The 41,394-nt window shown below is 68.6% G+C and carries 40 protein-coding genes and 2 pseudogenes; 19 read left to right on the forward strand and 23 right to left on the reverse strand.

Annotated elements, in window-relative coordinates:
* From ACWDTP_RS13605 to ACWDTP_RS13645, 9 genes are all read left to right on the forward strand, one after another.
* Positions 1-1,126: ABC transporter substrate-binding protein (locus tag ACWDTP_RS13605; protein ID WP_450020439.1), on the forward strand; the 1,126-nt coding region annotated here is incomplete at its 5' end.
* 13 nt (positions 1,127-1,139) lie between these two features.
* The gene (locus ACWDTP_RS13610) at positions 1,140-2,021 is read left to right on the forward strand and encodes an ABC transporter permease (RefSeq protein ID WP_450020441.1); all 882 of its coding nucleotides are present in this window, start codon (positions 1,140-1,142) and stop codon (positions 2,019-2,021) included.
* The gene (locus tag ACWDTP_RS13615) at positions 2,018-2,818 is read left to right on the forward strand and encodes an ABC transporter permease (protein WP_450020443.1); all 801 of its coding nucleotides are present in this window, start codon (positions 2,018-2,020) and stop codon (positions 2,816-2,818) included. The genes ACWDTP_RS13610 and ACWDTP_RS13615 overlap by 4 nt, the downstream gene beginning before the upstream one ends.
* Positions 2,808-3,896 carry an ABC transporter ATP-binding protein gene (locus tag ACWDTP_RS13620; RefSeq protein WP_450020445.1) on the forward strand — a complete coding sequence of 363 codons (1,089 nt, stop codon included), beginning with the start codon at positions 2,808-2,810 and terminating at the stop codon, positions 3,894-3,896. Before ACWDTP_RS13615 ends, ACWDTP_RS13620 begins: the two co-directional genes overlap by 11 nt.
* Before the next feature lie 64 nt (positions 3,897-3,960).
* Positions 3,961-5,379: an NAD(P)/FAD-dependent oxidoreductase gene (locus ACWDTP_RS13625; protein ID WP_450020446.1), complete on the forward strand. Its 1,419-nt coding sequence runs from the start codon at positions 3,961-3,963 to the stop codon at positions 5,377-5,379.
* 4 nt (positions 5,380-5,383) lie between these two features.
* The gene (locus ACWDTP_RS13630) at positions 5,384-5,734 is read left to right on the forward strand and encodes a cupin domain-containing protein (protein ID WP_450020448.1); all 351 of its coding nucleotides are present in this window, start codon (positions 5,384-5,386) and stop codon (positions 5,732-5,734) included.
* A gap of 154 nt (positions 5,735-5,888) precedes the next feature.
* Positions 5,889-7,292, forward strand: a complete 1,404-nt coding sequence (locus tag ACWDTP_RS13635) for an IS1380 family transposase (RefSeq protein ID WP_450020449.1) — start codon at positions 5,889-5,891, stop codon at positions 7,290-7,292.
* A gap of 145 nt (positions 7,293-7,437) precedes the next feature.
* Positions 7,438-8,346 (forward strand): sigma-70 family RNA polymerase sigma factor, encoded by a 909-nt coding sequence (locus ACWDTP_RS13640; protein WP_450020451.1) that lies wholly within the window; start codon positions 7,438-7,440, stop codon positions 8,344-8,346.
* Positions 8,346-8,870 carry a PPOX class F420-dependent oxidoreductase gene (locus tag ACWDTP_RS13645; protein ID WP_450020453.1) on the forward strand — a complete coding sequence of 175 codons (525 nt, stop codon included), beginning with the start codon at positions 8,346-8,348 and terminating at the stop codon, positions 8,868-8,870. The genes ACWDTP_RS13640 and ACWDTP_RS13645 overlap by 1 nt, the downstream gene beginning before the upstream one ends.
* On the opposite strand, the pseudogene ACWDTP_RS13650 reads toward ACWDTP_RS13645, so the two are convergent.
* Positions 8,821-9,435, reverse strand: a pseudogene (locus ACWDTP_RS13650) (carboxymuconolactone decarboxylase family protein); the annotation flags it as partial. The gene ACWDTP_RS13645 and the pseudogene ACWDTP_RS13650 sit on opposite strands and share 50 nt — an antisense overlap.
* A 103-nt stretch (positions 9,436-9,538) precedes the next feature.
* On the opposite strand from ACWDTP_RS13650, the gene ACWDTP_RS13655 reads away from it, so the two are divergent.
* A complete protein-coding gene (locus ACWDTP_RS13655) occupies positions 9,539-10,387 on the forward strand; it encodes a hypothetical protein (RefSeq protein WP_450020455.1) in 849 nt (282 codons plus the stop codon).
* A 62-nt stretch (positions 10,388-10,449) separates the two neighbouring features.
* Here ACWDTP_RS13655 and ACWDTP_RS13660 read toward each other — a convergent pair whose 3' ends face one another.
* The 4 genes from ACWDTP_RS13660 to sdhC are packed head-to-tail and all read right to left on the reverse strand — an operon-like array spanning position 10,450 to position 13,887.
* Positions 10,450-11,235: a succinate dehydrogenase iron-sulfur subunit gene (locus ACWDTP_RS13660; RefSeq protein ID WP_450020457.1), complete on the reverse strand. Its 786-nt coding sequence runs from the start codon at positions 11,233-11,235 to the stop codon at positions 10,450-10,452.
* Between the two features lie 3 nt (positions 11,236-11,238).
* Positions 11,239-12,993, reverse strand: a complete 1,755-nt coding sequence (gene sdhA / locus ACWDTP_RS13665; protein ID WP_450020459.1) for a succinate dehydrogenase flavoprotein subunit — start codon at positions 12,991-12,993, stop codon at positions 11,239-11,241.
* Positions 12,994-13,003: 10 nt separating this feature from the next.
* On the reverse strand, positions 13,004-13,474 hold the full coding sequence (locus tag ACWDTP_RS13670; RefSeq protein WP_450020461.1) for a succinate dehydrogenase hydrophobic membrane anchor subunit: 471 nt from the start codon (positions 13,472-13,474) through the stop codon (positions 13,004-13,006).
* Positions 13,471-13,887 (reverse strand): succinate dehydrogenase, cytochrome b556 subunit, encoded by a 417-nt coding sequence (gene sdhC, locus ACWDTP_RS13675; protein ID WP_450020463.1) that lies wholly within the window; start codon positions 13,885-13,887, stop codon positions 13,471-13,473. The genes ACWDTP_RS13670 and sdhC overlap by 4 nt, the downstream gene beginning before the upstream one ends.
* 213 nt (positions 13,888-14,100) lie before the next feature.
* Here sdhC and ACWDTP_RS13680 point away from each other — a divergent pair, with 213 nt between their 5' ends.
* Positions 14,101-14,499 carry a cytidine deaminase gene (locus ACWDTP_RS13680; protein ID WP_450020465.1) on the forward strand — a complete coding sequence of 133 codons (399 nt, stop codon included), beginning with the start codon at positions 14,101-14,103 and terminating at the stop codon, positions 14,497-14,499.
* Positions 14,500-14,510: 11 nt separating this feature from the next.
* Here the strand turns inward: ACWDTP_RS13680 and ACWDTP_RS13685 are convergent, their stop codons facing one another.
* Positions 14,511-15,959, reverse strand: a complete 1,449-nt coding sequence (locus ACWDTP_RS13685) for an MFS transporter (RefSeq protein WP_450020467.1) — start codon at positions 15,957-15,959, stop codon at positions 14,511-14,513.
* 96 nt (positions 15,960-16,055) lie between these two features.
* On the opposite strand from ACWDTP_RS13685, the gene ACWDTP_RS13690 reads away from it, so the two are divergent.
* Together ACWDTP_RS13690 and ACWDTP_RS13695 are read left to right on the forward strand one after the other, a co-directional pair.
* Positions 16,056-16,613: a TetR/AcrR family transcriptional regulator gene (locus ACWDTP_RS13690; RefSeq protein WP_450020469.1), complete on the forward strand. Its 558-nt coding sequence runs from the start codon at positions 16,056-16,058 to the stop codon at positions 16,611-16,613.
* 9 nt (positions 16,614-16,622) lie between these two features.
* Positions 16,623-17,933, forward strand: a complete 1,311-nt coding sequence (locus ACWDTP_RS13695) for a thymidine phosphorylase (protein ID WP_450020510.1) — start codon at positions 16,623-16,625, stop codon at positions 17,931-17,933.
* A gap of 11 nt (positions 17,934-17,944) precedes the next feature.
* Here the strand turns inward: ACWDTP_RS13695 and ACWDTP_RS13700 are convergent, their stop codons facing one another.
* From ACWDTP_RS13700 to mgtE, 6 genes are all read right to left on the reverse strand, one after another.
* A complete protein-coding gene (locus ACWDTP_RS13700; protein ID WP_450020471.1) occupies positions 17,945-18,772 on the reverse strand; it encodes a hypothetical protein in 828 nt (275 codons plus the stop codon).
* Positions 18,759-19,844 carry a WXG100 family type VII secretion target gene (locus tag ACWDTP_RS13705; protein ID WP_450020473.1) on the reverse strand — a complete coding sequence of 362 codons (1,086 nt, stop codon included), beginning with the start codon at positions 19,842-19,844 and terminating at the stop codon, positions 18,759-18,761. The genes ACWDTP_RS13700 and ACWDTP_RS13705 overlap by 14 nt, the downstream gene beginning before the upstream one ends.
* 4 nt (positions 19,845-19,848) lie before the next feature.
* Positions 19,849-20,133: a hypothetical protein gene (locus ACWDTP_RS13710; RefSeq protein ID WP_450020475.1), complete on the reverse strand. Its 285-nt coding sequence runs from the start codon at positions 20,131-20,133 to the stop codon at positions 19,849-19,851.
* The gene (locus ACWDTP_RS13715; protein ID WP_450020512.1) at positions 20,130-20,270 is read right to left on the reverse strand and encodes a hypothetical protein; all 141 of its coding nucleotides are present in this window, start codon (positions 20,268-20,270) and stop codon (positions 20,130-20,132) included. The genes ACWDTP_RS13710 and ACWDTP_RS13715 overlap by 4 nt, the downstream gene beginning before the upstream one ends.
* Positions 20,271-20,862: 592 nt before the next feature.
* A complete protein-coding gene (locus ACWDTP_RS13720) occupies positions 20,863-21,015 on the reverse strand; it encodes a hypothetical protein (protein ID WP_450020477.1) in 153 nt (50 codons plus the stop codon).
* A gap of 30 nt (positions 21,016-21,045) precedes the next feature.
* Positions 21,046-22,422, reverse strand: coding sequence for a magnesium transporter (gene mgtE, locus ACWDTP_RS13725; protein WP_450020478.1), 1,377 nt, complete (start codon positions 22,420-22,422; stop codon positions 21,046-21,048).
* Between the two features lie 458 nt (positions 22,423-22,880).
* Here mgtE and ACWDTP_RS13730 point away from each other — a divergent pair, with 458 nt between their 5' ends.
* Complete coding sequence (locus ACWDTP_RS13730; RefSeq protein ID WP_450020480.1) at positions 22,881-23,969, forward strand: adenosine deaminase; 1,089 nt, start codon at positions 22,881-22,883, stop codon at positions 23,967-23,969.
* A 6-nt stretch (positions 23,970-23,975) separates the two neighbouring features.
* On the opposite strand, the gene ACWDTP_RS13735 is transcribed toward ACWDTP_RS13730, so the two are convergent.
* From ACWDTP_RS13735 to ACWDTP_RS13765, 7 genes are all read right to left on the reverse strand, one after another.
* Complete coding sequence (locus tag ACWDTP_RS13735; RefSeq protein ID WP_450020482.1) at positions 23,976-24,683, reverse strand: alpha/beta fold hydrolase; 708 nt, start codon at positions 24,681-24,683, stop codon at positions 23,976-23,978.
* Between the two features lie 6 nt (positions 24,684-24,689).
* On the reverse strand, positions 24,690-25,982 hold the full coding sequence (gene satS / locus ACWDTP_RS13740; RefSeq protein WP_450020484.1) for a protein export chaperone SatS: 1,293 nt from the start codon (positions 25,980-25,982) through the stop codon (positions 24,690-24,692).
* 56 nt (positions 25,983-26,038) lie between these two features.
* Positions 26,039-27,163, reverse strand: coding sequence for a C40 family peptidase (locus ACWDTP_RS13745; protein WP_450020485.1), 1,125 nt, complete (start codon positions 27,161-27,163; stop codon positions 26,039-26,041).
* 2 nt (positions 27,164-27,165) lie between these two features.
* Positions 27,166-27,468, reverse strand: coding sequence for a hypothetical protein (locus ACWDTP_RS13750; protein WP_450020487.1), 303 nt, complete (start codon positions 27,466-27,468; stop codon positions 27,166-27,168).
* A 41-nt stretch (positions 27,469-27,509) separates the two neighbouring features.
* Positions 27,510-28,232 carry an SDR family NAD(P)-dependent oxidoreductase gene (locus ACWDTP_RS13755; RefSeq protein ID WP_450020488.1) on the reverse strand — a complete coding sequence of 241 codons (723 nt, stop codon included), beginning with the start codon at positions 28,230-28,232 and terminating at the stop codon, positions 27,510-27,512.
* Positions 28,233-28,272: 40 nt separating this feature from the next.
* On the reverse strand, positions 28,273-28,890 hold the full coding sequence (locus tag ACWDTP_RS13760; protein WP_450020490.1) for a sigma-70 family RNA polymerase sigma factor: 618 nt from the start codon (positions 28,888-28,890) through the stop codon (positions 28,273-28,275).
* A gap of 150 nt (positions 28,891-29,040) precedes the next feature.
* On the reverse strand, positions 29,041-31,812 hold the full coding sequence (locus ACWDTP_RS13765) for an AAA family ATPase (protein WP_450020492.1): 2,772 nt from the start codon (positions 31,810-31,812) through the stop codon (positions 29,041-29,043).
* Positions 31,813-31,952: 140 nt separating this feature from the next.
* Here ACWDTP_RS13765 and ACWDTP_RS13770 point away from each other — a divergent pair, with 140 nt between their 5' ends.
* On the forward strand, positions 31,953-32,858 hold the full coding sequence (locus ACWDTP_RS13770) for an RNA polymerase sigma-70 factor (protein WP_450020494.1): 906 nt from the start codon (positions 31,953-31,955) through the stop codon (positions 32,856-32,858).
* A gap of 13 nt (positions 32,859-32,871) precedes the next feature.
* On the opposite strand, the gene ACWDTP_RS13775 is transcribed toward ACWDTP_RS13770, so the two are convergent.
* Positions 32,872-34,608 (reverse strand): L-aspartate oxidase, encoded by a 1,737-nt coding sequence (locus ACWDTP_RS13775; RefSeq protein WP_450020496.1) that lies wholly within the window; start codon positions 34,606-34,608, stop codon positions 32,872-32,874.
* Between the two features lie 129 nt (positions 34,609-34,737).
* On the opposite strand from ACWDTP_RS13775, the gene ACWDTP_RS13780 reads away from it, so the two are divergent.
* The gene (locus ACWDTP_RS13780; RefSeq protein WP_450020498.1) at positions 34,738-35,493 is read left to right on the forward strand and encodes an SDR family oxidoreductase; all 756 of its coding nucleotides are present in this window, start codon (positions 34,738-34,740) and stop codon (positions 35,491-35,493) included.
* A gap of 49 nt (positions 35,494-35,542) precedes the next feature.
* Positions 35,543-36,166 carry a uracil phosphoribosyltransferase gene (upp, locus tag ACWDTP_RS13785; protein ID WP_450020500.1) on the forward strand — a complete coding sequence of 208 codons (624 nt, stop codon included), beginning with the start codon at positions 35,543-35,545 and terminating at the stop codon, positions 36,164-36,166.
* 12 nt (positions 36,167-36,178) lie between these two features.
* Here the strand turns inward: upp and ACWDTP_RS13790 are convergent, their stop codons facing one another.
* Both ACWDTP_RS13790 and ACWDTP_RS13795 read right to left on the reverse strand, forming a co-directional pair.
* Entirely contained in the window at positions 36,179-37,798 is a 1,620-nt protein-coding gene (locus tag ACWDTP_RS13790; protein ID WP_450020502.1) for a phospho-sugar mutase, read from the reverse strand.
* Complete coding sequence (locus tag ACWDTP_RS13795; RefSeq protein WP_450020504.1) at positions 37,795-38,241, reverse strand: MarR family winged helix-turn-helix transcriptional regulator; 447 nt, start codon at positions 38,239-38,241, stop codon at positions 37,795-37,797. The genes ACWDTP_RS13790 and ACWDTP_RS13795 overlap by 4 nt, the downstream gene beginning before the upstream one ends.
* Before the next feature lie 120 nt (positions 38,242-38,361).
* Here ACWDTP_RS13795 and ACWDTP_RS13800 point away from each other — a divergent pair, with 120 nt between their 5' ends.
* Positions 38,362-39,459 (forward strand): AbrB family transcriptional regulator, encoded by a 1,098-nt coding sequence (locus ACWDTP_RS13800; protein WP_450020506.1) that lies wholly within the window; start codon positions 38,362-38,364, stop codon positions 39,457-39,459.
* On the opposite strand, the gene ACWDTP_RS13805 is transcribed toward ACWDTP_RS13800, so the two are convergent.
* Entirely contained in the window at positions 39,411-39,824 is a 414-nt protein-coding gene (locus ACWDTP_RS13805) for a hypothetical protein (RefSeq protein WP_450020508.1), read from the reverse strand. The genes ACWDTP_RS13800 and ACWDTP_RS13805 overlap by 49 nt on opposite strands.
* A 21-nt stretch (positions 39,825-39,845) precedes the next feature.
* On the opposite strand from ACWDTP_RS13805, the pseudogene ACWDTP_RS13810 reads away from it, so the two are divergent.
* Positions 39,846-41,394 (forward strand): annotated as a pseudogene (locus ACWDTP_RS13810) (arabinosyltransferase C-terminal domain-containing protein); the annotation flags it as partial.

Genomic DNA, 41,394 nt, shown 5'->3' on the forward strand with positions numbered 1-41,394 from the left:
GATCTCCACGGCCACCCCCGTCACCCGCCGCCTGCCGGCGGTGCTCGCCGCAGGCGTGCTCCTCACCGCGGCATGTACCCCGGCCGGTCCCGAGTCTTCCGATATCGATCTCGGCAGCGGACCGCCCAAAGCCGGTACTGTGAAGGAGGGCGCCCTCGACGGGATGACGCTGACGTTCGTCTCGTACGGCGGCATCTTCCAGGACGGCCAGACGAAGGCGGCCATCGAGCCGTTCGCCGCGCAGTCCGGGGCCAAGATCCTGCAGGACGGGCCCACCGAGAACTCGAAGATCAAGGCACAGGTCGACTCCAAGAACGTGACCTGGGATGTGGTCGACAGCACCAACGTGTTCACCGCCAAGAACTGCGGCACGTTGTTCATGCCGCTGGACACCAGCATCGTGGACATCAGCAAGCTCCCCGAGGGCACCAAGACCGACGACTGTTCGGTTCCGGCAATGGGATACGGCCTGATCGTGGTCTACAACACCCAGAAGTACGGTGCGAACCCGCCGAAGACCTGGGCCGATTTCTACGACACCGCGAAATTCCCCGGTAAGCGGGCCATCGAGGGCGTGCCGGGGGAGCTCGATCCCGGTGTGCTCGAGGGCGCCCTGCTCGCCGACGGGGTCGCGCCCGACGCGATGTACCCGATCGATCTGGACCGGGCATTGAACAAGATGGACACCATCCGGGGTGACACGGTCTTCTGGACCACGGGCGCGCAGTCCCAACAACTGATCGAATCCGGTCAGGTCGACATGGCGCTGGTGTGGAGCGGTCGGGCCTACTCGGCGGTGAAGAACGGCGCGCCGTTCGTTCCGATGTGGAACCAGTGGATGCCCGAGGCCGACACCATCGCGGTGCCCGTCGGCGCCAAGAATCCCAAGGCGTCCATGGCGCTGATCAACTTCTATCTCGGCGCCGAGCAGCAGGCCAAGCTGACCGAGCTGACGTCCTACAGCCCGATCAACGTCGATGCCAAGCCGAAACTCGATGCGCTCGCCCAGTCGTACCTGACCACCACCCCGGAGCGGGACAAGGACAAGTTCCCGCTCGACCTCGCGTACTGGGCCGAACACCAGGAAGAGATCGCGTCCAAGTACACGGCCTGGCTCGCGGGCTAGGAGGTTCCGGCGCATGTCGATGGTCGACGTCCTCGCGGGCGCTCCGCCGCCGAAGGCTCAGCCGGCGAGCGCCGGGCGCCGGCTGGGCGAGGTCGGCCTGCTGCTGCCGTCGATCCTGCTCGTGGTCGGGGTGTTCGGCTTGCCGCTGGCCATCATGTTCTGGCAGGCGTTCAGCGATCCGGAACTCGGCTTCGGCAACTTCTCCTGGTACCTGGGCGATTCGGTGCAGCGCGAGGTGCTGCTGCGCACCTTCACCACGGGTCTGGAAGTCACGCTGATCTGCCTGGTCCTCGGTTACCCGTACGCGTATGCCATGGTCGCGTTCGGGCCCGCGGTGCGGATAGCGCTGACCCTGGTGGTGCTGGTCCCGTTCTGGACCAGCCTCATGGTGCGCACGTTCGCCTGGGTGATCCTGTTGGAGGACGGCGGACCGGTCCAGACCCTGCTGTCGTTCATCGGGCTGGGCGGGGTGCCGTTGCTGCGGACCAATCTGGGTGTGGTCATCGGCATGAGTCAGATCCTGCTGCCGTTCATGGTGTTGCCGCTGTACGCGGTGATGTCGGGCATCGACCGCAGGCTCGTCCTCGCATCGTCGAGTCTCGGTGCGCGGCCGGTCATCTCGTTCGTGCGGATCTGGGTTCCGCTGTCGATGCCCGGCATCGGGGCCGGCTGCCTGATGGTGTTCATCAGCAGCCTCGGCTTCTACGTGACGCCGGCGCTGCTCGGGGCCCCCGACGATGCGCTGATCAGCCAGCAGATCTACGTGCAGGTCACCAGCCTGCTGGCCTGGGGCAGGGGCGGGGCGATGGGTGTGGTGCTGCTGCTGGTCACCTTCCTGGTGCTGGCCGTCCTGATGTACCTGCTGCGCCGGAACCGGAAGGAGCGCACGCCGTGACACGACAGGCCAGAACGTTCTGGCGGATCCTGCTCGGGCTGTTCTGTGTCGGAGTCGGATTGTGGCTGGTGGCACCGTCGTTGATCGTGGTGCCGCTGAGCTTCACCGACCGCCCGTCGTTCGCGTTCCCGCCGAGCGGCTGGTCGACGCGGTGGTATCAGGCGTTCTTCGAAGACCTCGCCTGGATCTCGGCTCTGAAGGCGAGCCTGGAGGTCGGCGTCCTGGTGGCCGTCGTCGCCACCACGTTCGGCACCGCGGCGGCGGTGGCGCTCAGCCGCACCCGGCTGGCCGGCCGGCAGGGGATACGGGCATTCCTGTTGGCGCCCATGGTCGTTCCGGTGATCGTGGTCGCCATCGGCCTGTACGCGATGTTCCTGAGGTTGAACCTGCTCGGCACCCTGTTCGGTTTCGTCATCGCGCACAGCATGCTGGCGCTGCCCTTCGTGATCGTGCCGGTGATGGCCAGCCTGCAGGGATTCGACCGGCGCCTGGAGGATGCTGCCGCGATCTGCGGGGCCGGCCGGTGGACCACGTTCCGTACCGTCACGCTGCCGCTGGTGGCACCGGGCGTGCTGTCGGGGGCCCTGTTCGCGTTCGCGACGAGCTTCGACGAGGTGGTGCTGTCGTTGTTTATCCAGAACCCGTATCTGCAGACTCTTCCGGTGAAGATGTACGCCTCGGTCACCCGCGACACCGACCCCACCATCGCCGCGGCCGCCACGCTCATCCTCGTCCTCACCACCTGTCTGACTGTCGTCGCAGGCATCTATTCGCTCAGGAGGAACCGTGTCCGTTGAGGCCGCTCCGCACGGTGCGTCGATCACGTTGCGGCGCTTGACCAAAACCTACGGGTCGGTGACGGCGGTGGACGCCATCGACCTCGACGCCAGGCCGGGGGAATTCCTGACCCTGCTCGGGCCCAGCGGTTCGGGCAAGACGACGACGCTCAACATGATCGCCGGGTTCGCCGACGTCACCGAGGGTGAACTGCTGATCGACGGGCGGCCGGTCGCCGATCTCCCGCCGTACCGGCGCAACATCGGCATGGTGTTCCAGCATTACGCCCTGTTCCCGCACATGACGGTGGTCGACAACGTCGAATATCCGCTGCGCCAGCGCAAGGTCGCCAAGGCGCAGCGCCGGGAGAAGGTCGCCGCCGCACTGCGCACGGTGGGCCTCGACGGGTACGGCAAGCGTATGCCCAAGGAGTTGTCCGGTGGCCAGCAGCAGCGGGTCGCGCTCGCCCGGGCCATGGTCTACGAACCGCGGGTGCTGTTGATGGACGAGCCACTCGGTGCGCTCGACAAGAAGCTGCGCGATTCGCTGCAACTGGAGATCAAGCGCATCCACGGCGAACTCGGCACCACCTTCGTCTACGTCACGCACGACCAGGACGAGGCGCTGGTGCTGTCGGACCGGATCGCGGTGTTCAACAACGCCCGCATCGAACAGATCGGGTCGCCGAGCGAGCTCTACGAACATCCCAAGAGTGTCTTCGTGGCCCGGTTCCTCGGCGAGTCGTCGCTGTTCCACGGAACACTGGACGACAGCCACGTCGTGACCGCTTACGGCAGGCGGCTCGTGGCCGAGCGTGGTGGTGCCTCCCGCGGCGCGTCCGTGGCGGTCGTGGTGCGGCCCGAACGGCTTCGCATCGTCACCGGCGACGCCGAGCCCGAGGCCGTCAATGCGGTGCCGGGCACCGTGGTTCAGGAGATCTATCTCGGCAACTCCCGCAAGGTCGAGATCAGGCTGCCCGACGACACCGTCGCGCTGGTCCGGGAAAGCGCGGACGACATCACCGCGACCGAGGCCGGCCAACAGGTGTGGTTGACCTTCGATCCCGGCGTCGCTGCGGTGCTGCCCGCCGACGAGTGACCGGTCCGCCTCGCGGGCAGCGCTTTCCACCGAATTCACCTTCCACGAGCACAGGAGAACGAAGATGTCCCCCCACGGTCGTCCGCCCAGCGGGCTCGCCAACGACTTCGTGAACGGCAGCGTGTCGTTCTGGTACCGCGCGGCCGGCTGGCCGGAGTCGCGGCCCCCGCTTCCGGGTTCGCTGGAGGCCGACGTGTGCATCGTCGGGGCCGGCCTGACCGGTCTGTGGTCCGCGTACTACCTCAAACGCGAACAGCCCGACCTGCGAATCGTCATGCTGGAGAAGGAGTTCGCCGGATTCGGTGCGTCCGGCCGCAACGGTGGTTGGCTGTCCGCGGAACTCGCGGGCTCCCGCGACGCCTACGCCTCGACGCACGGCCACGACGGTGTCGTCCGGCTGATGCGGGCCATGCGGGCTGCCGTGGACGAGGTCATCGGCATCACCCGGTCCGAAGGCATCGACGCCGATATCGTCAAGGACGGCGTGCTGCACATCGCCCGTAATCAGGCGCAGATGGGCCGGTTGCGCGAATCGCTCGACTACGAACGCGACTGGGGGGCGACCGCAGACGATTTCACGGTGCTCACCGGCGACGAATCCAACGCCCGGATCCGGGTCGAGCGGGCCATGGGTGCGCTGTTCACGCCGCACTGCGCCCGCGTGCAACCGGCCAAGCTGGTGCAGGGCCTGGCCAGGGTGGTCGAGGGCATGGGCGTGACGATCTACGAGCAGACCGAGGTCACCGCCATCAAGACGCACCGCGCCGTCACCGGCCGCGGTGATGTCCGCGCACCGGTGATCCTGCGCTGCCTTGAGGGATTCACCGCGACCTTGCCGGGACAACGCCGCGAGTGGCTGCCGATGAACTCGTCGATGGTGGTGACCGAACCCCTTCCCGATTCGGTTCGGCGGCAGGTCGGTTGGCAGGGGGCCGAGCTCCTCGGCGACTACGCCCACGGCTACATGTATGCCCAACGCACGGCGGACAACCGGATCGCGCTGGGCGGGCGGGGGATCCCTTACCGCTATGGATCCGGTCTCGACCATCGCGGAGCCACCCAGCAGTGGACCATCGACGCGCTGGTCGGCCTGGTTCGCGAGATGTTCCCGGCGACACGCGATGTTCCTATCGCGCACGCGTGGTGCGGTGTGCTCGGGGTGCCGCGGGACTGGACGGCCACCGTCGACTTCGACCGGACGACCGGGCTCGGCACCGCGGGCGGTTATGTCGGCAGCGGCCTGACCACCACCAACCTGGCCGGACACACCCTCGCCGATCTGGTGCTGGGGCGTGACTCCGACCTCACCCGGCTGCCCTGGGTGGGACGACGGGTCCGCAAGTGGGAACCCGAGCCGCTGCGATGGCTCGGGGTACAGGCGATGTACGCGCTGTACCGCACCGCGGACCGGCGTGAGTCCACCCACGGCCTGACCGGCACCAGCCGGCTCGCCCGGGTGGCCAACAAGATCACCGGACGTTGACCAGATGGAGACGAATGTGAACCTGCGCCATGTCGACGCCACCGCGGTCGAACTGCCTGCGCCGCAACCGAAACCGACCAGCATCAGCGGTCAGCTGGAGTCGTCGGTCGATGTCTGGGCTGATGATGTGGCCGGCAGCGGCGTGTGGGAGTGCGGCCCGGGGGAGTTCACCGCGGACCGGTCCGGCGCGACCGAGGTGTGCCACATCATCTCCGGCTCGGGCACGGTGGTCGGCGAGGACGGCACCAGGGCCGAGATCGGACCGGGTTCGCTGCTGGTCCTGCCCAGGGGGTGGCGGGGCACCTGGATGGTCAGGGAGACCATCCGCAAGACCTACGTCCTGGTGGGTGTCTGAGGACCGCGCACGCCTGCCGCCAGATCCGCCCTAAACCTCGATCCACCGATGAATTGGCTGGTCATGGGGTGTCGGAATGAGGAAAGTGCCCCTTGAGCTGGAAGGATTGGTGTTCTCTACGCATCAATCAGATCAGTTCAGAAAGGCACTTCCGGTGCAAGTGTCCCATAGGTTCGCTGCGTCGTCGGCGGTCTTCGACGATGAGCATCTCGTGTCGTGTGCCGGACTGGTGCCGGTTATGACGTTGGCCACCCTGACTGGACTGCCAGATCTGTTGGCCGACAAGATCTCCATCCCCGCACCGAAGATCAAGTCGGGTGCGGCCAACCCGGCACCGAAGCTGGCCACAGTGATCGCCGGGATGTGCGCCGGCGCCGACAGCATCGACGACCTCGAGATCGTGCGCTCTGGTGGCATGAAAGCACTGTTCGACGACGTATACGCACCATCGACAATCGGAACTCTGTTGCGCGAGTTCACCTTCGGACACGCCCGCCAACTCGAATCAGTGCTGCGTGAGCATCTGGCTGCGCTCTGCGAGCGCGTCGATGTGCTGCCCGGCGCTGACACCCAGGTGTTCATCGACATCGACTCCCTGCTGCGACCGGTCTACGGTCACGCAAAACAGGGCGCCTCCTACGGACACACCAAGATCGCCGGCAAGCAGGTCCTGCGCAAGGGTCTGTCGCCGTTGGCCACCACGATCAGCACCCCTGGTGCGGCGCCGGTGATCGCCGGGATGCGTCTGCGGGCCGGCAGGACCGGCTCCGGCAAAGGGGCCGGCCGGATGGTTGCCCAGGCCATCACCACGGCTCGCGCGGCCGGGTCCAGCGGCCAGATCCTGGTGCGCGGTGATTCGTCCTACGGCACCCGCTCTGTCGTCGGCGCCTGTCGACGCCATGGTGCGCAGTTCTCGGTGGTCATGGGCCGCAACGCTGCGATCGACCGGGCCATCAATGCCATCGAGGAGTCCGCGTGGACGCCGGTGAAATATCCGGGCGCGGTGCGTGATCCCGACACCGGCGAGTGGATCTCTGATGCCGAAGTCGCTGAAATCGGCTACACCGCGTTCGCGGCCACCACAGACCGGTTCACCGCTCGCCTGGTGGTGCGTCGGGTCAAAGACGCCCGCTTCCGCGACGCCTTGTTCCCGGTCTGGCGGTATCACCCGTTCTTCACCAACACCGACCTACCGACCGTCGACGCCGACATCACCCACCGCCAGCACGCGATCATCGAAACCGTGTTCGCCGACCTCATCGACGGCCCGCTGGCCCACATGCCGTCGGGGCGGTTCGGCGCCAACTCCGCCTGGGTGCTGTGCGCGGCCATCGCCCACAATCTGCTGCGCGCTGCCGGCGTCTTGGCCGGCGGCACTCACGCGGTGGCCCGCGGTGCCACTTTGCGCCGCAAGATCGTCACCATCCCCGCCCGGCTGGCTCGGCCCCAACGCCGACCCGTCCTGCACCTACCCAGCCACTGGCCCTGGGCGCAGCACTGGCTCCGGTTGTGGCGCAGCATCATCGGCCATAGCCCACCAGAAACCGCCACCACCTGACCCTCGCTGAAAGGCCTACCGGAGCACACAGGAAAAGCTGGGCAGACCAGCCGATAACCCCTGCTCACGACCGCCGCGACCAAAAAAACAGCCTCCTCAGCCGCCACTCCTCCAGTCATCGGTGGATCGAGGCTAAACTGGGCCCATGACCGCGAGCGCTCGGGTCGGTGACTTCGAGGAGCTGCGTCCACATCTGCTGGCCGTGGCCTACCGACTCACCGGAACCTTCGCCGACGCCGAGGACATCGTCCAGGACGCCTGGATCCGGTGGGACTCCAACCGCGGCCAGATCAACGACCTGCGCGCCTGGCTGACCACCGTCGTGAGCCGGCTCGGCCTGGACCGGTTGCGCTCGGCGGCCCACCGGCGCGAGGCCTACTACGGGGAATGGTTGCCGGAGCCCGTCGTCACCGGATTCGACGGCAGCGACCCGTTGTCGGCGGTGGTGGCCGGGGAGGACGCCCGGTTCGCGGCCATGGTGGTGCTGGAACGGCTGACCCCCGATCAGCGGGTGGCCTTCGTGCTGCACGACGGGTTCGGCGTGCCGTTCACCGAGATCGCCGAGGTGCTCGGGGTCAGTGACTCCTCGGCCCGGCAGCTGGCGTCGCGGGCGCGCCGCGCCGTCGCCGACACCCCGCCCCCGGTGGCCGACGACACCCACAACGAAGTGGTGGGAAAACTGATGGCGGCGCTGGCCTCAGGCGATATGAACGCCGTGGTGCATCTGCTGCATCCGGACGTCACGTTCACCGGCGACTCCAACCGCCGGGCGCCGACCGCGCCACGGGTCATCCACGGTTCGGAGAGGGTGGCACGCTTCCTGCTCGGGCTGTCCCGGCGTTACGGGCCGAACATGATGACGACCGCTCAGCTGGTGCTGGTCAACGGCGAGCTGGGCGCCTACACCCCGGGGGCGCCTGCCGCCGACAGCTACGCCGAGATGATGCCGCGGATCACCGCGATGACGGTGCGCGACGGAAAGATCTGCGCCGTCTGGGATATCGCCAACCCCGACAAGTTCACCGGGTCCCCGCTACACGGCGCTGCGACGTGATGCCCACCGACCCCGGCGGCCTGGCCCAGACCTTCGGCAAGGTGATGTTCCGCGGCATGGACAAGCTGCGGCACCGCGACGCCTTCGGCATCGGTGAACCGACCGGCACCGACTTCACCGGATTCGACCGCTACCGCCAGATCGTGCTGGTGACGTTCAAGAAGTCCGGTGAAGCCGTGCCGAGCCCGGTCAACCACGGCGTCGCGGACGGCAGGCTCTACGTCCGCACCGACGCGTCGAGGGCAAAGGTCAAGCGCATCCGCAACAACCCCGATGTGCTCGTGGTGGGCAGCAATCTGCGTGGCAGGCCCAGCGGTCCGGTCGTCGCCGGCGTGGCGCGCATCCTGCCCGAGACCGAACACGCGCACGCCGACGCGGTGATCGCGGCGAACTGGAGCCTGCCGATGAAGGTGCTCGAGCGGGGTCTCGATCGGGGTGCGGCGGTCACCGGCCAGGTGGTCGCCTATCTGGAGATCACGCCTGCTGGTCCGCCCAGGGCACCCGGCACGCATCCCCGGAGTTGAAGCCCTGCTCGGTGATGCCCAGCGCCGAATACATCCGGGCCCGCATGTTCTCGACGCCGATCTGGTAGGTCAGCTCGATCACCCCGTCGTCGCCGAACCGCTTGCGCAGATCGGCCACCTGCTCGTCGGTGATGGTGTGCGGATCGGTGGTCATGGCGTTGGCGTAGTCGATCGCGGCCCGCTCGTCGTCGTCGAACAACGGTGAGGTCGCGTAGTCGTCGATGGACTTGAGCCGGTTCACGTCGAGGTTGTCCAGCCGCATCAGCATCGAGCCGAAGTCCACGCACCACGAGCAGCCGACGGTGCGGGCCGTCCAGAACACCGCGAGCTCACGCACATTGGCGGGCAGCTTCTTCGAGCCGGACTGCAGCAGGCCCTCGTGCACAGCGTTGGCGACCAGCAGCCGGGGATGGTGCGCGGCCACCGCGAACGGCTCGGGCACCTCACCGAACTGGCGCTTGGCGTACCAGTACATGGCGCGGGTGAACAGGCCGGCTTGTTTGGGGGTTACGGGGGCGATTCGTGTGGTCATATCCGTTAGACGAGGCAGCCCCGCGATGTGTGACGGCCGAGTGTGAAGACGATGGCGAGAAATCGGCCGTGACTCGTCATCTAGTTCACTCTCGGCGGCAAGGGAACCGGCCGGCTCGTTCCGCCGTCATATCCACATGCCATTTCTGGGCTCTGAGGCGCTGGCGGCGGGCACGGTCAACCGCTATCAGCTGACCACCCGCTACCAGATGATCCACCGCGACGTCTACGTCCCGCGCGGCGGCACTCTCACGCCCGTCGATCGGGCTGTCGCGGCATGGTTGTGGTCGGGACGACATGCAGTGGCCGCGGGGCTGTCAGCCGCTGCACTGCATGGATCGCGGTGGATCGATGCGAAGCTGCCTGCCGAACTGAATCACTCCAGCAGGCACAAGACCGCGGGCATCATCCTGCGCAGTGACCGCCTCGGCACTGATGAGGTCTGCCTGGTACGCGGAATCCGGGCCACGACGCCGGCCAGGACCGCGTTCGATCTGGGGCGCCGGCGCGGCCTCACCGCGGCCGTTATCCAGGTGGACGCGCTGTTGCAGGTCTGCGACCTGAAACTTCTTGATGTGCAGGCACTTACCGATGTTCATCGAGGGGTGCGCGGGCTCGTGCAGTTGCGGCGGGTGCTCGACCTTGCCGACTACGGCGCCGAATCACCGCAGGAGACCAGGCTCCGGTTGTTGCTGACCTCTGCGAACATGCGCCCCACCCAGACTCAGATCGACGTGTTCGACCATGGCCAACACGTGGGCCGGATCGACATGGGGTGGCCGGAGTGGAAAGTCGGCGTGCAGTATGACGGGATCCAGCACTGGACCGATCCGTCGCAGCGCACGCGGGACATCGACCAGAACGTCGAATACCAGGATCTCGGTTGGCGCATGGTTCGCGTCGGTGCCGACCTGCTGCGGCATCGCCAGGGCACCATCATCGCCCGCATCAGGGCCGCTCTCCGCGCTGCCGGCTGCCCAATGTGAAGAAGATCGCGAGATTCTTCGGAAATCTCGCGATCTTCTTCACACTCGGCGGCCGTAAAGACTCAGCGTGCGAACATCAGCGCGCGCTTGACCTCCTGGATCGCCTGGGTCACCTGGATGCCACGCGGGCAGGCCTCGGTGCAGTTGAACGTCGTGCGGCAGCGCCACACCCCGTCCACCTCGTTGAGGATGTCCAACCGCTCGGCGGCCGCCTCGTCACGGGAATCGAAGATGAACCGGTGCGCGTTGACGATCGCGGCCGGGCCGAAATAGGACCCCTCGCTCCAGTACACCGGGCACGACGTGGTGCAGCACGCGCACAGGATGCACTTGGTGGTGTCGTCGAACCGGGCCCGGTCGGTCGCGCTCTGGATGCGCTCCTTGGTGGGCGGGTTGCCGCTGGTGATCAGGTACGGCTTGACCGCGCGGTAGGCGTCGAAGAACGGCTCCATGTCCACCACGAGGTCCTTCTCCACGGGCAGCCCGCGGATCGGCTCGATGGTGATGGTCAGCTGCTTGCCCGCCTTCTTGGGCAGCAGATCGCGCATCAGCACCTTGCAGGCCAGCCGGTTGACGCCGTTGATCCGCATGGCGTCGCTGCCGCACACCCCGTGCGCGCAGGACCGCCGGAACGTCAGCGTGCCGTCCAGGTAGCCCTTGACGTAGAGCAGCAGGTTGAGCAGCCGGTCGCTGGGCAGACACGGCACCCGAAAGCTCTGCCAGCCCGCGGCGTCGGGATCCTCGGGGTTGAACCGGGCGATCTTGAGCGTGACCATGACCGCACCGTCGGGCACGGGCGGCAGGTCCGGGTCGCCGGTCTCCGGTTTATCGATGACAGGTGCACTCATGGGTCAGTACTTCCGTTCCATCGGCTCGTACCGGGTCTGGACGACGGGCTTGTAGTCCAGCCGGATATCGCTGATCAGGTCCTCGCCCTGCTTGTAGGCCATGGTGTGGCGCATGTAGTTGGTGTCGTCGCGGTTGGGGTAGTCCTCGCGGGCGTGGCCGCCGCGGGATTCCTTGCGGTTCAACGCACCGACGACGGTCACCTCGGCCAGCTCGAGCAGGAAGCCGAGCTCGATCGCCTCCAGCAGGTCACTGTTGTAGCGCTTGCCCTTGTCGTGCACCGTGATCCGCGCGTAGCGCTCCTTGAGGGCGTGGATGTCGGTCAGCGCCTGTTTGAGCGTCTCCTCGGTGCGGAACACCGCGGCGTTGTTGTCCATGGACTGCTGCAGCGCGGTCCGGATGTCGGCGACGCGCTCATTGCCGTGCTCGGAGAGGATGTCGCCGACCCAACCGACCACCATGTCGGCCGGGTTGTCCGGCAGGTCGACGAAGTTGTGGTTGTGCGCGTACTCGGCGGCCGCGATACCGGCGCGACGGCCGAACACGTTGATGTCCAGCAGCGAGTTGGTGCCGAGCCGGTTGGCGCCGTGCACCGAGACGCATGCGCACTCGCCCGCGGCGTACAGGCCGGGGATGACGTTGGTGTTGTCGCGCAGCACCTGGCCGTGCACCGTGGTGGGGATGCCGCCCATCACGTAGTGGCAGGTCGGGTAGACCGGCACCAGTTCCTTGACCGGGTCCACCCCCAGGTAGGTCCGGGCGAACTCGGTGATGTCGGGCAGCTTGGCTTCCAGGACGTCCTCGCCGAGGTGACGCACGTCGATGTAGACGTAGTCCTTGTTCGGTCCGGCGCCGCGGCCTTCGAGCACCTCCAGCACCATGGAGCGGGCGACGATGTCGCGGGGCGCCAGGTCGACGATCGTCGGGGCGTAACGCTCCATGAACCGTTCGCCCTCGCCGTTGAGCAGGCGGCCGCCCTCACCGCGCACCGCCTCGGAGATCAGGATGCCCAGGCCGGCCAGGCCGGTCGGGTGGAACTGGTGGAACTCCATGTCCTCCAAGGGAAGTCCCTTGCGGAAGACGATGCCGAGGCCGTCACCGGTCAGCGTGTGGGCGTTGGAGGTGGTCTTGTACATCCGGCCCGACCCGCCGGTGGCGAACACCACCGCCTTGGCGTGGAAGATGTGGATGTCCCCGGAGGCGAGCTCGTAGGCGATGACGCCGGTGGCGACCGGCCCGGCCGGGGTGTCGGTCAGCGCGATGTCGAGCGCGTAGAACTCGTTGAAGAACTCGACGTCGTGTTTGACGCAGTTCTGGTACAGCGTCTGCAGGATCATGTGGCCGGTGCGGTCGGCGGCGTAGCAGGCCCGGCGCACCGGGGCCTTACCGTGATCGCGGGTGTGGCCGCCGAACCGGCGCTGATCGATACGGCCCTCGGGCGTCCGGTTGAACGGCATGCCCATCTTCTCCAGGTCGAGCACCGCGTCGATGGCCTCCTTGGCCATGATCTCGACGGCGTCCTGGTCGGCGAGATAGTCGCCGCCCTTGACGGTGTCGAAGGTGTGCCACTCCCAGTTGTCCTCTTCGACGTTGGCCAGCGCGGCGCACATACCGCCCTGGGCCGCGCCGGTGTGCGAACGCGTCGGGTAGAGCTTGGTCAGCACCGCGGTGCGGGCCCGGGGCCCGGCCTCGACCGCGGCGCGCATGCCGGCTCCGCCGGCACCGACGATGACGACGTCGTAGCGATGTTCCTGAATCATCTTGGGTCCCTTATGAGATGTTCGCGTCGAAGGTGACCAGCACGTAACTGCCCAGCACCAACGTGAATCCGGTGGCCAGCAGCAGCACCGCGTTCAGCCAGAACTTGGTGGTGTTCTTGCGGGCGTAGTCACCGATGATGGTGCGCATACCGTTGGCGCCGTGGATATTTGCCAACCACAGCAGGGCCATGTCCCAGATCTGCCAGAACGGCGAGGCCCAGCGTGCGGCCACGTAGTTGAAGTCGATCCGGTACACGCCGTCCTGCCACATCAGCATGATGAACAGGTGGCCCAGAGCGAGAAAGACCAGCGCCACACCGGAGAACCGCATGAACAGCCAGGCGTACTTCTCGAAGTACGGAATGCCCCGTGGTCGCCGCGGGGCCCGCGGATGATCGAGTGCGGCCGGCCGGTCGTGTTCGCGCTCGAGCACCGGCGCCGGCCGGCCGAGCCGGGATTCGCCTGCTCCTGGCGCGCTCACAGGAACCGCTCCGCCATGTGCATGCCCAAGACCCCCAGTGATGCGATGAGGACGACGGCGAAGACGCCGACGACGATGGCCAGCATGAGCCGCTGATAGCGCGGGCCCTGCTGCCAGAAATCGATGAGGATGACGCGGATGCCGTTGAGTGCGTGGAACAGCACCGCCGCGACCAGGCCGATCTCCATCAGGCCGACGATCGGCGTCTTATAGGTCTCGATGACCTCGTTGTAGGCCTGGGGGCTCACCCGCACCAGGGCCGTGTCGAGGACGTGGACGAAAAGGAAAAAGAAGATCGTGGCCCCGGTAATCCGGTGCAGCACCCAGGACCACATTCCCGGATCACCCTTATACAAGGTGCGCCGGCGTGTTTTCCTGGGCTGCGGAGCCGGTACCTCCGTCTGCGTACTCATCGGTCCCTCCAACGCCATCGGTGGACATTCGGGGCCGGTCTGTCGACTAGCCCCAAACCTCGGGGCGACTCTAAACCCATTTGTAGTACCGAACGAACTACGGTGGAGCGGATTGGCGGGCCGATCTGATCGAAGTTAGGCTTGCCTAATCTGCCGCATGGGTCGGCAATTGAATTTACGGAATGCATTCAGAAGCGGAACGGCGGTGGCGTAATGGCCGCGGAAATTGACTGGAATACCTTGCGTAGCAAGGCTATTGAGGTATCTACCGGGGCCTATGCGCCGTATTCGGGATTTCCGGTCGGTGCCGCGGCGCTGGTCGATGATTCCCGGATAGTGGCCGGATGCAATGTGGAGAATGTCTCATATGGCCTAGGTCTCTGTGCCGAGTGTGCTGTGGTCTGCGCCCTGCATTCCGGGGGTGGTGGCCGGCTCGTGGCGCTGGCGTGTGTGGGGCCCGACGGCGGCCCGCTGATGCCGTGCGGGCGGTGCAGGCAGGTGCTGTGGGAGCACGGCGGACCCGACCTTCTCATCGACCATCCGCACGGACCGCGACCGTTACGCGACCTGCTGCCCGACGCCTTCGGTCCCGATGACCTGAACCGGCGGTAACGTCAAGCGGTTCAACGACTCCGGCGGGTGCCGAAGGCCGGCAGCGGCAGCAGCGCGGCTCCCGCCGCGGCGACCAGGGCGGCCACGGCGAAGGCCGTCGCGAAGGCGGCGCCGGACGGGAGTTCGGTCCTCGTCACGGTGTTACCGACGAGTAGGGCCGCGGCGAGCTGGCCGCCCACCGCTCCGCCGACGGTGCGCGCCACGGTGTTGATGCCGTTGGCGCTTCCGCTCTGGGTGGGTGGGCAGGCGGCGTTCACCATCCGCGGCAGCGACGCCATCGCCAGTCCCCAGCCGATACTCGCGATGCCGTAGTTCAGCACCACCTGCCAGATGCCGCCGTGGGCGAGGGCGAGTGCCGCCGTGCCCGCCGCCGCGACGGCCAGACCGGCGATCAGCGGGCCGCGTACTGCGGCGGTCGGCTCGGTCTCGACCTCGCGGATCGGGCGTTCGAGCCGCGTCGCCGCCCAGCTCGCCGGGACCGTCAGCAGCGTGCCGGGCAGCAGGACCAGGGCGGCCCCGGTGACCGACAATCCGAACCCGGCGCCACCTCCGGCGGGAAGCACGGCCAGTTTCGGCACCAGGACGTAGACGGCGAATTGATTGACGCCGAGCAGGAGAGCGCCGAGGTGTGCTGCCGCGAGCGGCCTTTCGGTAATCAGCGCCGGGTCCACGACGGGGTGGGCGACCCGGTGTTCCACCGCGGCGAAGGCCGCCAGGCAGGCCAGGGTCGCGCCGAAAAGCCCGAGTACGGAAGGTGATGTCCAGCCCCAGGCCGGCGCCTGGGTGATCGCGAGCAGCGCCGCGATCAGCCCCGCCGCCATCAACGCACTGCCCGGTAGGTCGAGCCGGCCGGGGTGGCGTTCGGGGGCCTCCGGAATCCAGCGCAGCGTGAGCGCCAGCGCGATGACGACCAGCCCGGCGCCGATCGCGAAAAGCCAGCGCCATGAGCCGTGATCGACGACCAGACCGCCGACCAGCAGGCCGAGCCCGGCCGTACCGGTCACCAGACCGGAGGTCAGCGCGAGACCGAAATGCACCCGATCGGCGGGCAGGGCGTACCTGATGACCGCGAAGGACAACGGCACCAGCGTCAGCCCGACCCCCTGTACGGCGCGGCAGGCGATGAGCGTGCCGATGTTCGGAGCGGCGATCGCGCCCAACGTGCCGAGCAGGTAGACCGTCAGCATCCAGAGCAGCACCCGGCGCTTCCCGTAGCGGTCACCCAGCCGGCCGGCGAGCGGCGTGACCACCGCGCTGGCCAGCAGCATGGCCGACAGCACGGCCCAGGACGCGGCGGTGGTGCTGGTGTGCAGGTCGCGCTGCAGGGTGCCGATCGTCGGTACCAGCATGGTCTGCATCAGTCCGTAGGAGATGACGACCGCCGACACCGCGGCCAACACGTGTGCCGGGCGGTGACGGGTGCCGGCGGATCGGGCATGCTGGCTGGCGATGACGTCCACTGATCTCCTCCGTCGGGTCGGGTGCCGCACCGTGCGAACGGTGTTCGCAGCGCGCGGGGCAAGCCTAGCGCGAACAGTGTTCGCAGTGGGGTGTCCGTGACCGGCGATGCGGCCCGGCAGGTGCTGAGCAGGGCGTCGATCACCGCGACCGCGTGGCGGATCGCCGATGACGAAGGCCTCGCCGAGGTGACCTGCCGGCGGATCGCGCGCGAACTCGGCACCGGCCCGGCGTCGCTGTACCGCCACATCACCGACCGCGGGCAGCTGATCGGGCTGCTGGCCGAGGACCTCGCGGCCGGCTATCCGCTGGTCGACGTGGCGGGCGGCCCGGCCGACCGCCTGGTCTCGCAGTGGCTGGCGATGCGCGACTACCTGGTCGCCCACCCCTGGGGGGCGCAGATCATCGCGGACGGCGAGCACACGGTGTCCACGGCGCAGCCGGTGACCGACCGGTGCGTGACGCTGCTCCGCGAGATCGGACTCGAGGAGCGGGCCGCCCACCGGGCCTATCGTGCGCTGTGGCGGCTGCTGATCGGCCATCTGGTCAGCCGGCACCCGTTCGGCCATCTACAGGGCGCGCCGCCGCAGGACGACGATTTCGAATGGGCGCTGCGGGTGCTGCTCGCCGGCGTCATCGCCGAACCGGGAAAGTAGGGTTGCGTCATCGACAATTCAAGCGCCAGGGCGCATCTCGACGCGCCCACCATCATCCGGACCAAACGTGACGGCGGCGCGCTGTCCGATGCGGCCATCGACTGGGTGATCGACGCCTACACCCACGGCCGGGTCGCCGACGAACAGATGTCGGCGCTGCTGATGGCGATCTTCCTGCGCGGGATGACCCCGGCCGAGACCACCCGTTGGACCGCCGCGATGGTGAACTCCGGGGACCGGTTCGACTTCACCGATCTGCACCGGGACGGCAGGCCGCTCGCCCTGGTCGACAAACATTCGACCGGCGGGGTGGGGGACAAAATCACCATTCCGCTGCTGCCAGTGGTGATGGCCTGCGGCGCGGCCGTCCCGCAGGCGTCCGGGCGCGGGCTCGGGCACACCGGCGGCACCCTCGACAAGCTGGAAGCCATTCCGGGTTTCACCGCCGAGCTGTCCAAAGACCGGATCCGCCAACAGCTTTCCGACGTCGGTGCGGCAATCTTCGCCGCCGGTGACCTGGCGCCCGCCGACCGCAAGCTCTACGCGCTGCGCGATATCACCTCCACCGTCGACTCGATGCCGCTGATCGCCAGCTCGATCATGAGCAAGAAGCTCGCCGAGGGAGCCCGCGCACTGGTGCTCGACGTCAAGGTGGGGCGCGGGGCGTTTCTCAAGACCGAGGACGAATCCCGCGAGTTGGCCCGCACCATGGTCGGGCTCGGCAACGCCTACGGGGTGCCGACCCGCGCATTGTTGACCGATATGAACCGCCCGCTGGGACGCACGGTCGGCAATGCGGTCGAGGTCGCCGAATCACTGGAGGTGCTGGCCGGCGGTGGTCCCGCCGATGTGGTGGAGCTGACCCTGGCGCTGGCCTCCGAGATGCTCGGGGCCGCCGGGATCGACGGGGTCGATCCGGCCGACACGCTGCGCGACGGGTCGGCGATGGACCGGTTCCGTGCCCTGGTCTCCGCCCAGGGCGGGGACCTCGACCGGCCGTTGCCGCTCGGCGCTGCCTCCGAGACCGTCACCGCACCGAGCGACGGGGTGATGGGCGATATCGATGCGATGGGTGTGGCGATGGCGGCGTGGCGGCTGGGCGCCGGGCGCGCGCAGCCCGGCGAGCCGGTTCAGCTCGGGGCAGGCGTGCGGATCCACCGCGGGCCGGGCGAGCCGGTGACGGCCGGTGCGGACGTGTTCACCCTGTACACCGATACCCCGGAGCGGTTACCGGCCGCGCTCGCCGAACTCGACGGAGCGTATTCCGTGTCGGACCGGGCGCCCGAACTTGGCCCGGTCGTCATCGACCGGGTCGGGTAGGTGGCGGGGCATCACGCGACAGGTGATTGCCGGGCTCGAGTGAGTGCCGCATCGGTGCCGAGTTCGGCACGCAGTTCCGGGTTGTCGATGTAGGCTCGCACGTAGTTGAACAGGACGTAGGGGTCGACGTTGAACTGTCGGCAGTCGAATTGGATCATCGGTACCGGCGGAAGGCGATCGATACGCCAGAAGCGTGTCGTGTACCGGCGGTCCCAGACGATATTCCTGTATCCGATCACCAGGATGGCCGGGTAGCCGTTGAATGCGGGTGTCACACCCGCAACACCCGACCAGTCCAGTCGTGATTCGAAGCTCCATCCGCGTTGCACAATTCCCTGCGTCGATAGTGTGACGCCACCACGGTGGATACGGCCGAACGCTACGGCAGCGACGAAGGACGCGAATATCACGCCGAATGCCCCGAACAGCACCGAACCGCCGGGAAACCCCTCGTCCTGATGGATGTATATCTCGACAGCACCCATAGAGCAAAAGATTGCGAAGCATGCCATCAATGCGACGAGGATCGTGAACTGCCAGGTCGAGTAACGGATTTCGGTTCCCGAAATGCCGTCCCGCTCCACCGTCCGGACCGCTGCCGGCAGGCCAACGCGCCGGCATCGAGCGACTGCTGGGAATGCGGCTATTAGAACCAGCATCAGCGCGAAAAGCAGAAAGTATCTGAGAGCAATCAAGTTGCCCGCTTGTGCGACAACGATTCCGAACAGGGTTGAGAACAGCGCGAATATGATCAGTGTCGTGACGGTGAGGTAGAACCGGATGCTGCCTCGTGTTTCCGCCCATTTCTCGGGCACGTCTCGATGCTCAGAAGATTGCATCCCATGCGTCCTCTGCTAGGCCTCCGATGGCCTTTCCGGTGTTGCTGACCGCCGCGGCTCCGTCACTGATCGCCTGACCGACGCTGCCGATCCCGTTCTGATACAACGAATCGACCGCACCAGAGGTGAATATCCCGACTGCGGCACCGACCACGGCGCCAGCCGCCGTTCCCACGCCTGGTACCGGAATCGCGCTACCGATTGCCGCGCCAGTCAGTGTTCCCGCGAGAACTGAAGCGCCGAAACCGGCGCCGCCGGACACGATGGCTTGGTCGACATCTTTGCCGTTGGCGATGTCGTAGGCAATGCCGCCCACCGCCAGCGCCCCGCCGACCTTGAGACCAATCGGACCCGCTTTTGCTTCGGCGCTCGCCGCCGCCTTCGCTGCATCGTCGGCTGTGTTGGCAAATACCCGAGATTGATCGAAGTCCCGATAGATCTGGGCGGCGGGTGTGCCCGGGGGCGCTGACTTCGCCAAGTCCAGAAACTTCGCCGATTCGTCGGCCATGAATTTGGAATGCTCCAACAACGTAGAGACGTGCACGGCAACCAACGCGCCTGCCGCACCGTTGATCAGGTCGGCCACCACAAAGAACCACTTGCTCGAAATATCCGCCCAGGCATTCTTCAGCGTGTCGGCGGCAAATTTCTCGATCTCCCGTGCCGCGGTCGCTCCGTCGAGTGCGGTCGCATAAGCGTTGATCTTCTCTTGAGTAACGGGGGCGGGATCTTGAATGATGAAACCATCAACGGTCAATCCGGCGCTGGCTGCCTTGTCGCGGACCGATTGCATTTCTGATTGTGCTCGTTGGAGGTCCGCCGCGAAGTCGTCGATCGCCCGTGCACCGTCGACAGCGGCTGCGTCCAAGCCGTCGGCCTTCGTTGCCCCGTTCGTCATCCTCGCGACGAAGGCATCCCCGGCATCGCCCTGCCAGTCGCCGGTGGCGGTAGTTCGCGCGCTGTGAATCTGATCCACGGTCGAAGAAATTTTGGTCGCCAGGGTCGACCGAAGCCATTCCGCTGTCGAGCGGACAGCGGCAGGGTTGCCCTCTACTTTGGTATCGATCGACACGCAATCATCCTGTCCCCATTGCCTTCTTCACTGCCTCGGCCCCCACTTCATCCTGATTGCGATAGCTGGTGCTAGCCGTGGCAACGGCGTCACCGACCGCCTTCACAGCAACGACGAGCTGACCGGTGTTGTCGACCAGTTTCGCCAGGATTCCCAGAATCGCCGGTGTGCCATATCCACCATCAACTGACGTCGGCGCTGAGGCGCTCGCGCTGTCGAGGTTGATGCCGGCGCTCGTCATCGATTGCGAAATCTTGTCGAGTGCATCGGGGTCGACGTGCAGTGTCATTTCTGGCTCCGCCGCTGGTCAAGTGGAATCACCACGTCGAGCAGCAACAGTTGGAATGGGTGGGCATTCTGCAACTGGCCGAGGCCGGCGGTCGGCATCACAATCCATGCCTGGTCATCTCCACAGCAAGCGTGCAGCCGGTCGAGAGCGGAGTACGCGAGTAGTGCCGTCCGTCCTGAGTCTGACGCATGTCAATCGGCGCAGAATTCGGGTCATCGACCGCCTCGGCACACGGCAAGTAGACGACAGGCGGAAAGTCGCTTGGAATCGCTTTCGGCGTCGAGTGTTTCGCGCGGGCGCCGACAGTCGGTATCTCCTCCGTAACGCCCCCGTGGCTGTGAACAGGCGGCCCCTCGGGACGATTTCGCACCGCGTGGTGGGGGGTGTAGGCATCGGGGGCTCGCTGAATCGGGGCCGACTGTGCACGCGTTCTACTGGGAGGCGACGAGTCCCAGGGACGCTGGGTGCGCTTCTCAGCCCCCCTCGTCGGCGGATCCCGCACCATGATCCGACGGCCGGACATACCCCATTGCTGCTTCCCCCTCTAGCGCTCTCTGGCACCGGCCGCCCCGATGTCTGGAAGCACGTTCTCCGTATCTCCCTCGCCGGATGAGATTATCAGCGTCTCGGTAAAGGTAGAGACACTTCTTAGATCGCAGGTCATAGCACGTTTTTCGGTTGCCCTGGGTCTGTGAGCGGCGGTGGCACGCCGCGCCCGTGAGTGGATCACTATGTGGCGTAGAGCTTGGCGATGGCATCGAGCCAGCTGTCCACATCGGTGGATTCGATGAACTGCAGCGCATGGCCGGCGTATGCCACCACCCGCGGTTCCAGCCCCACCACCACCGAATCGACCCGTTTATCGCCGAACGGCCTTCGCACGATCGCCGCGCACGGCCCCGGCTGTCCGGCTCAAATACCCAGCACGATCTTGGCGATGACGAAGTAGATCAGCAATCCGGTCGCGTCGACGAAGGTCGAGATGAACGGGTTGGAGAACACCGCGGGGTCGGCGCGGATGGCACGAGCCAGCAGTGGCATGGCGCCGCCCACCGTGGCAGCCATGGTGCACAGACTCACGAAGGTCAGCCCGATCACCGCGCCGATGTCGCGACCATAGATCACGGTGGTCACCACGAACGCGGCCGAGCCGAGCAGCACACCCAGCGACAACCCCACCCGGAACTCCCGGAACAGCACCTTGCCCAGATCGCGCGGTACCACGTCACCCAGGGCCAGAGCCCGTGTGACGGTGGTGGCGGCCTGGTTGCCGGTGTTGCCTCCGGTGCCGATCAGCAGCGGCACGAACAACGCGAGTGTGACCACCTGTTCCAGCGTGGCTTCGAAGACCTCGAGCACCTGGACGGTCAGGGTCGCGCCGATGGCGAGCACCAGCAGCCAGACCACCCGCGAGCGCACCAGGCCGGCGACCGGCGCCGTGAGGTACGGCCGGCGCAGCGGTTCGGAACCACCGATGCGGGCCTGGTCCTCGGACTCGGCGTTCTCCAAGATCGCCAAGGCATCGTCGACCGTGAGGATGCCCACCAGTCGGCTCTCGTTGTCGACCACCGGCAGTGCGAGCAGTTTGAGGTCGGCGCAGCGGCGGGCGGATTCTTCGGCGTCGTCGGTGGCCCGCACGCTGTACGGCCGCTGCATCAGCTCACCGACCGTAGTTCCTGGTGATGCTTTCATCAGATCACGCAGGCTGGCGATGCCCACCAGTATCCGCTGGGCGTCGGTGACCGGCGTGGTGTAAACGGTTTCGGCGTCCGCGAGCCGTGCGGTGATCCGGCTCAGTGCCTCCTCGTTCGACATTTCCGGGCGGACGGCGACGAACTCCGGGCTCATCCGTCGGCCGATCGAGCCCTGCGGGTAACCCAGGATCGGTGCGGTGAGATCCCGCTCGTGGGCCGGCAGCCCCTGCAGCAGCCTGCGCGCCACCGTGGCGGGCAGTTCGTCGAGGAGTTCCACCCGATCGTCGGGGTCCAGCTCGGCGAACAGCGCCGCGACATCGTCGTCCTTGAGGGCCACCACGAGATCGCCCTGCAGGCTCGCGTCGAGATTCTCGAACACCTCCAGGGCCCGGTCCTTGGCCAGCAGCCGATACAGCACGGCGCGCCGCTTGGAATCCAGGCGTTCCAACACATCGACGACCTGCGCGGTGGTCAGCGGCCGCACCGCCGACGTCAGCACGGTCAGATCGAGATCGTCGGCCATTACCCGTTCGATCGCTCTGGTCACCGCATCACGGTCGGCCTCATCGATCTGACTCATCGGGACCTCGGACATGGGCGGACACCCCAATCTTTCGAGCTGTTTGCGGCACGGTCGAGGTCGGCGCGCGCATGAGCGTGCGCCACCGCGGCCGTTACCAACACTGAAATGGTCATCGCGCAACCTCCCCGAACCCCGGGGGTGCGCGCCCACAAACCAGACGGCCCGACAGTCAACCGACGCGGTCAACCATCCGAACCGAGATCAGCGCAAGGCCGAGCGGACCTCTTCCGCGAGGGCGTTCCAACCATGCGCGCCGATACTGTCGTCTGGCATGCGCCGCTCACCTCGCTTCCTCGTCTCGACCGAACCCGCAGGACGCCTGCGGCCCCGCCCAGTAGACCGGAAGCCTGATCAACAGTCAAACGCCTGCCCGAGTGCAGAATCGGGGCAGGCCCGGTGGGCGGGATGGACCCGACGGTGAGATCGGCGATGAACCGGCCGATCCGGCCGAACATGCGCATGATGGTGGGATGAGTACCCCGCTGACCCTGGAAAAGATCCGTCACGCCCCGAAGGCCCTGCTGCACGACCACCTCGACGGTGGCCTGCGTCCGGCCACCGTGCTCGATCTGGCCGGGCAGTTCGGTTACGAGGATCTGCCCGCCACCGAGGTCGACGAGCTGGCCACGTTCTTCCGCACCGCGGCGCACAGCGGATCGCTGGTGCGTTACCTGGAACCGTTCGCCCACACCGTCGGCGTGATGCAGACCCCGGAGGCGCTGCACCGGGTCGCCTACGAATGCGTCGAGGACCTGGCCGCCGACAACGTGGTGTACGCCGAGATCCGGTTCGCGCCGGAACTGCACATCGACGGCGGCCTTTCGCTGGACGAGGTGGTCGACGCGGTGTTGGCCGGGTTCGCCGACGGCGAGAAGGCTGCCACCGCCGAGGGGCGCACCGTGGTGGTGCGTTGCCTGGTCACCGCGATGCGCCACGCTGCCCGGTCGCGTGAGATCGCCGAGCTGGCAATCCGGTTCAGGGACAAGGGGGTGGTCGGTTTCGACATCGCCGGGGCCGAGGCCGGCTATCCGCCGTCGCGTCACCTCGACGCGTTCGAGTACATGCGGAGCAACAACGCGCGCTTCACCATTCACGCCGGTGAGGCGTTCGGCCTGCCGTCCATCCACGAGGCGATCGCGTTCTGCGGCGCCGACCGGCTCGGGCACGGGGTGCGCATCGTCGACGACATCACCGCACTCGACGATGGGACCGAGCGGCTCGGCCGGTTGGCATCGATCCTGCGGGACAAACGAATCCCGTTGGAGATGTGCCCGAGCAGCAATGTGCAGACCGGGGCGGCGCCCAGCATCGCCGAGCACCCGTTCGACCGGTTGGCCCGGCTGCGGTTCCGGGTCACGGTCAACACCGACAACCGGTTGATGAGCGATACCACCATGAGTCAGGAGATGGCCCGCCTGGTCGAGGAGTTCGGCTACGGCTGGAGCGATCTGGAGCGGTTCACGATCAACGCGATGAAGTCGGCGTTCATCCCGTTCGACGAACGGCTGGCCATCATCGACGAGGTGATCAAGCCCAGGTACGCGGTGCTGGTTGGGTGAGCGGCCCTAGACCTGGGCCAGCACCTCGCGCAGGGTATCGGCGAAAGCCGCGGGCTCGCTGACGAATCCGCCGTGGTCGCCGGGGAACATCACCGGCGCAACACCCAGGTGGTCGGCGAGCGTGCTGGTGGTCCGCTGGGTCACCAGATGCCCGGATTCCTCACCGAGCCCCAGCAGCAGCCACGCGGAGCGCAGGGCCTCGAGGTCGGGCAGGTATCGGGTGCTCGGCGTCAACGCGTGGGTGAACAGGTGCGTCGCATCGCGCACCTCCTGGGCCGAGGGACCGGCGGCGCCGGGCAGCAGTTCCAGTAGCGGAGGTTCGTGCGCGACGAGGGTGGCCACCCGCTGCGGATGCTGGGTGGCCAGGGCCAGCGCGGTGACCGCGCCGCCGGACGCGCCGAACACGTGGGCACGGTCGGCCCCCAGGTCGTCGAGGATCGCGGCGACGTCGTCGGCCTGCCGCTCGGGCGTGGTGTCGCGGGCCTGCTCGTCGATCGCTGCGCCCGCGACGCCGCGTGGATCGGTGATCACCACGGTGTGGTCGCCGGCCAGCGCGTCGGCCAGCGGCGCCAACTCGGCCGCGGGTGTCGGCGCGGCCAGCACCATCAACAGCGGCCCGGCCCCGCGCACCTCGTAGTGCAGCCGTGCGCCGGGGACGCTGACGGTGTGGGATGCGGTCACGCCGTTCTGACCGGCCGGGTCGGTGGAAGTCATCGCGGGCTACTCCGGACGCAGCCGGGACTCCACGAACCGCTCCAACGTCTCCCACTGCTCGACGGCCTTGGCATACGGTGCGCCGGGCTTGTCGTTGCCGTCCGGCTCGAGTGCGTAGGCCACCACCGCACCCAGCGGTTTGTCCGCGGCGAGCGCGCGGTCGACCGTCTTGTCCTCGGAGTAGTCGCCGACATCGCGCAGCAGTTCGACCGCCAGCTCGAGCTGATCACGATCGATCGCGTCCGGTCCGTCGGCCAGATCGTCGGCGATGCCGCTGAGCACGTAGACGTTCTCCTCGGAGACGTCGACGCGCAGCGAACCGTCGGTGGCCGCGGTCCGGATGTCGTCGTAGGTCGCCAGATCGGACAGGTCGTGGTCGTGTTCGTCGGCGAGGTAGCGGGCCAGGGCACGCTCCGAGCTGAACACGCTGATGCGGCCGTTGCGGCCCAGGAAGACCGGCTGGTCGTCGAGGTAGCAGCGCAGGGTATAGACGGTGTCCGAGCCGGTCATGATGCGCACCGGGTCGATGCCCACCTTGAGCCAGAAGTCCTCGTCACCGCCCAGCACGGCGGCGTCGCCGACGCTCCGCTCGGCCGTCCCGGTGTCGTCGGCGTCGGTCTCGTCGGGCTCGCCGTCCTCGTCCTCGTCCGAGGCGTCGGCATCCTCGTCGAGCGCCTCGGGCTCGTCCTCCTCGGGGGCAGGCTCCTCGAGTTCGGCCTCGGCCTTCTTCACCGCATCGGCATCGAGGCCCTCGGGAACGGTGATGACCTCGTCGATCGCGTCGATCACGCCGTCCCAGCCGCGGCCGATCACATCCTCGATCTCCGACCAGCGTTTACGCCCGGCCCGGCCGGTGAAAGACTCCAGCCCGCCGCCCACCTGCCCGAGCACCGGGTTGCCGTTGAAGAACTTGCTGATCGCGGTGAGCTCGCACACCGAGCCGATCGACGACACGATCGCCAGGGTGCGGGCCAGCCCCTGCACCGACTCCTCGGTCGGCTTGTCGGCGACCACCTCGGGCACACCGATCAGATCGTGGTGGCGGTCCTCGGCCGGATCCAGCTTGTGCGCCGACACCGTGGTCAGCTTCTCCCAGGCCGGGTGGTCGGCGAGGTCGTTGTCGGTGTTGGTACGGACGAATGCGGCCAGGTCGGCGGCCGATTCGAAGGCGAAAAGGTCCTCGTCCTTGCCGAGGAAGGCCTCCCATTCGTCGCCGGCGTCCCGCCAGCGTGGGGCCCACAATGTGTAGAGGTCGCCCTTGGTCAGCCCGAGCCGGACCGGCACGATGTCAGCAGCCATGCGGCACAGCCTAACGGCGGCCCCTTGGGGCCGACGCAGTCCTCTCCCGTTCCCGGTCACGCCGTCGGCCGCCAGAACCCCTGAAAACCCTGACCGGCGTTGGTGGTGCGGATCGGGGAGAGCTGCACCGGATCGCCCGCCTCGATCATCGTGGTGGACGACACCACCATCGCCACGTGACCGTCCCACACCGCCAGGTCACCCGGCCGCAGGGCGTCCGCCCCGACGGCCGCGCCGATGTCCTGTTCCTGAGCCAGCCGCGGAATGTTCAGCCCGGCTTCGTGGTAGGCCCACTGGGTCAGCCCGCTGCAGTCCAGCCCGACGCCCGGGGAGGTGCCGCCCCATCGGTACGGGACGCCCAACTGGGTCAACGCGTGCCGGACCGCGCCGGCTGCCACGGAGTTCGGGGCCAAAACCGAAGTCCCGTCGGGCAGCCGCACCGCAACGCCTTCACCGAACATGGCGGGATCGCGCAGCGCCACGGCCGCGTCCGGTATGGAGAACCCGGCGGGTTCGGCGCCGGCCGGGTGACCTCCGGACCAACCGCCGCCGCTGCTCTGCCAGTCGCCGCCGGCCGAGGCGCCTACTCCCGAACCGGAGCCGCCCGCGCCCGAACCGCCGGTCCACGCGCCCGGCCCCGCCGCGTACCCGGCCGGAACCGTTGGCGCCGCGGAAGCCGCGGGTGGGCGGCTGATCGCGGCCTCCTGCCGGTCCAGTTCGGCGCGCAGTTCGTCGATGACGGCGGTCGCCTCCCGCAGCGACCGCCGCGCCTCGGCCAGCAGTTCCCCGGCCACGCCGGGCTCGTCGAGGTGCGGTTCCAACCGGGCCGCCAGCGCCTCGAACCCGTCGACGATGGCCTGTATCCGCGCGCCCGCGGCGGCCACCGCCGCACCTGCCCGCCGCGCGCCCGCGCCCAATGCACCGGCCTCATCGGCCAGGGCGGCGGCCGTCGCGGCCAGGTGCTCGGTGAACGCCTCCGCGGTGGACGCCGCCGCCCCGGACCAGCCGTCGGAGGTCCGGGTGCGGGTGCGCTCGACCGCGGTCGCGACGTCGGCGAGGGCGGCCCCGGCGTCGGCCAGCGCGGTGACCGGGGCATCGTGGGCCGGCCAGCCGGGCCCCACCAGCGCCCGGAGTTCGTGCAGGGGCGCGGCGAGCGCGCTCACGAACGTCGCGCCCGGCACCGCTACACCCGGGGCAGCAGGCCCGCGGCCCGCAGGCCGGACGCGTCATAGGCCGCCGCGCTGTGCCCGGCGGTGACACCGGCGGCACGGGCCGCCTCGGCCAGAGCGGCAACGCTGTTCGAATGCTCGGCGACCGCTCGGGTGAACACCGAAAGGAAGCGGTCGCCGACCGGCCCCAGCCCGGCCGGTACCGCAAGGGTTCGCAGCGCGGCCGCGACGGCGGCGAGTTCCTCGGCGTGCACGGTGTGTGCGGCGCCGAGCGCGCGGATGGCGTGGGTGTCGGCACGCAGGGTGTTGGCGGGCATGACGTTATGACGCCCGCCGGTCCGGTTCGGTTCCCTCGCGGTCAGACGGCCGCGCCGCCGCCGTCGGCGTGCAGCGTCGACCCGGTGATGAAGCTGGACCGCGGCGAACTCAGGAACAACACGGCCTGCGCGATCTCCTCGGGCTGAGCGGTGCGGCCCAGCGGCAGCGCCCGGCCCAGTTCCTCGTTCGTCTCGCCCCACTCCGCCGCCACCCCCGGCGTGCGGGTCGGCCCCGGTGCCACGCTGTTGACCCGGACTCCGCCGGAGCCGAATTCCGCGGCCCAGGTGCGGGTGAGGGATTCGACGGCCGCCTTGGACGCGCTGTACACCGAAGCCCCCGCGACGCCCTTGGACGCCACCATCGAGGTCACGTTGACGATGCTGCCCCGGCCCCGCTCGAGCATGCCCGCGACCAGTTCGGCGACCAGGAAGTAGGTGCCCCGGACATTGGTGTCGAAGGTCCGCTCGAACGAGTCGAGGTCCTGATCGACGGTCAGCGCGCCGGGGAACGCGGCCGCGTTGTTCACCACAATGTCCACCGGACCGCACTGCCGGGCCAGCGATTTCACGGCCGCCACATCGGCGAGGTCGGTCTGCACGAACCGGACCGCACCGTCGATTCCGGCCGCGGCGGCCTCGCCTCGAGCCTGATCCCGCCCGGTGACCGTCACGGCCGCGCCTTCGCGGGCCAGCAGCTGCGCGCAGGCCAGGCCGATCCCTGCGGTGCCTCCGGTGACCAACGTGCGGTACCCGGTCAATTCCATTCGTTTCTCCTGTTCTCGGTGTCGCGACGGCTCGTTGTCGTCACGCGACGTGCTGGGCGATCTGGACGCAGCTCAGTCCGCGGGCCTTTGCGGTGTCGGCGAGCGAGACCCGCAACCGTTCCCGGCCGCGCGAGATCCGCGACATCACCGTCCCCAGCGGGACTCCCATCAACGCGGCGGTCTGGGCGTAGGTGAAGCCCTGGACGTCGGCGTAGTACACGGTGAGCCGGAAACCCTCGGGCAGCTCGCACAGCGCCGCGCGGATCTGGTCGTCGGGAAGTGCTTCCAGGGCAATGTCTTCTGCGGACCGGCCGGCCGTCGGCGACCGGATCGCGGTGCTCCGCAGATCGGTGTCGGTGATCTCCTCGACGCAGAACTCGTCGGGGCGGCGCTGCCGCATCCGGTGCGTGCTGATCCACCGGTTGTGCATGATGCGAAACAGCCAGGCCCGCAGGTTGGTTCCCGGCCGGAACCGCCGGAATCCGACATAGGCGTTCATCAGGGTGTCCTGCACCAGGTCCTCGGCGTCGCCCTCGCTGCGGGTCAGCCGCCGGGCGGTCCGTAGCAGGGCGGTGCGATGCGGTATGGCGTCGCGCTCGAACCGGGCCGCCAGCTCGGCGTCCGACTCGTCGGCGGGTGTGATCGTGGCGGCGGTCATCGGACTACGACCTTCGTCATGCTCGGATCTCCAAGGCAGTGGGTGAGGTGAAACGGGCGCCATCTCAGACTGGTCGCGCCGGGCCCGTGGCGGACCCTTGAGAATCCGTGGTCGGGTGTGCGTGGTGGCTGCCGGCTACGGCGTTCGGTTTCACCGGGTGCGCAGCTGCCTGCGCGAGGTGATGGCGAGCTTGACGAACACCTTGCGCAGATGCCATTCCACGGTGTGCGGGCTGAGGAACAGCTCGGTGCCGATCTCGTGGTTGGTCAGGCCGGTACCGGCCAGCTGCGCGATCTGGGCCTCCTGGGCCGTCAGCGTGTCGCCGGCCCGGACCGGTGCCTTGCGGGACCGTTCGCCGATCACCGCGAGCTCGCGCCGGGCCCGCTCGGCGAACGCCTTGGCGCCGATCCGGACGAAGGCGTCGTAGGCCGCGCCGAGTGCGACGCGGGCATCGCCGCGCCGGTTGGCCCGGCGCAGCCACTCGCCGTACCGCAGCCGGGCCCTGGCCTGGTGCACGACGAGGCGGGTGCGGCCGTAGCGTTCGATCGACTCGACATAGAGGTGTTCGGCCGCCCGCCCGCTCGCCGGCAGCGCCCGCGCGCCTGCCAGGGCGGCCAGCGCCCAGTCGGTCGCGCAGGGTCGGGTGCGTTCCTCCAGCAACTGCAGCGCCTCCGCCGCGGCATCCCGGTGGCCGCAGCGGGTCGCGGCCTCGATCAGCTCGACCAGGCTCCACCCGTACAGGCCGAGATCCTCGTGCGCACAGGCGGACGCGGCGGCGGCGAAGGCGTCCTCGTAGCGCCCCAGCCCGTTGTTGAGTACCGCGGCGGCGTAGCCCGTGACTCCGAGCATCCGGCCTTCGCGGCGGGCGGCCGCGTCGCCGACGGCCTCCTCGATGAGTGTGCCTGCCTCGGCGGCGTCCCCGCGCCACGCGGCGAGGATTATCGAAAGATAGTGCGGGGACGGGAATTCGGTGGCGGCGTTGGCCTCGTCGGCCCGGTCGATCAGCCGCGCCGCCGCGGCGAACTCACCGGCATGGACGTGCAGCCCGGCGCGGTAGGCCAGGGCCTGGGCCATCACCCCGAGGGTGCCGGTGTCGTGGGCCAGCCGTACCGCGTGGGTGGACAGGCGATGCCACGCCGCGTCGTCCCAGCATTCCCGGACCGCCGTCTCCTGCACGATGGGAAAGGCCAGCCACCACTGCCGGGAGTCGTGGTCGGTCAACGTGTGCAGCGCCGCGCTCAGTGCGTGGTGGCCGCTCGCGGGACCGCAGGCGATCCGGTTCGCGAGCCCGTCGAGGAGCAGCTCGGCGGGCTTCGGGTCGGCCGCATCCTCGGCGGCCGAGCGCGCCGATTCGGCGGCGTCCTTGAGGATGTGCGTCTCGCCGAGCCGCCCGGCGAACATCGCCACCGCGAGGGCCTGGAGGTAGGCCTCGCGAGCCACCGGGCCGTCGAGTGGTTCGAGCCGGTGCGCGGCGTCGAGCAGATCTGCCGCGATCTCGCCGAGGACCGGAGCCCGGGAATCGCCGCCACGGCTACGGCCGAAGTCGACCCGGGCCCGCAGCCGCACCGCCTTGGCCCGTCGCAGCTCGCTCAGCACGCCCAGCTCGGCCATGTCGAGCAGTTCGTAGGCCGCCGACGGTGCGCCCGCATCCCACTTCGCGTGGGCCGCCGCCAGCGCGCGCGAGCTGCGCCGCGACGGATCGGAGCTGAGCAGCGCGGCCCGCTCCAGGAACGCGGCGGCCGCGAGCGTACCGCCGGTTCGGCGCGCCCGTCCGGTCGAGGTCTCCAACTCGGCCGCGACGACGTCGTCGGGCCCGGCCGTCGCATGCGCCGCGTGCCAGGCCCAGCGGGCGGGGTCGAGGGCCGGATCGGTGGCGTCGGCGAGCGCGCCGTGGACCCGACGGCGTTCACCGGAACCCGCCGCGCGGTAGGCGACCACGCGCAGCAGCGGGTGACGGAACCGGACCCGGGGACCGATCTCGATCAGGCCCGCGGCCTCGGCCGGGGCCAGCGCGTCCGATCCGATCCCGAGCCGGGCGGCGGCCCGCAGCAACAGGGTGGGGTCGCCGGTCGGATCGGCCGCCGCGGTGATCACGAGCCTGCGGGTAGGCTCGGGGAGCTGCGCGAGGACACGGGCCAGGTCCTGTTCGACGGACTCGGGGTGCGGGCGGGGCCGCGGGTCGGGGAATCCGCCGCCGCAGTCGGAGGATTCGAGAGTGGCCAGCACCTCCCGGATGGCGCGCGGGTTGCCGCGGGCCTCGGCCACGATCCGGTCCCGCACCCGCGGGTCGAGCCGGCCGAACATATTGGAATCCAGGAACTCGCCGGCATCGCGATCGGCCAGCGGGGTCACCGCCAGCTGGGCCAGACCGGCCAGCGCACGCTCGGGATCCTCGCGCACCGCGAACACCATGGCCACGGGCTCGGTTGTCAACCGTCGTGCCACGAAGGCCAGGGTGCGCACCGACACCCGGTCGAGGCGATCGGCGTCATCGACGATGCACAGCAGCGGGCGCTCCGCCGATGCCGCTTTGATCAGGTTCAGCGCGGCCAGACCGACCAGGAAACGCTCCGGTGCGGGCCCGGTGTCCATGCCGAATGCGGTGTTCAGCGCATCACGCTGCGGGACAGGCAGACTCGCCACGTGAGCCGGCAGCGGTTCGCACAGCTGCTGTAGGCCCGCGTAGGCCAGATCCAGGTCGGACCGGGCGCCGGTGACCCGCCGGATGTCAAACCCCTGCGGGTGGGCCTGCCGCGGGGCGGTCCCCAGGTGGTCGACCAGGTAGTCCAGCAACGCGGTCTTGCCGACGCCGGCCGCACCGCACAGCACCAGAACCCGGCTGCTTCCCGAGCCGACGTCGTCGGCCAACCGGCGCAGCCTGCGGCATTCCGCCGCGCGTCCATGCAGTCGCCGTGGACTCATCGACATCCGCTCCTCATCCGTCGTATCGCCATCCCCCTGTCAGATAGACCGGGCAGCCGGGAAGTCTGTGACAGCCGGGCCCTGTGGGCTGTGTCACCGCACCGCGACGGCGGCCGCGGCCGGTGTGCTTGACTTTGCGGATGGCTGCCCCCGACGACAGTTCCGATGCCGCCGGGCTCTCCGATGCCGCAGCGGTGTTCGCCCGGGTCCGCCCGCAGTTGTTCGGCATCGCCTACCGGATGCTGGGCGGTGTCGCCGAGGCCGAGGACGTCGTGCAGGACACCTGGTTGCGGTGGCAGACCGCCGACCGGGCCGCGGTGCGCGACCCGGTGGCGTTCCTGGTCACCGTCGCCACCCGGATCTGTCTGAACGCATTGCAGTCGGCCCGCGCCCGCCGCGAAACCTACATCGGCCCATGGATTCCCGAGCCCGTCGACACCGCCGGTGATCCGGCGTTGGGGGCCGAGCGGGGCGCCGCGCTCGAGCTGGCCACCCTGATGCTCCTGGAGCGGCTCGCGGCGCCCGAGCGGGCCGCCTACATCCTGCGTGAGGCGTTCGAGTACCCGTATGAGCTGATCGCGCAGGCGATTGCGGTGTCGGAGACCAATGCGCGCCAACTCGTCAGCCGGGCCCGCAGACATCTGACGGCCCAACGCGCCGCCCGGGTGGACGAGGCCGAACGCCGGCGCCTGCTGGAGGCGTTCGTGGCGGCCGCCCAGCACGGTGACCTGGCCGGACTGGAGGCGGTGCTGGCCGCCGACGTGATCAGCTACACCGACGGCAACGGTGCCCGCAACGCCACGACCATCCCGTTGCTGGGCCGCGAGCGGGTGGCCAGAGTCGTCCGCGCGTTCCGGCCGCGGTTCTGGCCCGGTACGACGCTGCGCTGGATCACCGCGAACGGTCAGGCCGCGGTGCTGGTGAGCCGTGACGACGCCGTCATGGCGTTCATCACGGGCACCGCCTCGGCCACGGGACTGGACCGGGTGCTGTGGGTGGTCAGTCCGGACAAGCTCACCCATATCGGCACCGCGGACCCGCTGTGACGTCAGTGCTCTGCTACTCGACCAGTTTGCCGTGCGATGAGACCGCGCGCATATGGGCCGAGATCTCCTGCGGGATGGGAGGAATCTTCTCCCGCTCCAGCCGGCCCGGCCCCGACCACACCATATTGACCTGTAGCGACTCGTCCTGCTCGGGATAGTCCGAGCGATTGTGGCAGCCCCGGGTTTCGCGGCGTTCCATGGCGGCTTCGAGCGTGGCGCGGGCGGCCATGATCGAGGACTTGAGGTCGAACGCATGGGCCAGGTCCTGGAACCCGGCGATATCGGGATGCACACTCATATCGGTCAACTGAGCTTCGACATCGTCTAGTTCGGTCAGGCCGGCCCGCAGCCCGGCCTCGTCGCGGATCACCCCGGCGTGTTTGGTCATCAGGTTGCGCACGGCTCGCTGCAGATAGCGCACGGTTTGGGTGCCGCGCAGCGACAGCGTCGCGTCGATCTCGTCGCGCGCATCCGATACCGCTGCGGGGCAACGTTGCTGGGCGGTCAGGTGCGAGGAGTAGGTGGCCGCGGCGTGGCCGACGATCTTGCCGTACACCAGCAGCTCGATCAGCGAGTTGCCGCCGAGCCGGTTGGCGCCGTGCAGCCCGCTGGCCGCCTCGCCGATCGCATACAACCCCTGCACATCGGTTCGGTGGTCCTCGGCGCGCACCCAGACCCCACCCATCGAATAGTGGGCGGTCGGCGCGATCTCGATCGGCGTCGTGGTGATGTCGAGCAGCTGTAATTCCATTAGTGTCTGGTAGACCCGGGGCAGCCGTTGCATGATCTGGGTCCTCGGCAGGTGCGATACGTCGAGCCACACCCCGCCCCTCGGGGTTCCGCGGCCCTCCCGGATCTCGGTGAACGCCGCCAGCGCCACCCGGTCCCGGGTGGACAGCTCCATCCGTTCGGGATCGTAGCGTTCCATGAACCGTTCACCGAGGCTGTTGCGCAGGATGCCGCCCTCCCCGCGCGCGGCCTCCGAAACCAGTGTTCCGGCAGCGTCTTCGGGTTCCAGCAGGCCGGACGGATGGAATTGGACCAGCTCGGGATCACGGATCCGGCCGCCGGCCTCGACCGCGAGACGAAAGGAATCGCCGGTGTTCTCGTCGCGTCGCGATGAGGTGTGCCGCCAGATCCGGGTGTGCCCGCCCGCGGCCAGGATCACCGCATCGGCATGGATGAGGAACCGGGTGCCGTCGCGCAGATCGAAACCGTACGCGCCGAACACCACGTTGTCGCGGACCAGCAATCGGGTGATGTAGACCGATTCGAGCACCGGGACGGCGAGCTGCTGAGCCCGGCCGACGAGCGTGCGCTGCAGCTCCAGGCCGGTGTAGTCGCCGGCGAACGCGGTGCGGCGGAAGGTGTGCGCCCCGAAGAACCGCTGGGAGATCCGCCCGTCGGTCTCCCGGGCGAACGCCATGCCCCAGCGCTCGAGGTCGGCGATGGAGTCCGCAGCCTGTTCGGTCACGGTCTGTACGGTCACCGGATCGGCGAGCAGATAGCTCTCGGTCAGGGTGTCGGCGGCATGCTGGTGCCAGCTGTCCTCCGGGTCCATGGTGGCGAGCGCGGCGTTGATACCGCCCGCGGCCAGGGTGGTGTGCGCGTCGGACTTCGGTCGCTTGCCGACCGCGAGGACGTCGATGCCCCGTTCGGCGAGTTCGATTGCGGCACGCAGACCCGATCCGCCGGTGCCGATGACGAGCACCGAGGTCGAGATCTGTCGTGCGGGATCATTCGTTGCCACGTCGGGTCAAACGCCGCGCACGGCCCGGATGCATCCGGATGAATTCCGGTGCCCGGATCCGTTGGGTCGGGTAGGAGCCGCGGTGCAGCCGACCGTCGGCTGCTCCGCCGTCGCCAGAAAGGGTTCGTCATGCGGGTTGTGGTCATCGGGGGCACCGGGCTGATCGGGTCGAAGGTGGTGCAAGGGCTGACCGAGCACGGCCACCGTGCCGTGGTCGCGGCACCGCAGACCGGGGTGAACACCATCACCGGTGACGGGTTGGCGGAGGTTCTCGCCGGCGCCGACGTGGTGGTCGACGTGTCGAACTCGCCGTCCTTCGCCGACGACGCGGTGCTGGAGTTCTTCACCACCTCGACCACCAATGTGCTGGCCGCCGAGGAGCGGGCCGGGGTCGGCCACCACGTCGCGCTGTCGGTTGTCGGGACCGATCGGCTGGCCGTGGAGAGCGGTTACTTCAAGGCGAAGCTGGCGCAGGAGAAGCTGATCCGGGAGTCTCGGGCCCCGTACTCGTTGGTCCGGGCCACCCAGTTCTTCGAATTCGTCAACAGCATCGCGGCCTCGGCGACCGATGGCGAAACGGTGCGGCTGTCCCCGGCATTCATCCAGCCGATGGCGGCCGCCGATGTCGCCGAGGCGGTGACGATCGCGGCGGTCGGGGCGCCGACGAACGGCATCACCGAGGTCGCGGGCCCCAGGCGCTACGGCCTCGACGAACTGATCCGCACCGCCCTGCGCCACGCCGGTGATCCGCGCACGGTGCTCGCCGACCCCGCCGCCAGGTACTGGGGTGCCGAACTGTCCGAACGGATGCTGCTGCCCGGCGAAGGCGCGATCGTGTTCGAAACCCAGTTCGAGGACTGGATGCGCGACGCGGCGGGCTTCTAAGCGAGGCTTGCGGGCGTGCGGTGCGTCCCCGACCGGTTAAGGTCGGCGGATGGATGTACGCGTCGTCGACCACCCACTGGCCGCCGCGCGGCTGACCACGCTGCGCGATGAGCGCACCGACAACGCCGGATTCCGGGCCGCGCTGCGCGACCTGACCCTGATGCTGATCTACGAGGCCACCCGTGATGCCGCATCGGACCGGATTTCGGTGCGCACACCGCTGACCACCACGACCGGTTCCCGGCTGGCCAACCCACCGCTGCTGGTGCCGGTGCTGCGGGCCGGGCTGGGGATGGTCGATCAGGCGCATGCCCTCATCCCCGAGGCGCAGGTGGGTTTCGTCGGCGTCGCCCGCGACGAGCAGACCCACCAACCCACGCCCTATCTGGCGTCGCTGCCCGACGATCTCAGCACCCGGTCGGTGTTCGTGCTGGATCCGATGCTGGCCACCGGCGGATCGATGGCGCACACCATCGGACTGCTCAAGGCCCGCAACGCCGTCGACATCACCGCGGTGTGTGTGGTCTGCGCGCCGGAGGGCATCGCCGCACTGGAGCGCGCCGCCCCGGATATGCGGCTGATCACCGCGACCGTCGACGAGGGTCTGAACGAGATCGCCTACATCGTGCCGGGTCTCGGCGATGCGGGGGACCGGCAGTTCGGGCCGCGTTGAGGCGACCGGGCGCTACCAGCGGTCCGCGGCGGCGGCGAGCCGCTCGGCGACCGCCCTGGCCCGGCCCCTCGCCGCGTCCACGTCGTCGGTCGGTGCGCACCGGACCTCGATGTAGGACTTGAGTTTCGGTTCGGTTCCGGACGGGCGGACCACCACCCGGATGGTGGTGTCGTCGCCCGCGTCGCCCGCGAAGATCAATGCGTCGGTGCGTTGTTGACCGCGGCGCTGAAGCAGGTCGTCGGCGGTGACGGCGACCCCGGCCAGTTCCTCCGGCGGGGCCGACCGGAGCCGGGCCATCGCGGCAGCGGCATCCTCGACGGGGCGCGACACCGCGCGGGTGACGTGCACACCGTGGACCCGGGCCAGATCGTCGAGCGCATCGGACCCGGTGCGGCCCTGATCACGCAGCGCGGCAATCAGATCGCAGGCCAGGACCGCCGCGGAGATGCCGTCCTTGTCGCGGACGGCGGCCGGGTCGACGCAGTGCCCGATCGCCTCCTCGTAGGCGTAGACCAGGGTGGTGCCGGGAGCGGCGGCGCGGGCCAGCCATTTGAACCCGGTGAGCGTCTCGGCGTGGTGGGCGCCGTGCGCGGCGGCGATCGCGGCCAGCATGCGCGAGGACACCACGGTGCTGGCCACCACGGTGGCCTCGCTGACCGGGCCGGGCTCCAGCTGCGACAGGATGTAATCGCCCAGCAGCCAACCGGTTTCGTCGCCGGACAGCATGCGCCAACCATCCGGGGTGGGGATGCCGACCGCGCACCGGTCGGCATCGGGGTCCAGTGCGATCGCCACCTCGGCATCCACGTCGGCGGCCAGGTCCAGCAGCGCGTCGACCGCGCCGGGCTCCTCGGGGTTGGGGAATCCGACTGTCGGGAAATCCGGGTCGGGGACGAACTGCGACTCGACCACGTGCACATCGTCGAATCCGGCCATCGCGAGTGCGTCCAGGACGTACTCGCCGCCGACGCCGTGCAGCGGGGTCACCGCCACCCGCACCGACCCGGTGGCGCGGCGCACCTTGGCGGCCCGGTCCAGGTAGCTCCCGATCTGCGCCAGCCCGCCGGTCTGCACTGCGGCCCTGGGGATTTCGTCGGCATGAGGGGCGCGGGCCATCGCGGCCTCGATCTCGCGGTCGGTGGGGGAGATGATCTGCACACCACCGGCGAGGAACACCTTGTAGCCGTTGTCGGTGCGTGGATTGTGCGATGCGGTGATCTGGATCCCGGCTTCGGCGGGCATGTGGCGCACCGCGAACGCGATCACCGGGGTCGGCACCGCGGCCAGCATCAACAGCACCTGGAATCCTTCGGCGGCAAGGACTTCGGCGGCGGCCAGGGCGAACTCGTCGGACTTGTGCCGGGCGTCGCGGCCGACGACGACGGGCGAACCGCCCAGACACCGGTCCTTGAGTACCTGGGCGACCGCCCAGGTGGTGCGCAGCACCACGGCCAGGTTCATGCCGTCCGGCCCGCCGCGGAGCGGGCCGCGCAGCCCCGCGGTGCCGAAGGTCAGCGGATGGCTGAACCGCCGCTCCAGGTCGTCGGGAGTGCAGGCGGTCAGTTCGGCCGCGGTGTGCGGGTCGGGGTCGTGGGTGATCCAGTCCTGAGCCTCGGTCGCGATCGACGTCATGAGGCCAGTGTGCTCGCCCCGGCCTCGGAGTAAGCGAGCTTGTGCAGGACCGGGGCGACCAGCATGAGCAGATCGAACTCCAGATCGGTCAGGTTCTCACGCATGGTCGCGTGCAGCCACGCGTCGCGTTCGGCGCGATCGGCCCGCAACAGGTCGGCGCCGGCGGGGGTGATGTCGATCAGCTGGCGGCGGCGGTCGTTGTCGTCGGGGCGCCGGGCGATGAGCCCGCGGCCGAGCAGTTCGTTGATGCTGTCGGTGAGGGATTGCACCCGCACATGCAGGCGCGTGCCGAGCTCGGCGGGCGTCGTGTTCGGGGTGCGGCTGACCTCGCCGAGGATCTCCATCTGGCTCAGGGTCAGGCCGTGATCGGGCCGGTGCCGCCGCATCTGACGGGTCACCGCCATCATCGACTCGCGCAGCTCGGTGGCGGACGTCGCTTTCATAGCCCTGCTCCCATAACCAAGTTATACCTTGGTAATTAGCTGGTGTCATCAAGCTCATAACGTGCTGATGTGGGTATTTAACAAGTTGGCACTTAGAATATCGGGCGAATGGGAGGTCGGATGCGACGCGTCTTGCGCTGGGTTCTGCTGTTGGCGGCAACCGTCGCCGTCACCATCCCGTTGAACCTGGTGGGCGTCCCGTCCGCGGCCCTGTTCGCCGCCCTCGCGGTGGGCATCGTGTTGGCGCTGGTATCGATGGCCCCCGAGCGGGTGCCGCGCGGTGCGGGCGCGGTGGCCCAGGGGGTGCTCGGTGTCTACATCGGCACCATGGTTCACCAGGACGCGGTCGACGCGCTGCACGGGGACTGGCTGATCGTGCTCGGGGTCGCCGTGGGCACCCTGCTGCTCAGTGTCATTGCCGGTGCGTTGCTGGGGCTGCATCGCGATGTCACACCGCTCACCGGTTCGCTCGCGCTGGTCGCCGGGGGCGCATCGGGTCTGGTGGCGATCGCCCGCGAACTCGGCGGCGACGATCGCGTCGTCTCCGTCATCCAGTACCTGCGGGTGGCGCTGGTCACCGGGACCATCCCGCTCGTCGTCACGTTGGTCTTTCATGCCGACCGCTCCCACCCCGCGGCGGCACCCGTCCGAACCGAATCCGCGCCCTGGTACCTGAGCCTGGTCATGCTGGCCGTTCTGGTCGCCGTCGGCGCCGTGGGCGGCAAGCTGATCCGACTGCCCGGCGCCGGGCTGCTCGGGCCGCTGGCCCTGACCGTCGTGCTGCAACTGACCGGGTTGTCGTTCGGCCTGACCGTTCCGGATCTACTGGTGCAGGCCGGCTACATGGTGATCGGCTGGCAGGCCGGGGTGGCGTTCACCCGCGAATCGATGCGTGCCATCGCCCGCATCCTGCCGTTGGCGTTGGTGCTCATCGTGGTGCTCGGGGTGGCGACCGCGGGCCTTGGTGTCCTGCTGGCCGATGTCACCGGGATGACTCAACTGGAGGGCTACCTCGCCACCAGCCCGGGCGGCGTGTACGCCGTGCTGGCCACCGCGGTCGAGACCGGGTCCAACGTCACGTTCATCATCGCCGCCCAGGTGGTCCGGGTGCTGCTGATGCTGTTCGCGGCTCCACTGATGGCTCGGGGCCTGATCCGGTTCAGCGACCGTCACCGCCGGGCGGGCGACGAACCGGTCGCGGTCGCCGCACGGCGGTAGATGATCGGCTGGGCCGCAACGTCGTTCGCTTTGAAGTTGGCCAGCACGAACGAGCGGAAGGTGCGCCGGAACAACAAGCTGGGCAGGAAAACCCGCAGGGTGGGCCAGCTGGCGTGGTTCACCACGCTGTAGTCGACCGGCTCGCCCGGTTGGGGGCGCAACAGGATCGAGTCTGGCAACGAGGTGTGGCGCTGGAACCAGCCCGCGGTGTACTCCCACACGTCGTACACGGTTTCGGCGTTGTCGCAATGAAAATAGTTGAACAGGAACCAGCGGTCGCTGCCGTGGTCGACCTCGGCGATGCGGGCCGCGTTGCCCGCCGCGACCTCGTGCAGATGGCGTGCGTTGCGGTCGAATTCACTCACCATGGCTCGGTAGGCGGGGTCGGCGCGCTGTCCCGGCGGTTCGGGATCCTGATCACCATGGCGTGCCTGTTCCCGTCGATGCTGGTGTTCCTGCGGCGCAAGCGAATTCCCGGTATCGCCAAGGGTCCGGCGTGGCGGCTGATGGGCATCATCTTCGGCACCATCTTCCTGCTCACCTTCACCCCGACCAAGTGGATCCACCACTTCGGGCTGTTCGCCGCGGTCGGCGCGGCGATGGCCGCACTGGCCACGGTGCTGCTGGGGCCGACCGTGCTGCGCTCACCACGTAACCGCATGGCGTTTCTTTCCGTCGTACTGTTCGTTGTCGCTTTGTGTTTCGCCTCCACCAACGGCTGGTGGTACGTGTCCAGCTATGGCGCGCCGTTCAACGACAGCACCCCGCACCTTGGCCCGGTCACCGTCAGCGGCGTGTTCTTCGGTCTGTGCCTGCTCACGGCCGCCTACACCGGCTGGCTGCACGTCACCCGCGGTGCCCGGCCCGAACCCAGGACGGTCCGGTTGTTCACCGCCGCACCGGTTCCCATCGCGGCCGGTTTCATGGTCGTCGTCTTCGCCGGGTCGATGGCCATCGGGGTGGTGCGCCAGTACCCCACCTACTCCAACGGCTGGGCCAATCTGCGCGAACTCACCGGCGGATGTGGCCTAGCCGACGATGTGCTCGTCGAACCCGACGCCAACGCCGGATTCCTGACACCCGAGCCGGGCGGCTACGGCCCGCTCGGCCCGTTGGGCGGCACCGATCCGGTGGGCTTCACCCCGGGTGGTGTACCCGAACACACACTGGCCGAGGCGGTCTGGCAGTCCACCGCCCAGCCGGGGACCGACTACGACTGGCAGTCCCCTTCGGTTCTCCCCTACGGTCTCGATCCGGCCCGGGTCCCCATGGCCGGCAGCTATACCGCCGGGCCACAACAGACCAGCACCTTGACCTCGGCCTGGTACCGGCTGCCCCCGGCCGACAGGGCGCACCCGCTCGTCGTCGTCACCGCCGCGGGCACCATCACCGGCGAGAGTGTGCTGTCCGGACACACCGAGGCGCAGACCGTCGCGCTCGAGTACGGCACGACCGGCCCCGGCGGCGGGCCCCAGCCCAGCGGCCGGGTGTCCCCGATGGACATCGGGCCCCAACCGTCCTGGCGTTCACTGCGATTCCCCCGCACCGCGATTCCCGCCGACGCGGCGTACGTCCGGATCGTGGCCGACGACCGCTCACTGGCGCTCGGGGATTGGGTCGCGGTCACACCACCCCGGGTGCCCGAGCTGCGCTCACTGCAGGAGTACCTGGGTTTGACGCAGCCGGTGCTGCTCGACTGGATGGTCGGCCTGGTGTTTCCCTGCCAGCACCCGATGCTGCACGCCAACGGGGTCACGGAAGTGCCGAAATACCGGATCTCACCGGACTATCCGGCCAAGCTGCAGAACCCCGACACCTGGCAGGAGGGCCGCAACGGCGGCTTGCTTGGCATCACCGACGTGATGTTGCGGGCCCATGTCATGCCCACCTATCTGTCCGACGACTGGGGCCGGGACTGGGGCTCGCTGCGCAGGC

It is taken from the genome of Mycobacterium sp. NPDC003449, from assembly GCF_053588415.1.

Excerpts from the sequence above, each read along its gene's own strand:
- ACWDTP_RS13655 (WP_450020455.1), top strand. The coding sequence starts at position 9,539 with ATGCCATTTCTGGGCTCTGAGGCGCTGGCGGCGGGCACGGTCAACCGC.
- upp (WP_450020500.1), top strand. The coding sequence starts at position 35,543 with ATGGATGTACGCGTCGTCGACCACCCACTGGCCGCCGCGCGGCTGACC.
- ACWDTP_RS13765 (WP_450020492.1), bottom strand. The coding sequence starts at position 31,812 with ATGAGTCCACGGCGACTGCATGGACGCGCGGCGGAATGCCGCAGGCTG.
- sdhA (WP_450020459.1), bottom strand. The coding sequence starts at position 12,993 with ATGATTCAGGAACATCGCTACGACGTCGTCATCGTCGGTGCCGGCGGA.
- ACWDTP_RS13625 (WP_450020446.1), top strand. The coding sequence starts at position 3,961 with ATGTCCCCCCACGGTCGTCCGCCCAGCGGGCTCGCCAACGACTTCGTG.
- ACWDTP_RS13800 (WP_450020506.1), top strand. The coding sequence starts at position 38,362 with ATGCGACGCGTCTTGCGCTGGGTTCTGCTGTTGGCGGCAACCGTCGCC.
- ACWDTP_RS13755 (WP_450020488.1), bottom strand. The coding sequence starts at position 28,232 with ATGGAATTGACCGGGTACCGCACGTTGGTCACCGGAGGCACCGCAGGG.
- ACWDTP_RS13735 (WP_450020482.1), bottom strand. The coding sequence starts at position 24,683 with ATGACTTCCACCGACCCGGCCGGTCAGAACGGCGTGACCGCATCCCAC.
- ACWDTP_RS13610 (WP_450020441.1), top strand. The coding sequence starts at position 1,140 with ATGTCGATGGTCGACGTCCTCGCGGGCGCTCCGCCGCCGAAGGCTCAG.
- ACWDTP_RS13660 (WP_450020457.1), bottom strand. The coding sequence starts at position 11,235 with ATGAGTGCACCTGTCATCGATAAACCGGAGACCGGCGACCCGGACCTG.
- ACWDTP_RS13730 (WP_450020480.1), top strand. The coding sequence starts at position 22,881 with ATGAGTACCCCGCTGACCCTGGAAAAGATCCGTCACGCCCCGAAGGCC.
- sdhC (WP_450020463.1), bottom strand. The coding sequence starts at position 13,887 with ATGAGTACGCAGACGGAGGTACCGGCTCCGCAGCCCAGGAAAACACGC.
- ACWDTP_RS13760 (WP_450020490.1), bottom strand. The coding sequence starts at position 28,890 with ATGACCGCCGCCACGATCACACCCGCCGACGAGTCGGACGCCGAGCTG.
- ACWDTP_RS13790 (WP_450020502.1), bottom strand. The coding sequence starts at position 37,798 with ATGACGTCGATCGCGACCGAGGCTCAGGACTGGATCACCCACGACCCC.
- ACWDTP_RS13750 (WP_450020487.1), bottom strand. The coding sequence starts at position 27,468 with ATGCCCGCCAACACCCTGCGTGCCGACACCCACGCCATCCGCGCGCTC.
- ACWDTP_RS13700 (WP_450020471.1), bottom strand. The coding sequence starts at position 18,772 with ATGCAATCTTCTGAGCATCGAGACGTGCCCGAGAAATGGGCGGAAACA.
- ACWDTP_RS13640 (WP_450020451.1), top strand. The coding sequence starts at position 7,438 with ATGACCGCGAGCGCTCGGGTCGGTGACTTCGAGGAGCTGCGTCCACAT.
- satS (WP_450020484.1), bottom strand. The coding sequence starts at position 25,982 with ATGGCTGCTGACATCGTGCCGGTCCGGCTCGGGCTGACCAAGGGCGAC.
- ACWDTP_RS13710 (WP_450020475.1), bottom strand. The coding sequence starts at position 20,133 with ATGACACTGCACGTCGACCCCGATGCACTCGACAAGATTTCGCAATCG.
- mgtE (WP_450020478.1), bottom strand. The coding sequence starts at position 22,422 with ATGTCCGAGGTCCCGATGAGTCAGATCGATGAGGCCGACCGTGATGCG.
- ACWDTP_RS13770 (WP_450020494.1), top strand. The coding sequence starts at position 31,953 with ATGGCTGCCCCCGACGACAGTTCCGATGCCGCCGGGCTCTCCGATGCC.
- ACWDTP_RS13795 (WP_450020504.1), bottom strand. The coding sequence starts at position 38,241 with ATGAAAGCGACGTCCGCCACCGAGCTGCGCGAGTCGATGATGGCGGTG.
- ACWDTP_RS13680 (WP_450020465.1), top strand. The coding sequence starts at position 14,101 with ATGGCCGCGGAAATTGACTGGAATACCTTGCGTAGCAAGGCTATTGAG.
- ACWDTP_RS13630 (WP_450020448.1), top strand. The coding sequence starts at position 5,384 with ATGGAGACGAATGTGAACCTGCGCCATGTCGACGCCACCGCGGTCGAA.
- ACWDTP_RS13645 (WP_450020453.1), top strand. The coding sequence starts at position 8,346 with ATGCCCACCGACCCCGGCGGCCTGGCCCAGACCTTCGGCAAGGTGATG.
- ACWDTP_RS13780 (WP_450020498.1), top strand. The coding sequence starts at position 34,738 with ATGCGGGTTGTGGTCATCGGGGGCACCGGGCTGATCGGGTCGAAGGTG.